The organism is Amycolatopsis keratiniphila subsp. keratiniphila (genome assembly GCF_001620365.2).
Taxonomy (GTDB): domain Bacteria; phylum Actinomycetota; class Actinomycetes; order Mycobacteriales; family Pseudonocardiaceae; genus Amycolatopsis; species Amycolatopsis keratiniphila.
In genome coordinates, this window is record NZ_LQMT02000003.1 from 282 (window position 1) to 56594 (window position 56313).

Consider the following 56313-nt stretch of genomic DNA (forward strand, 5'->3'; position numbering starts at 1 on the left):
GAACGGACCGTTCATAGCATTGGCGACACGGCGATTTGTCGACCTTTCCCTGCGTCTTTCGTGGTCTTTCCCGGGCCCCGCACCGAAAGGGGTGCGCGACACGGCGCCCGGCGATCACATCCGGTGAGGGCAGGGGGATACCCTGACCGTCGTGGGTATTCCGGCGTGGATCTGGTTCGTCATCGCCGCCGTCGCCTTGGTGGCGGGGCTGGCGCTGCTCGCGGCCGACCGGGCGAAGGAGGGCTCGCGCAATCGCGAGCGCATGCGCTGGGCCGAGCTGCGCGGCTGGCAGTTCGTCGAAGAGGACGAGCGGTTGCCGCGGCAGTGGTCCAACGGCGCGATCGGCTACTTCGGCGCGCAGCTGGCGGTCAACGTCGTGGCCGGGTCCACCTTCACTTCCGACGGGCGGCGCCCCGTCTTCATCTTCGACATCGAGACCGAGGGCCAGATCCCGGCGGTCGTGGTCGCCGTGCGCTGCAACCGCGTGCACGAGACGCCGCTGGAGATGTGGCTGTCCAGCGTGCCGTTCCAGCGCCAGGACATGCCCGAGATGCTCGGCCCGATCGGTCAGCGCTACGCCTTCGCGGACGACTCCGAGGGTGCCCGCAAGGTGATCACGCAGGAACTCGTCGACGCGGCGGACTCGCTCGGCGGCGACGTCGGCGTGGCGTGGCTGGAGAACGAGTGGGTGCTCGCGAGCGTCGCCCCGAACGCCGGGCCGTCACGGCTCGAGCGGCTGCTGCGCGACCTCGGCGAGATCGCCGACATCGTGGACCCGTTCGACGAGGAGTACGACAACGCCTCGACCCCGGGCCGTCACTGGCAGGCCGAGACCCCGGACGACATCGAGCCCGGGAATTAAGACCGCTTGAGCTCCAGGGGGAGCGCCCCGGCGGTGTAGCCGGTGTGCGCCGGCTGACCGAGCAGGGTCAGGTCGAGCGTCCCGGACTGCGTCACATGCCCTGCCTGCGCCGGATCGGCGGTGGGCAGGACCCCGCGCACGGAAGACGTCGTGGCGCCGCGGACGGACGCGACCTCGCCGATGCCGAGGTCGCCGCTGATCGTGTGGGAACCGGAGCCCGCGAGCCCGCCGCGGTGCTGCGCCAGATCCACGCCCTGCCCCGTGGTCACGAGCCCGGTCCCCGGGCCGATGTTGCCGCCGAGGGCGTGTTCCTGGCCCAAGGCGGTGCCCGAGCCGACGTCGAGCGGAAGAACACCCTTGAACCGACCGTTGCCGTGCTGCGCCGACGTCGTCCCGACGGCCGCGAGGTCGCCGACGTCGACCGCGTGCCCGGACGACCGCCCGGCCTCCAGCACGCCGCCGAGGTCACCGGAGAACCCGCCGTCGAGCCGGACGGCGCGGTCCAGCGTGCCGGCGGCTCGCTGGTCCGTCTCGGTGATCACGCCGACCCGGGGCAGCGGGCGGACGGCGTGATAGGTCCCCTCGGCCGCGCGGAGGCCGCGGCCGTCCTGGGAGATGAGGGTGGGGACGCCGGTACGCGGGTCGAGCGCGACCTCGGTCAGCCGGGCGCCGGTCCGTTCGAGTTCGGTCTCGTTTCCGGCGACGACGCTGCCGTAGCGGTCGACCTTGACGGCTTCCCTCTGGCCTTGCTTCAGAGTCTCGGCGGTCTTCGCCGCACCGAGCGCGCCGACCTTGTCCGGGCGGGCGGTGACACTCTCGCGGGTCTCGACGGTCTCGCTCACCGAGCGGCGAACGTCCGCGACGACCTTCGCGTCGCCGAGGTCCTTGCCGAAGACGTTCCGTTCGGTGTTGGTCAAGAAGCCGCGAAAGACGGACGTGTCACCTTCGGTGGTGAAGCCGGCTCCGCGGTCGAGGCTGCCTTCGCGCTGGTGGTCGAGGGGCAGCGGGATCGACGGGTCGGTCTGGGTGGCGATCGCGGTGGCCGGGCCGGCGAGGAACAACGCCAGCGGCGCCGCGCCGACCGCGACTTTGGGCAGGTAGCTCGGCTTTCGCCTGCTGTGCTTCCCCATGGGGCCGGACGATACTTCCCGACCAGCGCGGTTGCACGTCAAATCCCCACGGTGGGTGACCCCCACACCCGGCTCGTCCGAGCTTCTTCCCGGAATCCGACCGAGGAGTAGGTTCGGCGGCATGACACAGACCGCCCTGATCACCGGTGCCACCGCCGGCATCGGCGCGCAGTTCGCGCGCCGGCTCGCCGCCGAGGGATACGACCTCGTGCTCGTCGCCCGCGACGTCGACCGGCTGGAGGGCTTCGCGGCGGAACTGGTCGAGGCGCACGGTGTCGACGTGGTCGTCCTGCCGGCCGATCTGTCCGAAGTGGACGGACGGGCGCTGGTCGAGGCCCGTCTGGAAGCCGGGCCGGTGGACCTGCTGGTGAACAACGCGGGCTTCGGCCTCAACGGGGATTTCTGGACCATCCCGCCGGACGCGCTGCAACGTCAGCTCGACGTCAACGTCACGGCCGTCCTGCGGCTGACCCGCGCCGCGCTGCCCGGCATGATCGAGCGCGGCGAGGGCGCGATCATCAACGTCAGCTCGGTCGCCGGCTTCTTCAGCGGCCGCGGCTCGACGTACACCGCCAGCAAGAACTGGGTCACCTCGTTCACCGAGGGCATCGCCGCCTCGCTGCCGAAGAACATCCGCATGATGGCGCTGTGCCCCGGGTTCACCACCACGGAGTTCCACGAGCGGGCGGGACTGGACAAGCCCGGGCCGAAGGCGTTCTGGCTCGGCGTCGACCAGGTCGTCGACGAGGCGCTCGCGGATCTGCGCCGCGGCAAGGTGATTTCGGTGCCGAGCCTGCAGTACAAGGCACTCGTCGCGGTCGGCGGGCTGTTGCCGAGGGCGGTACTGCGCAAACTCGGCGGCGGCTTCGGCGGTAAAGGCCGCACCTAGTCGTCATCGGCGGTCTCGATGGACCGCACGCCTTCGGTCGCCGCGAGCACGGTCGGCGCGGCGGCGTGATCGGGGCCGGTGAGGTCGAGCGAGACCGTCACTTCGCCGTCGCGGTCGTCGGTGATCCGCAAGGACGTGATCGACCATCGATGGCTCGTGCAGAGCGCCAGCAGATCGCGCAGGACACCTTTCCCGTCCGCGTAGCTCACGCGCAGCCTGGTCGTGCCCGTGCCGCCCGGAAGATGCTTGGTCAGCCAGGTAAAACCGAGTACCACCACGAAATGCATGGCCGTCACCACGACCGCCAGCAGCAGCAACCCGGCACCCGCCGCCATGCCGATGGCCGCGGTCTCCCACACCGCGGCGGCCGTGGTGAGTCCCCGGATCGCACCCTGCCTGGTGATGATCAGCCCGGCGCCGAGGAATCCGACACCGGAGACGATCTGCGCCGCGATCCGGGACGGGTCGAGGACCACCTGCCCGGTCGCGAGGATGTCGCCGAAACCGTACTTACTGACCAAAAGGATCAGCGCGGACGCCGTGCCCACGATGGTCTGGGTCCGCAGCCCGGCGCTCTTGCCCCTGATCTGCCGCTCCAGCCCGATCGCCGCCGAAAGCGCGAACGCCGTCGTCAGCTCGCCGATCTGGAGCCAGCCCTGTCCGTTCGAGACCATCACCCCACAGTGCCATCGGCCCGGTGAGGGTTCGAGCGCGCGCCGGGCGGGTACGCGTGGATCATGAAGTCATCACTTCTCGTCATCGCGGCCGCGCTGACGCTGGCCGCCTGCTCCACCGAGCCACCGCCGGGGCCTGCGGCTCCGGGGCCGGAAGCGCAGCCGGTGAAAGCGATCCAGGCCGCGGCGGCCGCCGTGCCCGGCGGGCGGGTGTTCGACGTGGAGCCCGAGAACGACGGCTGGGAGATCAAGGTCGCGTCCGCCGGGCAGGAACACAAGATCCGCGTGAGCCGTGACGGCGGCCAGGTCCTCGGAGACCAGCAGACCGCGAAGCCGAGCGACGACCTGGCGAAGATCGCGCAGGCGGACGTCGACGCGGTGAAGGCGTTGCAGACCGCGCAGCAACGGCAGCCGGGCGAGCTCGACGAGATGGAGATCGACCGCGCCACCGACGGCGCCCTCGTCTGGCAGGTCGGGCTACGCGACGGCAAGGGGATCCAGCACGACCTCGACGTGGACGCCAAGACCGGCGCGGTCAGGTAGGGCTCGCCCTACCAAGGAGACGCACGCTCGCCCCAGGGTGCTTCCGACCTGGGATTCCTAGGGTTTTCAGCATGAACTCTGGGTGGAACGGAGACGCGGTCCGGCTCGACGGCGTCCGCAAGGAATACGGCAAGGGCGTCGTCGCGCTGGACGGGGTGACGCTCGCGTTCCCGCGCGGGGGCTTCACCGCCGTGATGGGCCCTTCGGGCTCGGGCAAGAGCACCTTTCTGCACTGCGCCGCCGGGCTGGACCGGCCGACCTCGGGGTCCGTCGTGCTCGACGGGCAGGAGCTGGCCGGAATGAGCGAGACGAAGCTGACGAAGCTGCGCCGCGACCGGGTGGGCTTCATCTTCCAGGCCTTCAACCTGCTTCCGGCGCTGACCGTCGAGCAGAACGTCACGCTCCCGCAGCAGCTGGCCGGCGCCAAGCCGGATCGTCGCGTCGTCGAGGAGATGCTGGCCCGCGTCGGGCTTTCCGGCCGCCGCAAGCACCTGCCCGGTGAACTGTCCGGCGGGCAGGCACAGCGTGTGGCGATCGCGCGGGCGCTGGTCACCCGGCCCGCGGTGGTCTTCGCCGACGAGCCGACCGGAGCGCTCGACACCCGCACCGCGGCCGAGGTCCTCGACCTGCTGCGCGCCTCGGTCCGCACGACAGGCCAGACGGTGATCATGGTGACCCACGACCCGATGGCCGCCTCCTACGCGGACCGGGTCATCTTCCTCGCCGACGGCCGGATCGCGGACGAACTGCACGCGCCGACCGCGGACGTCGTCGCCGAACGCATGACCCACCTGGGTGCCTGGGGCAGCCCGGCCAGGGCGGGTGCGTGATGCTGCGACTCGCCTTCCGGACCTTGCGCCTGCGCAAGGGCGGTTTCATCGGCACCTTCATCGCCGTCTTCTTCGGCGCGCTGATCGTCGCCTCCTGCGGTGGCCTGATGGAGACCGGGATCCGCAGCAACGCCGAACCGCAGCGGCTCGCGGCCGCCCCGATCCTCGTCACCGGCGGCCAGACCTTCGAGCTGCCCAAGGAAGATCCGGAAACCCTGGAACCGGACGACAAACGCAAGTTCGAGGACGCGCGGCTTCCCGAGCGTGTCCGGCTCGACAGCGGCCTGGTGTCCCGGCTGCGGTCCGTCCCCGGCGTCTCGGACGTCGTCGGTGAAGTGAGCTTCCCGCTCGCGGCGGGCGGGAAGCCCGCGCTCGGGCACGCTTGGGACTCCGCCGTCCTGACCCCGTACGCCCTGGTCGCGGGTGCCGCGCCGGTCGCGGGCGAGGTCGTCGTCGAGTCCTCATCGGGGGCGAAGCCCGGTGACGTCGTGCAGGTCGCCGCGCGCGGCAAGACCGAATCGTTCCGCGTGGCCGGAGTCGCCGGTGCGCCGCGTTCGATCACGCAGGCCGCCGTGTTCTTCTCCGCCGCCGACGCCGCCCGGCTCTCCGGACACCCCGGCAAGGCCGACGTCATCGGTGTCTTCACCGATCCCGGCGCCGACATCGAAGCGGTGCAGGCGAAGGTCGCCGAGGCCGCGACCGGGGCGAACGTGCTGACCGGTATCGACCGCGGTGTCGCGGAATTCCCCGAAGCCGATTCGAGCGGGGCCAACCTGATCGTGATCGCCGCGGTGTCCGGTGGGCTTTCGGTGATGGTCGCGATGTTCGTCGTCGCCAGCACGCTGAGCCTGTCCACCCAGCAGCGTTCGCGGGAACTCGCGCTGATGCGGGCGATCGGCACGACCCCGCGTCAGCTGCGGCGCATGGTGCTCGGCGAAGCGCTGGCCGTCGGCCTGCTCGCCACGGCGCTCGCCGCCTTGTTGGGACCGTTCCTGGGCGAATGGCTGTTCGGACAGCTCGTCGAGAACGGTGTGGTGCCCTCGGTGCTGCGGTTCTACCAGGGCTGGCTGCCCGCCGTCGTCGGCGCGGGTGCCGCGATGCTCGCGGTGTTCATCGCCGCCTTCGTCGCGGGCCGCCGCGCCGGGAAGATCCGGCCGACCGAGGCGCTCGCCGAGGCCGCGGTCACCCGCCGCTGGCTGACCCCGACGCGGTTCATCGTCGCCGCGCTCTCCTTCGGCGGCGGCACCGCGCTGGCGATCGTGACCGTCGCGGTGATGACCGGGCCGATCGCGGCCAGTACCGCCGGCCCCGCGGTGATCCTGTGGGCGATCGGCGTCGCGATGATCACGCCCGGCGTCGCCAAGGTGATGACGGCGATCCTGCAGTGGCCGATGCGCCTGCTCGGCGGTATCGACGCCCGGCTCGCCGTGCTCAACACCCGCGCCGGCATCGTCCGGGCGGCGGGCGCGGTCACCCCGATCATGCTCGCCGTCGGCATCGCGACCGCGAACATCTACCTGCAGACCACCCAGCAGGAGCTGGCGAACCAGGCCTTCACCGAAGACGTCCGGGCGGACGCCGTGATCGGTTCCGCGGCGGGAGGGCTGTCCCCGGACCTCGTCCAGCGGATCCAGGCCGTGCCCGGCGTCGCCGGTGCGTCCGAGTACGTCACCAGCAGCGTGTTCCTGGAAAACCCGTACGACTCCTCCGACGAGGGACGGCCGGCGATCGGCCTGACCGCCTCCGGCGCCTCCGCCACGACCGACACCAAGGTGACCCAGGGCGACTTGGCGGCCTTGACTGGCCGGGCCGTCGCGCTCCCCGAGGTCTTCGCGAAGGATTTCGGCCGCGGCATCGGCGACACGCTCGGCCTGCGGCTCGGCGACGGCACCCCCGTCGACGTCAAGGTCGTCGCGATCACCAGCCAGCGCCCCGGCTTCGAGAGCCTGCTGCTCCCGGCCGGTCTCCTGGCCCCGCACACCACCGCGGGACTCGCGCCGCAGATGCTCGTCCGCGCCGCCCCGGACGTCGATCCGGCGGTGCTCACCGAGCGGCTCCGCGAGGCGACGGCCGGGCTTCCGGTGACCGTCGGCGACCGGGCGGCGCTCGTCGCGGCGCACGACAAGGATCAGGCCGTCGGCGCGTGGGTGAACTACCTGCTGGTCGGGATGATCATCGCCTACACGGTGATTTCGGTCGCCAACACGCTCGTGATGGCGACCGTGCGGCGGCGCCGCGAGTTCGGCCTCCAGCGGCTCACCGGCTCGACGAGGGCGCAGGTGCTGCGGATGGCCGGCTTCGAAGGCGGGCTCGTCGCGCTGGTCGGAATCGTGCTCGGCACCGTCGTCTCGGCGGGCGCGATCGTCCCGTTCTGCCTGGTCGCGGCCGATTCGCTGCTGCCGATGGGCTCGCCGCTGATCTACCTGACCATCATCGGGCTCGCCGCGGTGCTCGCACTGGCGGCGACCCTGGTCCCGGCCTGGGCGGCGACTCGCGGCCAGGCGGTCGACGCGGCGACGTCCGGCAATGACTAGAGCTACCGTCGAAGGCCCCGGCGGGCCGTGTGTAAGACTCTCGGCCGTGGCGTACCCCGGTGTTGATCAAGCGGCGAAACTCGAACTGGCGAGACTGGTCGGCGAACTCGCCGTCGTGCACGGCAAGGTGACCTTGTCCTCCGGCAAGGAAGCCGACTACTACATCGACCTCCGGCGGGCGACGCTGCATCACGCGGCCGCGCCGCTCATCGGGAAGCTGCTCCGGCAGCTCACGCACGACTGGGACTACGTCGCCGCCGGCGGCCTGACCCTCGGCGCGGACCCGGTGGCGCTGGCGATGCTGCACTCCGCGGCGACCGACGGTGTCGTGCTCGACGCGTTCGTCGTCCGCAAGGCGGTCAAGGAACACGGCATGCAGCGCCGGATCGAAGGGGTCGAGGTGCTGGGGCAGCGGGTGCTGGCCGTCGAGGACACCTCGACCACCGGCGGCAGCGTCCTCACCGCCGTCGAGGCGCTGCGCGAGGCCGGAGCGAACGTCGTCGGCGTCGCGACGGTCGTCGACCGGGACACCGGAGCGCGCGAGGCCATCGAGAAGGAAGGCCTCGAATACCGTTACATTCTGAACAAGGACGATCTCGGTCTGTCCTGAGTAAAGCGTCCCGAAGGGGGCATCCTCCGTGTGCGAACGGAGGATGCCCCTTTTTTCGTGAGCGTTTCTCAATACGAGAGGGGTAACGTCGCTGGTAGGGGTGTGAAAGGGGGCTTGAGGTGGCGGGTTTCCTGGCGAACGTGACAGTCGCGGTGCACATTTTCGCGCTGTTGTTCATAGGATTCGGCGGTTTCCTGGCGTGGCGGTGGCCGAAGGTGATCTTCGTGCATGTGTTCTTCGCCGCATGGGGTGTCCTCGTCAACGTCTTCCCGTGGCCCTGCCCGCTGACGGCGGCCGAGAACTACTTCCGGCACCAGCAGGGCCTCGGTGACCTGCCCGGCGGCTTCAACGCCTACTACCTCTACGACACCGTGTTCCCGCGTTCGTCACTGCCGGTGGTCGTCGTGATCGCGATGGCGACGGTGATCATCTCCTACATCGGCGCGTACCAGCGCTGGCGTCACCGCCACCACGACGAGGACGCACCGGCGCACCGCGTCAGCATGGGCTGAGCGGTCACCATCGGATGTCCTCCGGAGGTCTCGACGGCCCAGGTTTCCGCTGGGCGCACGGCCGCTAGGCCCGAGTACAACCCGGTACGAGGACCTCGCGGCCGCGCACCCAGCGGAAACCTGGATCCGCCGAATACCCCCGAAGGACCTCCGATGGTGACCACTGGGTGACAATCACCGGGTGAACTCGGAAGAAGCCGGGCCCACCGAATGGGTGGCGCGGGAAGAGGTCGGCGTCGGCCCGTGGGAGGGCGAATGGCCCGCGGACGAGCGCTACGACCCCGAACTCCTGGCAGGAGGTGATCGCCGCAACGTCGTCGACCCATACCGCTACTGGCGGCGAGAGGCCATCGTGTCCGATGTGGACAGCCGTCGGCATCCGTTCCACGTGGCGATCGAGAACTTCCAGCACGACCACAACATCGGCACCGTGGTCCGGACGGCGAACGCGTTCGCCGCGGCGGCGGTGCACATCGTCGGGCGTCGGCGCTGGAACCGGCGCGGCGCCATGGTGACCGACCGCTACCAGCACCTTCTCCACCACGAGGACGTCAACGGCCTGCTGACCTTCGCCGCGACGGAAGGGCTCGCCGTGGTCGCCGTCGACAACACGCCCGGTTCGCAGCCCGTCGAGACCGCCGAACTGCCGCGCGAGTGTGTCCTGCTGTTCGGCCAGGAGGGGCCCGGGTTGTCGGCCGAGGCGCAGAAGACGGCGTCGCTGGTCGTTTCGATCGCGCAGTTCGGCACGACCCGCTCGATCAACGCCGGCGTCGCCGCCGGGATCGTCATGCACGCCTGGGTCCGGCAGCACGCCGACCTCACCCAAGCCTGGTGACTCCCCGCTAGACGGTTGCTGCGCCCAACGTGGCATTGGGGACACTGAGCGTCTCCGATGTCACATTGGGGGCACCGAAGGCCGCCCAAGAACACGCCAATTTCGCCGGAGCCCTGGCTAGACGGGGGCCACCTCCACCGGGATCCCGTTCAGGACTGCGTTCCCGGACGGCACGTCGAGCAGGGTCTCGTCCGCGACCAGGTTCGAGTTGACCCCGGCGTGCGCGGCGGCGACCTTCGTCCGCGTTCCGTCGAGGTCGTGTCCCCAGCCGTGCGGCATGCTCACCACGCCGGGCCGGACGTCGGCCGTGACCTCCACCGGCGCTTCGAGCTTGCCCGCCCGCGACGTCACCGACGCGAGCCCGCCGTCGGTCAGCCCGAGCCGGGACGCGTCGTCCGGATGCACCTGGACGGTGCACCGGTTCCCACCGCGCACCAGCGGCGTCAGGTTGTGCATCCACGAGTTGTTCGAGCTCAGATGCCGACGCCCGATCAGCAGCAGTCCACCGTCTGGCGCCTTGTCCAGCTCCGCGCGCAGCCGCAGGACATCCTTCGTGATCGCCTCCGGGGCCAGTTCGACCTTTCCGCTCGCGGTGGCGAGCGCCTCGGGCAGCCGGGGCTTCAGTGCGCCGAGGTCGATGCCGTGCGGGGCGGCTTCGAGGTCCGCCAGGCTCAGCCCGTACGGTCCGCCGCGCAGCATCAGGTCGATCATCCGCGCCGGTCCCGTGCGGCCTTCGGCGAGCGAGAGGTCGACGCCGGTGCGCCGCGCCGTTTCGCCCGCGACCATCGTGTCGAAGGCGGCGACGTCGACGTCCGGGCCCTGGCCGGCGGCGATCCCGGCCAGCCGCAGCAGGGTCACCCACTCCTGCGGCATATCCGTTTCGAGCGTCTGCGGCGTCCAGTTCGCGACGTTGCGCACGGCGAGCGCGTACAGCGCGACGTCGTAGTGCGGCCGCTCCATCGGCGACGGTCCGGGCAGGATGACGTCGGCGTGCCGCGTGGTCTCGTTGAGGTACACGTCGAGGGAGACCATGAAATCCAGCTGCCGCAACGCTTCGGTGAGCCGCGCGGAGTTCGGCGTGCTCAGCGCCGGGTTGCCGCTGATGGTCACCAGCGCCCGCACCTGGCCTTCGCCTGGCGTCTCGATCTCGTCCGCGAGCGTGGCCACCGGCAGCTCGCCGAGCACCTCGGGATACCCGCGCACCCGGCTCGTCCAGCGGCCGCTGGTGAACGGCGAGGACCGGCGCGGCCGCCACAGGGCGGGCAGCGGGAACATCACGCCGCCTTCGCGATCGAGGTTGCCGGTGAGCGTGTTGAGGACGTCGACCAGCCAGCTCGCGATGGTGCCGTACGCCTGGGTCGTGGTGCCCATCCGGCCGTACACCGCGGCGCGTTCGGCGTCCGCGAGTTCGAGCGCGATACGGCGGATCTCGGCGGCGTCGATCCCGGTCGCGGGCGCGACCGCCTCCGGCGTGAAGGGCTCCGCGAGCGCGCGGACCTCGTCGACACCGGTGACGTGTTCGCCCGGCGTGACCCGGTTCTCCGCGAACAGGACGTTGACCAGCGCGAACAGGAACAACGCGTCGGTGCCGGGCCGGATCGCGTGGTGCTCGTCGGCGAGTTGCGCGGTCCGGGTGCGGCGCGGGTCGAGGACGACGATCTTGCCGCCGCGCCGCTGGATCCCGCGCAGCTTCCCGCGGGTGTCCGGGGCGGTCATCAGGCTTCCGTTGGACACCAACGGGTTCGCACCCAGGATCAGCAGGTGCCCGGTGCGGTCGAGGTCGGCGACGGGAATGGCCTGCGGGTCGCCGAAGAGGTAGCCGGAGGAGAAGTGCTTCGGCATCTGGTCGACCGTGGTCGCGGTGTAGAAGTTCCTGGTGCCCAAGGCTTTGAAGAACACACGGCCGTAGAGCACCAGCGCGGCGTTGTGCACTGTCGGATTGCCGGAGTAGACGGCGACGGCGTTCCTGCCGTGCTCGTCGATGATCGGCCGCAGCCGCCGGTCGATTTCGGCGAACGCCTCGTCCCAGGTGACCTCGACGAACTCGCCGTCCCGTTTGACCAAGGGCGCGGTCAGCCTGTCCGGGTCGTGATGCAGCGCGCCGAGCGAAGCACCCTTCGGGCAGATGTACCCCTTCGAAAAGACGTCCTCGCTGTCACCTCGAACCCGGGTGACCAGGTTCTTCTCGTCGATCGTCACCTCCAGACCGCAGGTGGCTTCGCAGAGCGGGCAGGTCACGTGCGCCGTGGTCATGAAGCACCTCGCGGGTCCGGGAATCATCCCAACATACTGAGCGGTATGTCAGCGGGCAAGGGATGATGGCCCGATGACTGCTCTCGCCGACCGGGCCGCGACCGCCGAGCGCGCGATCCGCGACCGGCATCTGCGCCGCGTGTGGGGGCTGCCGGGGACCGTGCTGGGCCGCAGCGGCTGGCCGCCCTCGACGGGACAGCGCGTCCACTGGCACTGGAACTACTGGTGGCAGGCACATCTGCTGGAGACCCTCGTCGACGCCCAGCTGCGGGAGCCGTCGCCGGATCGGCTGAAGCTGATCGACCGGTTCGTGGTGTCCGTGCGGCTGCGCAACTTCGGCAAGTGGATCAACGACTACTACGACGACATCGCCTGGCTCGGCCTCGCGCTGCAACGCGTGGGGCATCTCGGGCTGGACGTCCGCGGCGGGCTGGAGGCGATCAGTTCCCGGCTGCGCGAAGGCTGGACCGACGACGCGGGCGGCGGGATCTGGTGGCGCGTCGGCGACGACTTCAAGAACGCGCCCGCGAACGGCCCGGCCGCGATCTTCCACGCCCGCGAAGGCTCCACGCAGCACGCCCGCGGGTTGACCGACTGGATGACCGAACGGCTCGTCGACCCGGAAACCGGTCTGGTGTGGGACGGCCTGCGCGTCGGCAGCGGCGAACTGGTGAAGCATATTTTCACGTACTGCCAAGGGGTTTATCTCGGCGCTTGTCTCGAACTGTCCGAAATGGACAGAGTGGAGCGCGCGATCCACGCGGTCGCGGAACATGTCGCGCCGAACGGGGTGATCCGCGGGCAGGAAGGCGGCGACGGCGGCCTGTTCGCCGGGATCCTCGCCCGCTACCTGGCGCTCGCGGCGCCAATGCTGCCGAGCGGGGTGGCACGAGACCTGGTCATCCGGTCGGCCGACGCGTGCTGGGCGGGTGCCACCGAGACGCCGCACGGACCGCTCTTCAGTGCTGACTGGGCGACTCCGGCGCCTTCGCTGCCCCTCGCCGCCGACGCGGCCGAACGCGACCTGTCCGTCCAGGTGAGCGCCTGGATGCTGCTCGAAGCCGCGGCAACCCTGGAACACCGCATTTAGTCCTCTAAATGCGTCACCAGACGTCGCCGGAACGCCAGTCGCAGGTGATCTCCCCGTCCAGATCCAGCGTGACCCCCACCGGCAGCACATGGATCGACCCGTCGTCCTCCTTCGTAGCCTCGATGCCCGAAGGTGTCATGGCCGACGAAGTCCCGCGCCAAAGCAGCCAGCCCCGCGACGCGTAGAACTCCAGTGCCTCGTCGGACGCCGAAAGCGCCCCGAGATCGTACGCCTTCCTCAGGACCCGCTCCAGCGCGTCCATCATCGCGTCGCCGTGCCCGCGCCGCCGGTGATCCGACCGGACGGCGACCGCCTCGATATAACCCGTGCGGAGGACCCGTCCGTCGTGCACGAGCCGCCGCTGGACCAGGGACGCGTGCCCGATCAGCTCGCCGCTCTCCCATACCAGCGTGTGCATGCCGCCGAGGGCGTTTTCCCAGTCGTGATCACTGAAATCGCCGTCGAAAGCGTCGTCCAGCAGAGCGCGTGCCGCCCTCAGCACGCCTGCTTCGAGGTCGGCGGTGTGCACGGTCCACAGGTCGGTCATTCCGCCATCATCACCCGGCGGCGGGCTTCTCACCAGCGAGTTGTGGCTCAGCAGCCGCACGACTGCCGGTGGATGAAGCGCGGTGCGAGCCGTACGGATTCGGGTCGTCGCTCAGGGTCGGTGATCCGGGCCAGCAGGAGTTCGACGGCCTTGCGCCCGATCTCCTCGATCGGCTGAGCCATCGTGGTGACCGCCGGGGTCACCTGCCCGGCCCACTCCATGTCGCCGTAGCCGACGATCGCGAGATCGCGCCCGATGCGGATGCCGAGCCGGTGCGCCTCGTACTGGACGCCGATCATCATCGCCTCGCTCGCCACCACGAGCGCGGTCGGCGACGGCCAGCTGTCGAGCAGTTTCGCGGTCGCGGCCGCCGCCCCGCCCGGGGTCGACCGCCCGCACGCCACCAGCTGCGACGTCCACCGCAGGCCGGAGCGGCCGAGGCCGAGCCGGTAGCCCAGCGCCCGCTCCTCGTAGGTGGTCACGTCCTCTTCGCCGGAGATGAAGCCGATCTTGCGGTGCCGCAGCCCCGCGAGGTGCCGCACGAGCGCGCACACGGCCTGGATGTTCTCGGAGCCGACCTGGTCGACGTCGTTGCGTCCGGCCATCCGGTCGACGAGCACGGTCGGCACGCCCATCCGGACCAGCCCGTTGATCACCGCTTCGTCGCCGGCCGCCGGGACGAGCAGGACACCGTCGACGCGGTCCGCCCGCAGCGCGCGGATGACCGCGGCTTCTTCGGCGACGCTGTCGCCGGTGTCGGCGAGGGTGATTTCGCAGCCGTGACGGCGCGCGGCGCGGCGGATGGCGCGGACGAGTTCACCCGAATACGGGTTCGCGTGCATCGCCATGGCCACCCCGAACCGGTGGGTGACAGGGGTGTCCTCCCACAGGGGTAACGCCGGGGACAATGCGGTCATCGCTCCACGCCTTCATCCGAGCTTGAATGACGGTAACGGCTGACGGAGCGTCACTCGGCGGCGAGACCGGAAAGTCGCCCAACAATCATCAATGTGAGTGAACGAGAGCGCATCCGCACGACGCACGATGGCGGAGCGTAGGCGGAATCCGCATCGTCTGGGCCTTGCGTGCCGGATCGTTGATGCGGGCCAGCAACAGGCGCACCGCCTGTGTGCCTATCTCCTCGATCGGCTGGGCCATCGTGGTCAGCGGCGGATCCACCAGATCGGCCCATTCGACGTCGTCGTAGACCACCACCGGCAGGTCTACTCCCGCGCGCAGGCCGCGGCGCCGCAACTCGTGCAGCACCCCGACCATCATGGTGTCGTTGGCGACCACGAGCGCCGTCGGCGGCTCCGGCAGCGCGAGCAGCGTGCTCAGCGCGAGGGCGCCACCGGCCTGCGAAGACTGCCCGCACGCGACCAGCTCCTCCGACCAGGTCAAACCCGAGCGCCCGAGCCCGAGCCGGTAGCCGAGGATCCGCTCCTCGCTGGTGCTCAGCCCGGCCGTGCCGCTGATCATGCCGATCCGCTGATGCCCGAGCGACGCCAGATGCGCCGTCAGCGCCGACGTCGATTGGATGTTCTCCGCGCCGACCTGGTCGACGTCGGTCCGCGTGGAGAGCCGGTCGATGAGCACGGTCGGGACGTCGAGCGAGACGAGCTCGCCGATCACCGAACCGTCGCCCGGCGACGGCGTGATCAGCAGCCCGTCGACCCGGCGCGAACGCAGCGTCCGCACGGTCTCACGTTCGGTGTCGACGGTGTCGTGCGTGTCCGCGAGCAAGACCGTGTAGCCGGCCGAGGCGGCTTCGCGCTCGATCGCCTGGATCAGGACGGCGAAGTACGGGTTCGCGATCAGGGAGATCGCCACGCCGATCGACCTCGTCCCGCCGGTCACCAGCGAGCGGGCGATGGCGTCACCGGTGTAGCCGGTCTGCTCGATGGCGCGCAGCACCGCCAGCTTGGTGTCCTCGGCCACCGCCCTCGTGCCGTTGACCACGTGGGACACGGTGGTGATCGAGACTCCCGCCAGCTCGGCGATGTCGCGTTGGGTGGGACGGGACGAGCGAGACGGCGGCATTACCAATCCTCGGTGAGTCAGCTGGCAAGCGTTTGCGCAAACGCTTGCGACTGAGCATAACCCTGTCTACCTTCCGGTCCATCACGGACAGCCTTGAATCGGAGGGCATCCCCCATGAGACAGCGCAGTCTCGCCGCGCTCGCGATGGCCGCCGCACTAGCGGTGACCTCGGCCGGGTGCACCGTCGAACGCCACTGGGGTGGCGGCTCGAACGCAGGCGGCGGTGGCAAGGCCAAGGTCGGCCTGGTCACCAAGACCGACACCAATCCCTACTTCGTGGAGCTGAGAGCGGCCGCCAAGGCCGCCGCCGAGGCCAACGGCGCGGAGTTCAGCGCGCTCGCCGGCCAGTTCGACGGCGACAACGACGGTCAGGTCCGGGCCATCGAGAACCTCATGCAGCAGGGTGCGAACACCATCCTGATCACGCCGAGTTCCTCGACCGGCGTCCTCGACGCCATCGACCGCGCCCGCAAGGCCGGGGTGCTGGTCATCGCGCTCGACACGGCGACCGAACCGGCCACCGCCGTCGACGCCACCTTCGCCACGGACAACTTCGAAGCCGGACGTCAGCAAGGCGCCTACGTGAAGGCGGCCTTGAACGGCAAGCCGCCGAAGCTGTTCATGGTGGACGGCACTGCCGGGTCCACAGTGGACACCCAGCGGCACACCGGGTTCCTCAAGGGCATCGGGCTGACCGACGCGTCGCCGGAGATCAAGGGCAAGACGCCCGCGAACGGCGACCAGAGTCTCGCGCAGCAGGGCGTCGAGAACCTGCTGCAGCGCACCACCGACATCAACGCCGTCTACACGATGAACGAGCCGATGGGCCGTGGCACGTACGCCGCGCTCCAGGCCCGCGGTCTGGTGGACCGGATCGTGATGGGCTCGATCGACGGTGGCTGCGAAGGCGTCAAGAACGTGCGCGACGGCCAGTACGCCGCGACGGTCATGCAGTTCCCCAAGAAGATGGCCGAGCAGGGCGTCCTCGCCGCCGTCGAATACGCCAAGACCGGGAAGAAGCCGAGCGGGTTCGTGAACACCGGTTCCGCGGTGATCACCGACAAGCCGATCCCCGGGGTGGAAAGCCAGGACAGCAAGTGGGGCCTCGAGAACTGCTGGGGGACGAAGTGACTACCGCAACCCTCAAAGGCAACGAACGCCCGTCGATCGGTGAGTTCTTCCTGCGCGCGCCCGCCGTCGGGCCCGCGCTGGCCCTGCTCGTCGCGATCGTGGTGTTCTCGCTGTCGACCGACACCTTCCTCGACCTCGACAACCTTTCCCTTGTGGTGCAACAGTCCCTGGTGATCGGCACGCTCGCCCTCGGGCAGACGCTGATCATCCTGACCGCGGGTATCGACCTGGCCAACGCGGCCGCGATGGTGCTCGCGACGTTGATCATGGCGAAGCTCGTGGTCGGCGGCGTCTCCGGGATCTGGGCGCTGCTGCTGGGAATCGTGGCGACGGTGGTGATCGGGATGGTCACCGGTTCGCTGGTCACCCGGATCAAACTGCCGCCGTTCATCGTCACGCTCGGCCTGCTGACCGTGCTCACCGCGGCCGCGAAACTGTTCGCGAGCGGGCAGGCCGTCCCGGTCGCCGACGAACTGCTCAAATGGCTCGGCACCCGCCGGTACCTCTTCGGCGGCATCCCGATCACCTACGGCATGACACTGGCTTTGCTGATGTACCTGGGGCTTTGGTACGCGCTCACGCGGACGCCGTGGGGCAAGCACGTCTACGCGGTCGGCAACGCGCCGGAATCCGCGCGGCTGTCCGGGATCAAGGTCAACTGCACGATCCTTTCGGTGTACATCGTCGCCGGCGTGATCGTCGGGATCGCCGCCTGGCAGGCGCTCGGCCGCGTGCCGAACGCCGACCCGAACGCCTTCCAGCTCGGCAACCTCGACTCGATCACCGCGGTGGTACTCGGCGGCGCGAGCCTGTTCGGCGGCCGGGGTTCGGTACTCGGCACGATGATGGGCGCGCTGGTCGTCGCGGTCCTGCGGTCCGGGCTGACCCAGCTCGGGGTGGACGCGCTCTACCAGGACGTCGCCACCGGCGCCCTGCTCATCGGCGCGGTCTGCGTCGACCGGTTCGCGAGGAGGCAGCAGTCATGACGACGCCCACGTTGTCCGCTCAGGGACTGGTCAAACGCTACGGCCGGGTCACCGCCATCGACGGCGCCGACTTCGAGCTGTTCCCCGGCGAGGTGCTCGCCGTCGTCGGCGACAACGGCGCCGGGAAGTCGAGCCTCATCAAAGCCCTTTCGGGCGCGGTGATCCCGGATGCCGGTGAGATCAAAGTGGACGGTCAGACCGTCCACTTCAAGTCCCCTTTGGACGCTCGCCACTACGGAATCGAGACGGTGTACCAGGATCTCGCCGTCGCGCCCGCGCTCGACATCGCGTCGAACATGTTCCTCGGCCGGGAAAAGCGGCGCACGGACCTGTTCGGCCGGCTGTTCCGGAAGCTGGACACCGCGACGATGCGGGCCGACGCACAGCGGATCCTCGACGAGCTCGGCATCAACATCAAGTCGATCACGCAGCCGGTGGAGACGTTGTCCGGTGGGCAGCGCCAAGGTGTCGCGGTCGCGCGGGCGGCGGCTTTCGGCACCAAGGCGGTGATCATGGACGAGCCCACCGCCGCGCTCGGCGTCGCCGAATCGGGCAAGGTGCTCGACCTGATCAACCGCATCCGCGAACGCGGCCTGCCGGTGGTGCTGATCAGCCACAACATGCCGCATGTGTTCGACATCGCCGACCGCATCCACGTGCACCGCCTCGGAAAGCGGGTCGCGGTGGTCTCGCCGAAGACGCACACTATGAACCAGGTCGTCGGCCTGCTCACGGGTGCGCTGAAGATCGGTGAGAACGGCGAGGTCGAAGAGGTCGCGTCGGCCGTCCACACGGGCCTGTAGTGAGAGTGCTGCTGGCGGGCCTGTGCACCGTCGACCAGATTCAGCGCGTCGCCGAGATCCCGGCGCCGGGCGAGAAGGTGCGTTCGCTGTCGATGGACGTCGCCGCCGGGGGGCCGGCGACGAACGCGGCGGTGACCGTGGCCGCGCTCGGCGCAGGGTCGACGCTCCTGACGGTCGCCGGAGCGCACCCGCTGGCGGCACTCGCCCGCGCCGACCTCGAGGCGCACGGCGTCGACCTGGTCGACCTCGATCCCGAACGCCCGGATCCGCCCGCGATCAGCGCCATCGTCGTCCGCGACTCCGACGGGGAACGCACCGTCGTCTCGCGCAACGCCCACGCTTCCTCGCGTTTCGTCCTCTCGATGCGGTCCTTGCACGCGCAACTACCGCATTCAGAGGACGAAATGCCGGGGTGTGTGCTCCTGGACGGGCACCATCCGGAGGTCGCGCTGGCGGTCGCGCGCTGGGCGCGGGAGCGGAAGGTGCCGGTGGTGCTCGACGCCGGGAGCTGGAAGCCGGTCTTCCCCGAACTCCTCCCGCTGGTCGACATCGCCGCGTGCTCGTCGCTGTACCGAGGGGACGATCCGCGCGAGCACGGCGTGCCGGTGGTCATCACGACCGCCGGGCCGGAGCCGGTCCGCTGGTCGACGACGGACGGATCCGGTGCGGTTCCCGTTCCCGTCACCCGGGCGCGTGACACGCTGGGCGCGGGCGACGTCTGGCACGGAGCTTTCGCGTACGCGGTCGCCAGGGGCACAGGGGATGTCCAGGGCTGGATCGGGTTCGCCAACGAGGTGGCCGCCGAACGGGTGCGGCATGAAGGACCGAGGTCGTGGACGGCCGCGGTCGCGAAGATGGGAGAAGGACAGCCATGAGTGCCATGCCTCCGGTGTTCGAGGACCTGTTGAGCAGGGCTCAGACGCTGGCGAAGCCGGGACAGCGCAGTGTGCTCGGCATCGTCGGCGCCCCCGCGTCCGGCAAGACGACACTGGCCTGGGGCCTGGCGAAGGCGCTGGGTACGAGGGCCGCAGTGGTCGGGATGGACGGGTTCCACCTGGCGCAGGTCGAACTGCAGCGGCTCGGGCGGGTGGAGCGCAAGGGCGCGCCCGACACCTTCGACGCCGCCGGGTACGTGCACCTGCTGCGCAGGCTCGCCGAAGGCCGCGAGACGGTCTACGCGCCCGAGTTCCGCCGGGAGATCGAGGAGCCGATCGCCGGCGCCGTCGCGGTCACGCCGGACGTCCCGCTGGTCATCACCGAGGGCAACTACCTGCTCATGCAGGACGACCCGTGGAGTGGCGTGAAGCCGATCCTCGCCGAGTCGTGGTTCCTCGCGCCGGACGAACCCGAGCGCATCGAGCGGCTCGTCTCGCGGCACCGCCGCTACGGCCGTTCGCTGGTCGAGGCGCGTCGCCGCGCACTCGGTTCCGACCAGCGCAACGCCGATCTGATCGCGTCCACCAGCGGCCGGGCCGATCTGGTCCTCGAGAATCTGCCGCTGGTTAACTTCGCCATATGAGTGGTGTTCTCGTCGTCACGGGCGGAAGCAAAGGCATCGGCGCGGCGGTCTGCGAGCTGGCCGCCGCGCGCGGTTACGACGTCGTCGTCAACTACGCGGGTGACGCCGAAGCGGCCGAAGACGTCGCCTCACGCGTCCGGAAGCACGGCGTTCAGGCGATCACCCAGCGCGGCGACGTCGCGTCCGAAGAAGACGTGGTGGCCCTGTTCGACGCCGCCGTCGCACTCGGCCCGCTCGCCGGGCTGGTCGCGAACGCGGCCATCACTGGCAACACCCCTGGCCGGTTCGACGAATACGAAGTCGACGTCGTCCGTCGTGTCGTCGATGTCAACGTCACGGGTGTCTTCCTGTGCGTCCGCGAGGGCATCCGCCGGATGTCCACCCGGTACGGCGGTGACGGCGGCGCGATCGTGACGCTGTCCTCCACCGCCGCGCGGACCGGTTCGCCCGGCGAATGGGTCCATTACGCGGGCACCAAGGCGGCGGTGGAAACGATGACCTACGGCGTGGCGCAAGAAGTAGCGAAAGAATCCGTCCGGGTGAACGCCGTCGCACCAGGGATGATCCACACCGGATTGCACGCCGCGGCGGGATTGCCCGACCGCATGGACCGGATCGCCCCCACCATCCCGATGGGACGGGCGGGTGAACCCGGCGAAGTCGCGGAAGCCGTGCTGTGGCTGCTTTCCCCGGCGGCGTCGTACACCACCGGGACGGTATTGACCGTCAGCGGAGGACGTTGACACCCAGGGCCACGAGGCGGTCACGAGGCGATATCGGGTCCGCGTGCGGTTCAGCCACTTTTTAACACTGTTTCCCGGCGGATATCACGATTCATGTGGGAAGTCGGCGGATCACCTCGTGGCCCGAGGCGCCTGTGTCACCCTGGTGGCGCCCCCAAGCTTCTTGATCAGGACGGTCATCCCCGATGTCCAAGCTCATGTCTGTGCACCACCTGGCACTCACCGTGACCGATGTGGACCGGAGCGTGCCCTGGTACGCCCGTGTGCTCGAACTCGAGGAGTTCACGCGTCGCGAAGACCCGGAGACGGGACTGCGGAAGGTCGTGCTCAGGTCACCGAGCGAAGGTTTCGCCGTGGTTCTCGTCGAGCATCAGGACACCGAGCGGCCGCGGTTCGACGAACGGCGGACAGGTCTGGACCACGTGGCCTTCAAGGTCTCGTCGCGGTCGGAGCTGGCCGAATGGGAAGCGCGGCTCTCGGAATACGGCGTCGTCTATTCGCCGTCGAAGGGATCGCGGACCTTGCAAGGCTCGTCGGTCATCGTGTTCCGCGACCCCGATGGGATCCAGCTGGAGATCTGGGCGGATCCGGAAGTTTAGGGCGTGCTCTGTTCCGGCTCTTCGGCGGGACGCCTCATCTCCTGGCGGTAGCGGATCACGCCGTAGGCCGTGCCCACCACGAAGAACGCGACGCTGATCCACAAGGCCGCCGTCTTGACCCACGGCAGCTGGTCCAGCAGACCGGCGCCGTAGTAGCCGAGCAGTACCAGCGTCGGCACCCAGAGCAGCCCGCCGAGCGCCGTCGCGAGCGCGAACCGGCGCGGGTCCATCCGCGCGGTCCCCGCGATGAGCGGCGCCAGCGTGCGGATCCACGGGATCCAGCGCGCGGCGACGATGGCGAAGAAACCCTTGCGATCCAGGAACGCCCTGGCACGGTCGAGGTTGTGCCGGTTCAGCACCTTGCCGCCACGGCGGGCGATCAGTTTCGTGCCCGTGGTCCGGCCGATGTAGTAGCCCACTTGGTTGCCAAGGATCGCGACGAGCAGCGCGGCGGCCGAGAGCAGCCACGCGTTCAGGTCGGAGCCGTGCTGCGCGAGGACGACTCCGGCCGCGAACAGCAGGGAGTCGCCGGGCAGGAACAGCCCGATGATCAGCGCGCACTCCACGAAGATGAAGCTCAGCACGATCACCCAGACGAGCACCGGCCCGGCGGTGTCGAGCCAGCTCACCCCGATGCCCGCGGCCTCGGTGTACACCTCACTCACGACGCGAGCCTACGTGTACTCGGGGAACCGCACTTCACCGAACGGTGGAATCGGGGTGTCTTGACTGTCCCTGTCACGCCTTCTCCGAATGCTATGAACGGTCCGTTCCTTGCAAAATTTGCAAGGAACGGACCGTTCATAGCGCTGGTGACTAGTGCTCGACGAGCTCGTCCAGCGCCTGGTCGTAGCTCAGCCGGACATCGTGTTCGGCCTGGTCACCGCCCAGCAGCTCCACCCGGCTGGTCGCGGGCGGGTAGCCGCTGGCGATCACCGTGTAGGTCCCGGCGGGCAGGTCGCTGACCGTGTAGTTGCCCTCCGCGTCCGTCCTCGCCACGGCGGCGACGCCGCCCGAGGCGTCGAGGACGGTGATCCGCGCGTCCGGCACGACCCGGTCCCCGTCGGTGCGGGCGACCCCGCTCAGCAGGATCGTGCTGACCAGTTCGACGTCGTGGCGCAGCATCCCGGACCCGGTGGCGGTCAGCGTCGCCGCGACCGGCCGGAACCAGCGCCCGCTGGCGACGATCGTGTACCGCCCGCCCACGATGCCGGCGAACGAGTAGACGCCGTTCTCGTTCGTGTGCGTCCTGGCCACCTGATTGCCGTTGTGGTCGATCAGGGTCAGCGCCGCCCCCGCGACGTTCGTGGCGTCGTCCCGGCGGACGTGCCCGCTGATCTGCGCGGATCCCGCCCGGTAGGCCCCGTTCCCGTTGGCCAGCGCGTGCTTGCCGGGCTCGACGGGCGCGGTCACCACGGTCTTCTCGGAAGCCGTCTCGGCAGGCACGTCTTCCTCTTCGAGGAGTGCTTCGCCGCCTTCGAGAGCCGAAGCCGCCGAAGGAGCCGAGCCGCCGAGCAGCGGGATCTCCTTCATGAACATCAGCACCAGCGTCGCCAGCAGCGCGACCGCGCCCGCCACGTAGAACACCGTGGTGATCGACTCGGTGAAGCCGATCAGCACCGGGGTCTTGATGGCCTCGGGCAGGCTCGCGATACCGCTCGTGTTCGACTGGATGTCGCCCAGCGCCGCCGCACCGGGACCGGTGGGCGCGTTGCCGCCGAACGCCTTGGTGATGTTGCCCGGCAGGACGTTGAACAGGATCGTCAGGAACACCGCGACACCCGCAGTACCACCGATCTGCCGGAAGAACGTCGCCGACGCGGTCGACACGCCCATGTCGCTGCGCGGTCCCGCGTTCTGCACCGCGATGATCAGCGTCTGCATGCAGGCACCGAGGCCGAGACCGATGATCGCGGCCGCGACCAGCGGGTGCCACAGCGCGCTGTTGTACTCGACCTGCGCGAAGAAGAACGCGCCCGCCGCGATCAGCAGCGTGCCGACCACCGGGAACACCTTGTAGCGTCCGGTCTTGCTGGTGATCTGGCCCGAGATGATCGAACCGCTCATGATGCCCGCCATCAGCGGGATCATCAGCAGACCCGATTCGGTCGGCGAGAACTCCTGCACCACCTGCATGTACTGCGGGATCATCATGATCGCGCCGAACATCGCGACACCGACGATGATGCCGCCGACGATCGCGACCGTGAAGGTCGAGTTCTTGAACAGCCGCAACGGGATCAGCGCCGCGTCCTTCATCAGCTTCTCGATGAAGATGAAGGCGATCACGCCGATGCCGCCGATGACGTAGCAGATGATCGCGTTCTGCGAGCCCCAGCCCCACTTGTTGCCCTGCTCGGCGACGATCAGGAACGGCACCACGGCGACGACGAGCGCGAGCCCGCCCCACCAGTCGATCTTGTGGTCGTGGCGCTGGTGCGGCACGTTGAGCACGCGGGCCACCACGAACAGCGCGACGATCGCGATCGGCACGTTGATCAGGAACACCCAGCGCCAACCGGCGATGTCGTAGCCGAAGACGCTGCCGAGCTTGTCGAAGTCGGCGAAGAAGCCGCCGAGCACCGGGCCGAGCACGGTGGAGATACCGAACACGGCGAGGAAGTAGCCCTGGTAGCGGGCGCGTTCCCGCGGCGGCACGATGTCGCCCATGATCGTCATCGCCAGCGACATCAGCCCGCCGGCGCCGAGGCCCTGGATCGCGCGGAACGCGGCCAGCTCGTACATCGACGTCGCGAACGCCGAAGCGATCGAGCCGACCAGGAAGATCGAGATCGCCGCGATGTAGAACGGCTTGCGCCCGTAGATGTCGGACAGCTTGCCGTAGATCGGCGTGACGATCGTCGAGGTGATCAGGTAGGCCGTGGTGATCCAGGCCTGCAGGTCGAACCCGTTGAGGTCGTTCGCGATCCGGACGATCGAGGTGCCCACGATCGTCTGGTCGAGTGCCGCCAGGAACATGCCCGACATCAGGCCGATCAGGATCGTGACGATCTGACGGTGACTGAGCCGGGGACCATCTTCGTGGATGGCTGGCGGACTTTCTACTGCGGAACTCATTGCTTCAGGCCCCCTTGGCCTTCGACGCCGACGCGGGGTCGGCGAACTGTGGAGATGTTTTTTCGATGTCGTTGTTCAGCCGGTTGAACAGCGAGTTGAGGGTCTTCCGGTCCTCGTCGGACCAGTCGCCGAGCACCTCGGCCAGCCACTGGTTCCGCTGCTTGCGGTTCTCCTCGAAGACCCGGAGTCCTTCGGCGGTCGGTGCGAGCAGGCAGGCGCGGCCGTCTTCGGGGTCGGCCAGGCGCTCGACCAGCCCGTGCTGGACGAGGGAGCTCGACTGCCTGCTGATGGTCGAGATCTCGGAGTGCAGGAACTCGGCGAGTTTGCTGGTCCGCTGAGGGCCGACGTGGATGAGGCAGAAGAGGATCGCGTACGCGGCCCGCTCGATGCCGTCCGGTCCCTGCTTGGACACCTGGGACTTGGCCCGGTTGACCAGGCGGACGAGCCGCACGAGCTCATGCCCGAGGGTGTCGGCCAGATCGAGGTCGGACTTCGACCTGGTGCCGGGTGTCGTGGGTGTCATGGTGGGTCTCTCTCGCCGGTTGCTTGGTCACTGCAACTAGTTGTCTAGAGCAAGGATGTTCCTCTCAAGGGAGGTTCGCAAGAAGAAAGTGACGTTGTGTGTCCGATGACACTTTAGTTGCCGCATGCAAGCACATTTATTCGTGCATGTTTGTCCGGTTCGCCCTGAGCTGCACTTTTGCTTTGATGGAGTCATGACCGACTCCGCGCTCTACGCGATCCTCGCCAGTCGAAACTTCGGCACCCTGGCCACCATCAAGCGTGATGGGCGGCCCCAGCTGTCCACCGTCAACTACCTCTACGACGCGGACGCCGGCACGATCCTGATCTCGATCACCGCGCCGCGGGCCAAGACCAAGAACCTCCAGCGCGATCCGCGGGCGACGTTTCACGTTTCGACCGAGAGCGGTGACGGCTACGTCGTCGTCGAGGGGCCGGCGGTGCTCACGCCGACCGCCGCTTCGCGTGACGACGCGACCGTCGACGCGCTGGTGGACCACTATCGGCGGGCTCGGGGCGAGCACCCGGACTGGGACGAGTTCCGCGACGTCATGGTCGCCGATCAGCGGGTGCTGCTGACGATCCCGATCGAGCGCGTCTACGGGATCCAGATGTAGCCCGGGGATGTCATGAAAGGGTCGTTCAGGACATGTTTTGTCCTGAACGACCCTTTCATGACATTTGCGAGAGGGGTCAGCGGGCGATGCGGGCCTTGATCTCGTCGATCCGGTCGAGGAGGGGGCTCGCGTCGTCCCGGCCAAGTGCCGCCCGGAGATAGAGGCCGTCGCCGACCAGGATGACCAGCTCGGCGGTCAGCGGGTCGTCGACGTGCTCGCTGATCAGGTCGTGCACCTTCTGGTTGTAGACCTGCACGACCGCGGAGACCCGCGGCTCGTTGAGCATGATCCGGAGCGTCGCCATGGTCGTGCGGTGCAGTGCCTTGCGCTCGGTGACGTCGGTGATCGCCGTCCGCAGATACCAGGAGACGACACCTTCTGGCGCCTTCTGCGCCTCTGCGAGATCCGCCTCCGACAGCGTCGCGAGACGTTCCATCAGGCCGTCGACCAGGGCTTCCTTGGAGCCGAAGTGGTAGAGCAGGCCACCCTTCGACACCCCGGCGTGCGCGGCGACGGCGTCGAGGGTGACCCCGCCGGGACCTTGCTCGATGAGGATTTCCTCGTACGAGTCGAGGATGCGTTCCTTCGCGGTGGGCTTCGCCATATCAGTTGACTATACCGTCTGGACGGTTTACCTTCGAACGAGGCGGTAACTGTACCGTCCGGACGGTTTAGCTTAAGGAGAGTGCGCCATGGCGGGGCGCAAGCAGTGGTGGGCGTTGGCGGTACTGGTGCTTCCGGTGCTGCTGATCAGCGTGGACATGACGGTGCTCGGATTCGCGCTGCCGTTCCTGTCCGAGGATCTGGCGCCCACCGGTGCGGAGCAGTTGTGGATCGTCGACATCTACTCGTTCATGCTGGCGGGCCTGCTGGTCCTGATGGGCACGCTCGGCGACCGCATCGGCCGTCGCAAGCTGCTGCTCATGGGTGCCGCGGCGTTCGGTGCCGCGTCGGTGCTCGCGGCCTTCTCGACCAGCGCGTTCATGCTGATCATCGCCAGGGCGCTGCTCGGCGTCGGTGGCGCGACGCTGATGCCGTCGACGCTGTCGCTGATCCGCAGCATCTTCACCGACCCGAAGCAGCGCCGGATCGCGATCGCGGTGTGGAGCGCCGGGTTCTCCGGCGGGATGGCGCTCGGGCCGGTCCTCGGCGGCTGGCTGCTGGAGCACTTCTGGTGGGGCTCGGTGTTCCTCATCAACGTCCCGGTGATGCTGGTGCTGCTGCTCATCGGACCGTTCGTGCTGCCGGAGGCGCGTGACCCGAAGCCTGGTCGCTTCGACCCGCTGTCGGCGCTGCTGTCGCTGGCCGCGATGCTGCCGGTGGTCTACGGCATCAAGCTGGTCGCCGAGCACGGCTTCACGGTGAAGGCCGCGATCAGCGTCCTGATCGGGTTCGGCCTCGGTGTCGTGTTCGTCCGCAGGCAGAACCGCCTCGACGAGCCGATGCTCGACCTGAAGCTGTTCTCGAACCGGGCCTTCAGCGGCTCCGTCGTGACGAACATGCTCGGCGTGTTCGCCATGGTCGGCCTGCTGTTCCTGGTGCCGCAGTACCTGCAGCTGGTGCTCGAGCTGAGCCCGGTCGTCGCCGCGCTGTGGATGCTGCCGGCGACGGTCGCCGGGATCGTGGGTGCGCTCCTCGCGGCTTGGCTCGCGAAGCGGATCCGTGTCTCCCTGCTGGTCAGTGGTGGTCTCCTGGTCGCGGCGGTCGGTTTCCTGGCCCTGACCCAGGTGTCGTCCGGCGGCGGACTCGCGTACGTCGTGGTGGCGTTCACGCTGCTCGGGGGCGGTGTCGCCCTGTCGGAGACGCTGACGAACGACCTGGTCATCTCGGCCGCTCCGGCCGAACGGGCCGGCGCCGCTTCGGCGATCTCCGAGACCGGGTTCGAGCTGGGCGGCGCGCTCGGCACGGCCATCCTCGGCAGTGTCGCGACCGCGGTCTACCGGTCCGGCCTGCCGGAGGGGACGGCCGAGTCCGCCCGGGACACGCTGGGTGGTGCGGTCGCGACCGCGCAGCAGCTCGACCCCGCCGCGGGACAGGCGCTCCTGGAATCGGCTCGCGAGGCCTTCACGCAGGGGATGCACGTCACCGCATGGGCAGGCGTGGCCGTGCTCGTCTATACAGGTGTTCAGGCCTTCGTTCTGCTAGATCGGAAAAAAAATTCCGCAGTGCGGAGCTAATCCGGCCTACGATGAGGGTATGAACAACCATGGCCTGGTCACCCGCCTCCGCGAGCAGCTCGGCGACGCCGCGGTGCTCACCGACACCGACGTCACGGACGCCTACTCGCGCGACATGATGCCGCTGGCCGCCAGCGGGAAGCCGCTCGCGGTGGTCCTGCCGTCCGACGTGGAAGGTGTGCAGGCCGTGGTCAAGGCCTGTGCGGAGTTCGAGGTGCCGATCGTGCCCCGCGGCGCCGGCAGTGGTCTGTCCGGCGCCGCGAACGCGATCGACGGCTGTGTCGTGCTGGTGCTGACGAAGCTCGACCAGATCGTCGAGATCGACGAAGGCAACCGGCTCGCCGTCGTGCAGCCCGGCGTGGTGAACCTCGATTTCCGCAACGCGGTGGAGAAGCACGGCCTGTTCTATCCGCCGGACCCGTCGAGCTACGACTGGTGCACCATCGGCGGGAACCTGTCCACCAACGCCGGTGGACTCTGCTGCGTGAAGTACGGCGTCACCACGGATTCCGTGCTGGGGCTGGAAGTCGTGCTCGCCGACGGCTCACTGCTGAAGACCGGGCGCCGCACGGTGAAGGGCGTCGCGGGCTACGACCTCGCGCGGCTCTTCGTCGGCAGTGAGGGCACGCTCGGCGTGATCACCCAGGCGACCGTCGCACTGAAACCGTTGCCGCAGCTGCCTTCCACGCTCGTCGCCGCCTTCAACAGCACGGAGGCGGCGGGCGAGGCCGTCGCACGCGTCGTGCGTGAAGGCCTGGTGCCGTCGCTGATGGAGATCATGGACGCGACGTCGATCAAGGCCGCCGAGGCCTACCTCAAGACCGACCTCGGCACGAGCTCGGACTGCAAAGCCTTGCTGCTCGCGCAATCCGACTCCGGCGGCGAGGTCGCGCGGAAGGAACTCGCGGTGCTGGAACAGATCTGCGTCGACTGCGGCGCGGATCTGGCGTATGCCACCGAAGATCTCGAAGAGGGCAAGATGCTGCTGCAGGCGCGGCGGGTCGTGCTCACCGCGCTGGAAATGTACGGCGTCTGGCTGACCGACGACGTCTGCGTGCCGCGCACGCGTATCGCCGAGCTGATCGCCGGCTGCGAGCGGATCAGCGAAGAGGTGGGTCTGCGGATCGCCGTCGTCGGCCACGCCGGTGACGGGAACATGCACCCGACGATCGTCTACGCGCCCGACTCCGAGGAGGAGTTCGCCCGCGCGCGGGTCGCCTTCGACGCGATCCTCGACGTGGCCCTGTCGCTGGGCGGGACGGTCACCGGCGAGCACGGCATCGGCCGGATCAAACGCGAGTGGCTGGCCAAGGAGATCGGCGAGGTCGGCATCGCGGTGCACCGGCAGATCAAGCAGGCGCTGGACCCGAAGAACCTCTTCAACCCGGGCTCGATGTTCTCCCTCTGAACGCCGGGGTGCGGGACGGCGTGACTCGCGTGATCAGGGACGAGACTCGCGTGCTTGAGCGCGTGACTCACGTGATTGGAGACCGCACTCGTGTGTGCGGTCTCCAATCACGCGAGTCACGGCTCTGATCACGCGAGTGCGGTGCCGGGTCACGCTTGCGCACCCCGCTGAACGCAATGAACGGTCCGTTCCTTGCGAAATTTGCAAGGAACGGACCGTTCATGGCATGGGAGCGGGTCAGTCGCGGATGCGCGGGATCTGCTGCGTCGCGTCCATGTCCGCGGCCGGAGCGGCGGCGGCTTCGTGCTTCTTCTCGCGGCGCGCCTTGAGGTACTCGATGACGATCGGCACCACCGAGACCAGCACGATCAGGATGAAGATCGCGTCGACGTTGTCGCGGATGAACGCGACGCCGCCGAGCAGGTGACCGAGCGCGGTGATCCCGGCGGCCCACAGGATGCCGCCGACGACGGTGTAGACGAAGTACTTCTTCGGGTCCATCTTGCCGATACCGGCGATCCAGGTGATGAACGTCCGCACGAACGGCACGAACCGCGCGAGCACGACCGCCTTCGGCCCGTGCTTCTCCAGGAAGGCGTGGGTCTGGTCCACGTACTTCTTGTTGAAGAACTTCGAATCCGGCTTGCGGAACAGCCACGGGCCGATCTTCCAGCCGAGGCCGTAACCGACCGCGTTGCCGATCAGCGCGGCGACGGTGACCAGGACGCACACCAGCCACAGTGGCGCCTCGATCGAACCGTTCGCGATGAACAGGCCCGCGGTGAACAGGAGTGAGTCACCGGGCAGCACCGGGAAGATGCTGCTCTCGATGAAGATGATCAGGCAGAGCACGGTGATGACCGGAACGGTCAGCCCGCTCAGCAGGTGCTGCGGGTCCAGCCACTCCGGCAGGAGGCCCATCGTCGTCACGTTGTTCTGCGCCAGGATCACACCAAAACGGTACAGGGTGACGCAGAGTGCCTTGACCCGGCGGGAGACCGCGCTCAGATCAGCGTCAGCAGCCCGATCACCGAACCGGCGGCGAGCCCCAGCAGGACGGCCAGCAGCAACACCCAGTACGCGGGCAGCGGCGGGCTGACGGGCGGAGGCGGCGTCGGGCGCTCCGCCAGCCTGGCGGTTTCCGCGTCCTCCAGCGCGACGCGCTCTCGTTCGAGCGAGTCCGCGCCCGCGCCGGACAGCAGGCCGTACTGCGGGGGCAGTTCGCTCTTCCCGGAAACGTCGCTACGCTCAGTGTCCGTTTCGACCGGTTTGTCGGAGGTCGTTTCGGAGAGCCGCTCCGTCGAAGGGGCGAAGACGGCCTGAGCGCGCAGGGCATCGGCTAGGAGTTTCTCCGGGTCCTTGGGCTCGCTCATCCGGACTCCTTTCGCCGCTACCCGTCGCTGACCGACACACCGCCTTCGATGGCGCTGCTCAATGTAGCCGCAGCGTCGTCTTCGACCCACTCGCCCTGACGAAGCACCTTGACCGGCCGCAGGTCGCGGTCGAGCACGACGAGGTCGGCCGCGAGCCCGGCCCGCAGCGAGCCGGTCCGGTCGGCGATGCCGAGCAGTTCGGCGGGGCGCCCGGAGGTCGCGCGGACGGCGTCGAGCAGGTCGATGCCCGCGCCGCGCACGAGGTTGCGGAAGGCGGCGTCCATGGTCAGCGTGCTGCCGGCCAGCGAACCGTTCCCGGCGAGGGTGGCGACGCCGTCACGGACGTCGACCTCGAGGCGGCCGAGGATGTAACTGCCGTCGGCGGCGTCGGTGGCCGACATGGCGTCGGTGATGAGCACCGTCCGGCCCTTGCCCGCGTGGTGCGCGGCCAGCCGAAGCACGGTCGGGTGCACGTGGACGAGGTCGCAGATCAGCTCGACGGTGATGCGCTCGTCGTCGAGGAGGGCGCCGATCGGGCCCGGCTCGCGGTGGTGGAGCGGCCGCATGGCGTTGAAGAGGTGTGTCGCGACGGAGGCGCCCGCGTCGATCGCGGGGATGATCTGGTCCTCGACGCCGTCGGTGTGCCCGATGGCGGCGATGACCCCCGATTCGGCCAGTTGCCGGACGGCCTTGATCCCGCCGTGCAGTTCGGGCGCGAGGGTGACCATCCGGATGTCGCCGCGGCCCGCGCCGAGCAGCGCGTTCACCGTGGCCGTGTCCGGCTCGATCAGCGTCGCCGGGTCGTGCGCCCCGCACCGCGCCTTCGAGATGAAGGGTCCTTCAAGGTGAATTCCGGCAAGTTCACCCTCTTGGACCAGCTCACGCAGGGCCGCGATCTGGTCCCTGAGCACCGGGATGGGGTCGGAGACCAGACTGCCGAGCATGGTCGTGGTCCCGTGCCGCCGGTGCGCGCGGACCGCGCGGAGCAGCTCCTCGGGGTTCGCACTGGAGAACGATCCGCCCCCACCGCCATGGCAGTGGGTGTCGACGAAGCCGGGCACGACCAGGCACCCGTCGACGTCGACGCGATCGATGTCCGGGGGTGTCCCGGAACCGACTTGGACGATCTTGCCGCCGGCGATAGCCAGCCAGCCGTCGTCGAGTACACGGTCCGGGGCGACGACCCGGCCGCCCACGATCACGAAATCTCCGGCGCCTCTCACGCCCCCCAGCATATATTGGTCTGGACCAAGCATGGCGGCACAACCCAGCGGTCGAGATGAAGGCCCGGCATCAGTTCGGTGACTGCATCGCTTTCTGCAGTGCTTCGAGCGCCCGGCTGGCGGTTGACTTAACGGTACCTTTCGAAATCCCGGCGGCCTCCGAGATTTCGGCCTCACTCAGCCCACCGTAGTAACGGAGGACCAGAACCTCGCGCTGGCGAGGGGGCAGTTTGGACAAAGCGCTCACAACGGCCTGATGTTCACTCGACAGCATGGCGAGGCTTTCCGCCGAACGCGCGTTGACGGCGTGCGGCGCGACGTACTCACGCGCGGTCTTGCGGCGGCGCAGCACGCTGCGTGAGCCGTTGACCACGGCGGTGCGCAGGTATCCGACGGCCGCGGCGGCGTCGCGCAGGCGCCCCCAGTTGCGGTGCAGGCCGGTGAAGGCCTCCTGGACGACGTCTTCGGCGGTCGCCGGTTCGTCCACGAGCAGGATGGCCAGCCGGACGAGCCGCATCCGGTGCTGGCGATAGAGATCCTCAAGGGTCAGCGGTGCCGCAGGCGGCGGTGGCGTGACCGGTCCGTCCATGGTGCGCAGATGGCCGAGGGTCGCCTCGACACTGCGTTCCGCATTGCCCTCGAGCATGTACCCCTACCTGTTCATTTACCCCTTTGAAGCACAACCTGTGCATGGCGCTCGATCAGCGTATCGGGTGGGGTCACGGTCCTGCCTGATCGGATCCTGAGAAGCTGGGTGGCGTCTGTCGGAACGACCTTGGAGATGTCGATGGCCTGGTTCCTGGTGGAGATCACGTACGTGCAGGAGAAGCTGGCGGACGTGCGTCCCCGGCACCGGAAGTTCCTCACCGACCTCGCCGACCAGGGCGTCGTCGCGCTCGGCGGCCCGCTGGGCGACGGCTCCGGCGGGATTTCGATGTACCAGGCGGCCGACGAGGCGGCGCTGCTGGAGATCATCGACCAGGACCCGTACCACCTCGAAGGTGTCGTGGCGAAGCGGACCGTGCGCGAATTCAAGCCGGTGATCGGCGCCTGGATCCCGAAGGAAGACTGACGGGTCAGAGATCGAGGGTGACCGGCTCGCGTTCGACGCAGACCCGGACGCGGTCGCCGGTCACCGTCGGCAGCTCGCACGTCCCGCAGAACCCCTGGCGGCACGAATAAGCGATGCCGGGCACGGTCTCGCGCAGCACGTCGAGCGTGGACCGGTCGGCGGGCACGTCCAGTGTCACGCCGCTGCGGGCGAGTTCGACGCGGAACGGCCTGCCGCCGACGATCGGCGGCGTCGAGAACCGCTCGAAGAACACGGGGCCCGAGCCGCGCAATGCGGCGTCCGTCCGGACGCTCACGATCATGGGAACCGGGCCGCAGCAGTAGATCGGGACACTCTTCTCTGCCCCTTCGAGCAATTCCGCGCCCGACGCCGGGATCCCGTAGTCCGTGTCCGGACGAATCCACACCCGATCGCCGAATTCGGACAATTCCTCCAGGAACGGCATCGAAGCCTCGTCGCGACCGGTGTAGACCAGTCGCCAGTCCGCGCCGACGGCGGCCGCCTGCCGCACCATCGGCAGGATCGGCGTGATCCCGATACCGCCCGCGATGAACAGGTACGCCGGGCTCTCGACGAACGGGAAGGCGTTGCGCGGGCCGCGCCCGGTGATCCGAGCACCCTTCTTCAACGCGTGCATCGCCGTCGATCCCTCGCCGAGCAACCGGACTCCGACGCGGTAGGCCGAGCGGTCGTCCGGGTCGCCGCACAGGGAGTACTGACGGACCAGGCCCGGCCGCGGCGAGAGATCGATGTGCGCGCCGGGCCGCCACTGTGGCAGCGGCTCGCCGCGTTCGTGCACCAGCCGCAGGACGGCGACGCCGTCCGCCTGGGCGCGGAGGTCGTCGACGACCAGCGGGAGGTCACGGTCGACGGCGACCACAGGCGGACGGCGACGGCCGCTCACCCCGCTGAGCCTGCGGTAGAGCGCGACGACACCGGTCAGCGACGCCATCGCGCGGTCGGTGCGCCCGCTGCCGTCGAGCCGCAGCGGCCTGGTCATCGGGGTTCGTCGGCGGCCAGCGCGGCCGGAGAGCTGGCGAGGTACGCGACGGCCTGATCGGTGTTGCCGGTTTCGGTGGGGTGATAGGACTTCCGGAAGTACGGCCGGATCTCGCGCCGCAACTGCTTGCCCGAAGGCAGCAAGCCGAGCTTCGCGACGCGCAGATAGGTCCGGAGGCTCGTCTTGCCCGGCCGGGTCGGGTCGTTCTTCATGAGGAACCTGGTGCCCCGCACGAAGACCCACGCGAGCACCGGTGTCACCACGAGCATGCTGCGCACGCGGCGCGCGTAGCGGCCGTCGAGATGCATGAACAGATCGAAGGCGACCGAGCGGTGCTCGACCTCTTCGGCGCCGTGCCAGCGCAGGAGATCCAGCATCGTCGGATCGGCGCCGGCCTTGTCGAGCGCTTCGGCGTCGAGGATCCACTGGCCGAGGAACGCCGTGTAGTGCTCGATCGCGGCGATGACGGCGAGCCGCTCGATCAGCCATTCCTCGCGCCGTTTGGCGGAAAGCTCACGGTCACCCAGAAGGCGGCGGAACATCCACTCCATCTGCGCGATGTACGGCCGCACGTGGACGCCCGCGGCTTCCAGGTGTTCCGCCGCGCCGTCGTGCGCCTCGGCGTGCATGGCCTCCTGGCCGATGAAGCCGAGGACGTCCTCCTTGAGCCGCTCGTCGCGGATCAGCGGGACGGCCTGCTTGAACACCTCGACGAACCAGCGTTCGCCCTCCGGCAACGCGAGATGCAGCACGTTGATCGTGTGCGTCGCCTGCGGTTCGCCGGGGATCCAGTGCATCGGCAGCGACGCCCAGTCGAATTCGACGTCGCGGGCGTGCAGGACGATCTGCTCGTGGTCGGTCACGACGACCTCCCGCTGAGCTCGTAGTCGCTGGCGTCGACCTTGCGGGTGTCGAGCCAGTAGCGCCAGGTGAAGCCCGGCCAGATCGTGCGGTTGACGCCCTTCGCGTCGAGGTACCAGCTCTTGCAGCCGCCCTGGGTCCACACGCCCTTGACGAGTTTGTCCTGGATCTCGCGCTGGAACTTCTCCTGCACGCCGGGGCGGACGTCGAGCGCGGCGGCGCCCCGCGAATCGGCGAGCTTGATCGCGTCGACGACGTACCGCGCCTGCGACTCGATCATGAAGACCACGGAATTGTGGCCCAGCGCGGTGTTCGGGCCGAGGAGGAAGAACAGGTTCGGGAAACCGGCGACGTTGATGCCCTTGTGCGTGTGCATCCCCTCGGTCGCCCACTCCTTGGCGAGGTCGCGGCCGTCGATCCCGGTGATGTCCAGGTATTCCAAGGCGTCCGTGACCTTGAAGCCGGTGCCGTAGATGATCGCGTCGACCTCGTGCTCGACGCCGTTCCCGTCGACGACGCTGTGCGCCTTGACCTCGCGCACGCCCTCGGTGTTGACGTCCACATTGGACCGATTGATCGCCGGGTAGTAGTCGTTGGAGATCAGCACCCGCTTGCAGCCCATGGTGTAGTCCGGCGTGACCTTCTTGCGCAGCTTCGGATCCTTGATCGCCTTGCCGATATGGCGCTTCGCGATCACCTCGCCGGCCTTCATGATCGCGGGGTGACCGTTGAAGCCGACGGCGCGCACTTCGAGGAACCAGTACAGCGCGTTGCGGTAAAGCCGTTGCACACCGGGGATCCGGCGGAACGCGGTCTTGGCCCAGCCCGGCATGGCGTGGTCGGGTTTCGGCATGATCCACGGCGGTGTGCGCTGGAACAGCGTCAGCTCGTCGACCTCGGGGGCGATCTTCGGGACGAACTGGATCGCGCTCGCGCCGGTGCCGACCACGGCGACCTTCTTGCCGCGCAGGTCGTACTCGTGGTTCCACTGCGCCGAATGCCAGGTCTGGCCCTTGAACTTCTCGATCCCGGGCAGGGTGGGCACCTGCGGGATGTGCAGGCCACCGACGCCCGAGACCAGGAACTGGGCCTCGAACTCACCCGACTTGGTGTGCACGTGCCAGCGGCGCTCGGTCTCGTCCCAGGTCGCGCCGGTGAGCTCGACACCGAAGCGGATCTTGCGTCGCAGCCGGTACTTGTCGGTGACGTCCTTCAGGTACTGGAAGATCTCGGGGGCCGGTGAGAACGACCGCGACCAGTCCGGGTTCTGCTCGTAGGAGAACGAGTACATGTGGGACTGCACGTCGCAGGCGCAGCCGGGGTACGAGTTGTCGCGCCACGTACCGCCGACTTCGTCCGCCTTCTCCAGGATCACGTAATCGGAGATCCCGGCCTTTTCGAGCTGGATGGCCTGGCCGAGCCCGGAGAATCCGGTGCCCACGATCACGACCTTGAATCGCTCGGTCATCTGCGCCCTCCACGTCGAGGCTTTCTTGCGCAGATGACGTTACCTGAAGTAACAGTTACTTGCTAGTACTCCCTACCCGTCAGTACGTGCCGCCGAGCTTCGTGTGGTCCCAGCTCACGATCTTGGTCGGCCGGAAAATCAGCCCGATCCGCTTCGGGGCCTGCTTGCCGATGAAGCCGGACAGCTCGTCGGGCACCGGGTCCCCGGGCTTCGCGCCCGCGTACCGCTGCATGAGGTTGATACCCATCTGGGTGACGATGGCCGTATCGGTGATGACCTCGACGTCGGCTTCGAGGGAGACCCCGCGCAGCTTCTCGTAGCTGTCGCCGTCCTCGATGAGCACGGTGGCGCGGGGGTCTCGCTCCAGGTTCTTCGCCTTCTGGGAGGTGCCGTAGGTCCAGGTCGCGACGCCGGACTCGTGCGGGTAGTACCAGAGCGGCGCCAGATGCGGGCGGCCGTTGGGGCCGATCGTCGCGACGTTGATGACCTTCTGCTCGTCGAGGTAGGCGGCGAGTTCGTCCGGTGACATGCGGATCTGGTCGCGACGGGACATACGTCAGCCCTTTCGTGTGGCGGCCCGGCCTGCCTGGCCGGTCACTGAAGATTCGTACGCCCCGCGCTCCTTGATGTCCATGAGCGCGGCGGCGTCGGCCTTCTTGATCCGGCCCTTCGCGCCGATCTCGATGATCGGCGGCAGGAAGGCGCGGATCAGTTTCAGGCCGCCGACCCAGCGGGGCACGTGCACGGTGCGGGCGCGTTTGTTGACCCCGGCCTGGAGGTGGTCGAGCGCGACCGACAGCGGGTAGGTCTTGCCGAGCAGGCCGGGCATGCCGGCGCGGAGCTTGCCGAAGACCGGGTGCTGGTCGGCGCTCTCGACGAGGTCGGTGCGGATCCAGGTGGGGTGCGCGACGCCGACCTTCACGCCGAGGTGGGCGACTTCGGCGCGGAAGCTGTTGCAGAACGCCTCGACGCCGGCCTTCGCGGCGGCGTAGTTGGCCATACCGGGCGCGTGGGTGATGGCGGCCAGCGAGGAGATCGCCAGCAGGTAGCCCTTGCGGTCGATGACATGCGGAAGGGTGACGCGGAAGGTGCGCCAGACGCCCAGGAGGTCGACCTCGATGACCTTCTCGAAGGCGGCCGGATCCACCGACCGGACGAAACCGGAGGTCGCGATGCCGGCGTTCGCGATGACGATGTCGATCCCGCCGAAGTGCTCGACGACGCCCGCGGTGGCGCGCTCGAGATCGTCCCAGCTGGTGACGTCGGCTTCCCAGGCGTGCGCGCTGGGGCCGATCTTGTCGGCGACCGCCTGCTGTTCCTTGGCTTCGATGCCGACCAGGGCGACCTTCGCGCCCTGCGCGGCCAGGCGCTCGGCGAGCCCCGCGCCGATGCCCCTCGCGGCGCCGGTGATCAGGACGACCTTGCCGTTCACGCTGTTCTTGGCCACGTTGCCTCCTCGTCCGAGCCCTAAGGCTTTCGGACGGTACCTCAACCTACCCGGAGTAAGCTACCCGCAAGTAGGCGAGCTGAAAGGGCCCTTCAGCTCCCGGAGGCGGAGGTGAGGGCGTCGACCTCCTCGGTGGTCAGCGCGAGGTCGGCGGCGGGCAGGAGGTCGTTCAGCTGCTCGACCGAGCGGGCGCTCGCGATGGGCGCGGTGACGGTCGGCTGAGCGAACAGCCAAGCCAGCGAGACCGCGGCGACCGGGACGCCGCGCGAGGCCGCGACCTCGTCGAGTGCCGCGAGCACCCGCTCGCCTCGTTCGTCCAAATAGGACGATGCGCGGGCGGCGCGCGGGCTGTCTCCGAGGTCGTCCTTCGACCGGTACTTCCCGGCGAGGAAACCCTTGGCCAGTGAGAAATACGGCAGTGTGGTCAGGCCTTCACGCTCGACCGTCGGCGCCAGATCCTGCTCGTAGTCCCGCTCGACGAGGTTGTAGTGCGGCTGCAGCGCGACGTACTTCGCCAGCCCCTCGCGGTCCGAAATGGACAGTGCTTCGGTCAGTCGTTCGGCGGAGTAGTTCGACGCCGCGACATAGCGCACCTTGCCCGCGCGCACGAGCGCGTCGAAGGCCCGCACCGTCTCCTCGACCGGGGTGTCCGGATCGTCGATGTGCGCGTAGTAGAGGTCGATGTGATCGGTACGGAGCCGTCGCAGCGAGTCTTCGGCCGCCGCCGCGATGTTCGCCGCCGACAGCCCCTTGCGCTCCTCCCACATCCCGGTCTTGGTCGCGATGACGACGTCGTCCCGGCGACCGCGCTTGGTCAGCCAGTTGCCGATGATCGTCTCGGAACCGCCTGCCGAATAGAGGTCGGCGGTGTCGATGAAGTTGCCGCCCGCCGCCGTGTAGGCGTCGAGGACGGCGAAGGACTGCTCCTCGTCCGCGGTCCAGCCGAAGACGTTGCCGCCGAGGTTGATCCCACGGACGTCGAGGTCGGTGTTCCCGAGTTTCGCCATACCCCGAACTTAAGGGAAGACATCGCCCCTTCGCGGCGTTACCTCGGTCCATGGGAATCGAACTCGGCAGGATCGGCATCTGGCAGCACGAATCCGTCTTCACCCCGGAGATCGCCCGTGAGCTGGAGGAACTCGGCTACGGCGCGATCTGGCTGGGTGGCTCACCGGACGGCGACCTGGTGAAGGCGGAGGAGCTGCTCGACGCGACGAAGACGATCAAGGTCGCCACCGGCATCGTCAACATCTGGAAGGACGACGCGGCCACGGTCGCCGAGTCGTACAAGCGCATCGAAGCGAAGCACCCGGGCCGCTTTCTGCTCGGCATCGGTGCCGGGCACCGGGAGCACACCGCCGAGTTCAAGAAGCCGTACACGGCGCTGGTGGAGTACCTCGACGCGCTCGACGCCGCCGGCGTGCCCGTCGAAGGCCGGGTTCTCGCCGCTCTCGGCCCGAAGGTGATCAAACTCGCAGGAGACCGCACAGCGGGAGCCCACCCGTACCTGATGACGCCCGAGCACACCCGCCAGGCTCGCGAGATCCTCGGCGAAGGACCGCTGCTCGCGCCCGAGCAGAAGATCGTCCTCGAGGCCGATCCGGCGAAGGCCCGCGAGATCGGGCGGCCGAGCGTCAAGTTCTACCTCGGTCTCGTCAACTACACGAACTCCCTGCGGAAACTCGGTTTCACCGACGAAGACCTGGCGGGCGAGGGCAGCGACAAGCTGATCGACGCGCTGGCCGTCCACGGCGACGCCGAGACGGTCGCCCGCGGCGTCACCGCGCATATCGAGGCCGGGGCGGACCACGTCAACATCCAGGTACTGAACCAAGACCCCCTCCCGGTCTACCGGGCGCTCGCCGCGGTCCTCCTCTGACGCGACGGCTGTAGGCACCTCCCGGCCGACCTCGTACGATGCGGCCGAGAGGTGCACCAGCCTGCTTCGAGGAGGAGTAAACGATGCCCATCGCCACCCCCGAGGTCTACGCGGAGATGCTCGACCGGGCGAAGGCGAACGAATTCGCCTACCCGGCCATCAACGTGACCTCGTCGGAGACCCTGAACGCCGCCATTCGCGGGTTCGCCGAGGCGGAGAGCGACGGGATCATCCAGTTCTCCACCGGCGGCGCGGAGTTCGCGTCCGGCCAGAAGGTCAAGGACATGGTGACCGGTTCGGTCGCGCTCGCCGAGTTCGCCCAGGTCGTCGCCGCCAAGTACGACGTGAACGTCGCGCTGCACACCGACCACTGCCCGAAGGACAAGCTCGACGGCTTCGTCCGCCCGCTGATCGAGATCTCGGCGGAGCGGGTCAAGAACGGCCAGAACCCGCTGTTCCAGAGCCACATGTGGGACGGCTCCGCGATCGACCTCGACGAGAACCTCGAGATCGCGCAGGAGCTGCTCGCCAAGGCTGCGGCCGCGAACATCATCCTCGAGGTCGAGATCGGTGTCGTCGGCGGCGAGGAAGACGGCGTCGAGGCCGAGATCAACGAGAAGCTGTACACCGCCGAGGGCGACTTCCTGAAGACGATCGACGCGCTCGGCTCCGGCGAGAACGGCCGCTACCTGCTGGCCGCGACCTTCGGCAACGTGCACGGCGTCTACAAGCCCGGCAACGTGAAGCTGCGCCCGGACGTGCTCAAGGGCGGCCAGGAGGCGGCGGCGAAGAAGCTCGGCCTCCCGGCCGGCTCGAAGCCGTTCGAGCTGGTCTTCCACGGTGGTTCGGGCTCGCTGCCGGAGGAGATCCGCGAGGCGGTGTCGTACGGCGTCGTGAAGATGAACGTCGACACCGACACGCAGTACGCCTTCACCCGGCCCATCGCGGACCACTTCTTCAAGAACTACGACGGTGTCCTGAAGATCGACGGCGAGGTCGGCAACAAGAAGGTCTACGACCCGCGTAGCTACCTGAAGGCCGCGGAGGCCGCCATGGCCACGCGCGTCGTCGAGGCCGCTCAGTCGCTGGGCTCGGCCGGCAAGAAGCTCTCCTGACCCATCCCGCATTCAGTCCTCTGAATGCGGAAGTGCTCCATACGTCAGAACGCGTATCCCCCGAGCCGAGCCACCCACGACCAAGATCATCATTCTGTCGGTCCAAGGCTCGGTGAAATGTTTGCGCGGGTCTCTGACCAGGCAAGTACAGGAAGGCCCCCTTCCTTGCGTCTAGCGCAAGGAAGGGGGCCTTCATGTACTCATCGCCCGGCTGACGTTCGCCCGATCACGCGTGTCGTCCCTCTGATCACGCGAGTTCCGCCTTCAATCACGCGAGTTCGCCGTCTGATCACGCGAGTTCGCCGATGCATCACGCCGAGCCGATGTACTCAGAGCCTCAGGCGGCGCGGCGCTTCTCCAACACCGAGTTCATCGCCCGCGTCCCCGGCCCGGCGGCGGCCCACAGCACGCCGACCCCGGCCAGGCAGACCGCGGCCGTCCAGTAGGCCACCGGCGGCGCCGACTCCGTGAGCGCGTCGCCGAGGATCCACGGCCGGAACTGCGACTGCACCCACAACATCCCGTAGCCGAACGCCGTCACCAGCAGCGCGCCCGCGCCCGCCGTCAGCATCGGATGCCCCCGGCCGATGCGGAACGCCAGGTCGACGGCGAGCCCGACGGCCAGCAGGTAGAACGGCACCACCGAGACCGGGAAACCCATCCCGAACAGCAGCGGCCACATCACCAGCCGGTACGCGAGATACGCGGCGGCGACCGTCGTGCCCGCCCAGCGGAAGCCGGTCGTGTGCCGCGCCAGCGCGAAGATCAGCGCCATCACGCCGATGCCCCACAGCGGGTACACCCAGTCGTCGATCGGCATCGTGAAGTATTCGACGGCCACCCGGTCGACCGGATGCCCGATCTGGTTGGCGGCGAAGTTCAGCAGCTCGGGCTCGGCCTCGGGGGTGCCGCGCTCCCAGGCGCGCAGGCCGAGGATGCCGTACTCCTGCTGACCGTTCGGGAAGAACGTGTTCTCCAGGAAGAACGCCCACAGTCCGATCAGGACACCGGTGCGCAGGCGGCCGGGTTTGGCGTACTTCAGCCAGCCCATGATCACGCCGGCCTGCATGATGCCCGTTCCGATGTAGAGCATCATGTGCGACGGGCTCCACGCGGTCAGATCGAGACCGTTGACGCGGTGGTTGATGACGTCCAGCGGCGCCGCGATGAGGAACACCACGAGCCCGATCTGCATCAGCCGCAGCGAACGCCGGTCGGCGCCCATGCCGGTGTAGCTGTGGATCGCCACCAGCACCATGATGATCACCGTGCCGACGGTGTTGATCAGATGCGGCGGGGCGAGGTCGTCGCGCAGCCACATGAAATGCCACGACATGTCCCAGGACGAGCCAACCAGCTTGAAGGCGAACGCGGCCAGCCACATCGAGTAGCAGAACTTCAGCACCCAGTCCGGCGTCGCCTGCCCCGGCGCGCCGCGGTGCCAATGGAGCTTGAAGAACAGCCTCGTCTTCGCGATCGGGCTGCGGGGGATGACACCCGGCGAAAGGTCCCCGGTCACTTCTGTCGCCTTTGTCATGCGGGTCATCTTCCCTGCTCCAGATCACGGGATGGGCATTTGGGGTCGAAAATCGGGGTTCACCCGTAGGGGTGGTGGATTTGCGATCGGCGTGCGAAGCAGGGCAAGGTGTGCCGCCATGATGCCGAAACGACTCGTCGCGGCGGTCCTCGTCGCCGCTCTGGTGCTGGCCGGTGGGGGCATTCTCGGGAGCCTGTTCTTCTAGTCACACACGGTCTGCACAATGGCCGGTATGACGAACCTCCTCGGCCCCCAGCCGACGCATCTCCCCGAGCAAACCGCCGCGCAGGCGGCGCTGGACGCCGGGACCGATCCCGCCGCCGTCGCCGCCGAGCACCCCGACTACAGCGAGGCGTGGGCCGCCCTCGCCGAGAAGGCGCTCGACGCGGGCGAGACCGTCGCCGCGTACGCGTACGCCCGCACCGGTTACCACCGCGGTCTCGACCAGCTTCGCCGCGCGGGCTGGAAGGGACACGGGCCGGTGCCGTGGTCGCACCGCCCGAACCAGGGTTTCCTGCGTTCCCTCGCCGTCCTCGGCAAGGCCGCCGGCAAGATCGGCGAGACCGAGGAGTACGACCGCTGCAAGACCTTCCTGAGCGACTCGGACCCGGCCGCCGCGGAAGCCACCGGCCTCAAGTAGCGCGCTATGAACGGTCCGTTCCTTGCAAATTTTGCAAGGAACGGACCGTTCATGGCACTAGAAGAGGCCGCAGTTCCCGAAGGCCGGCAGCCCCGCGAAGCGACCCTCAAGCCAAGCGAAAGCCTCCGGGAACGCCCGGATCGCCCCGCCCACGTGCGTCGGAACCAGCGAAGTCGAGAACTGCACCTTCGCGCCCTTCTCGCACCAAGAGCGCGCCATGGTCCGCCCCTGCGCGTAGGGGACGATGTCGTCGAGAGCACTGTGGACGACCAGCGTCGGAGCGCCCGGCTTACGCGCTCCGATGAGCTGCTCGCCGACTCGCGTCTTGTACGGCTCTTCGCCGAGGTACGCGGTCAGCGGCCGGCCGTCCTTCGTCAGGTCCTTCGACTGCGTGAACGCGTGCGCGAAGATCGCGTCCCCCGTGCACTCCTGCTTGACCTTCTCGAACGCTTCGACGCCCTTCGCGTTCAGCACGGACGGGATGTTCAGCTCCGGGTACGCCGCGTCCATGCTGACCAGCGTGAATCCGAGGAACCCGAAGGCGTAGTGCCCGTCGATGTTCTTGCCGACTTCAGCCAGGTCGGCCGGGACAGCGCCCGCGTACGAGCCCTTCAGCTTGAGCTCGGGCGCGTAGGACGGCTGGAGTTCGGCGGCCGACGCCGACGCCCCGCCGCCCTGCGAGTAGCCCGCGGTCGCGACCGGGCCGTTGTCCGGCAGGTTCGCTTCGGGCAGGCGCTGTGCCGCGCGGATCGAGTCGAGGACGGCGTTGCCCTCGGCGACTCGGTTGACGTACGTGTGGACGCCGGGAGTGCCGAGGCCTTCGTAGTCGGTGACGACGACGCCGTAGCCGCGAAGCAGCAGCCCGGCGATGAAGGGCCCTTCGTACTCCATGCCCGCAGCGAGGGCTTTCGACGGCGCGCACTGGTCGCCGACGCCCTGCGTCCCGGCCGCGTAGCCGACGAGCGGCCGCTCGCCCGCGCCGGTCCACGCCTTCTTCGGGGTGAGGACGGTGCCGGTCACGGCGTTGGCCCGGCCGTGGGTGTCGGTGCTGCGGTACATGATCCGCTGGACGTCCGCGTCGGCCTTGATGAGTTTGACGGGATCGACGTAGAAGGTGGACGGCTCGTGCCGGATGATGTCGCCGGGAGCACCCGCGGGCAGTGGCGACGGGGGATCGTAGAAGGACGGGGCGGCGCCGGCCTGCGGTGCCCCGAAGGTCAGCAGGGCCGCGATGGTGGCCGCTGAGACGGCGGCGGACACACCGCGCCGGGATCCTGGACGCATGCTTGCTCCTCGTTGAGCACAAACATTTTCGACAGACGTGTCGAAAAAGAGAGTCAGTGAGGTGGCGCACAATGTCAAGTCCGGCGCCGCGAGGGAGACCCCGCAAACTCCCGATCGGCGAGCAACGGGCGCGGGTACTGGGGTCGGCGGCAGGCGTCTTCGCGGTGCACGGCGCCCAGGCCGCGACGATCGAGCAGATCGCCCGTCGCGCGGGAGTGTCCCGCCAGGCCGTCTACGAGCAGTTCGGTGATCGCACGACGTTGTTCGCCCAGGTCGTCGCGGACATCGAGGAACGCGCTTTCGAGGCGATCGGCGCGCCCGCCCTCGACCTCTCGCAGCCCGAGCTCCGGTCCTGGGCCCGCGCCAACTACGCCAACATGTTCGCCTTCGTCGCGGCGAACCCCGACGCGTTCCCCGTGTTGCGCGAAGCGGAGCGCATGGGCGACCCGGCCCTCACCCGGCTTCGGGAACGGCTGGCGGCCGTCTACACCGAGGCGAGCCGTCAGCGCTGGGCACGCCACGGCGTCGACTCCGGCCGCGCGGACAAGGCGCTGGTCACGCTGTTCTTCGCGATGACCGAGGCGCTCGTCCAGGCGAGCTGGGACGGTGAGCCGCCCGACGCGGACGCGCTCATCGACCTGCTCACCGAATTCACCGTCGGCGGCGTCGTCCGGCTCCGGACCACGGCCGCCGACGTGATGGAAAGGCTGCGTTAGGCCGCGACGGCCTCCAGGGTTGCTTCGGCGACCGAAGCGAGATCCGGTGACGAGACGACGCGGTTGCGGCCGTTCCGTTTCGCCGCGTAGACCGACGCGTCCGCCGACGCCATGACCTCGTCGATCGTCCGGCCGTCGAGCGGGTACGTCGCGACGCCGACCGACGCCGTCCGCTGCTCGATGACCACGGCGTTGCCCTCGTTGTCCTGGGTCTTGATGACCATTTCGCTGATCCGCTGCCGGATCCGCTCGGCGACCGCGACGGACTCCTGCTTCGAAGACGAGGTCAGGAGCACGACGAACTCCTCACCGCCGAAGCGGCCGGCGAGGTCCTGCGTCCGGGTTTCGGCCTTGACCAGCGCCGCGACGCCCTTGAGCACGTCGTCGCCCGCCAGGTGGCCGTACGTGTCGTTGATGCTCTTGAAGTGGTCGAGGTCGATCATCAGCGCGCCGAACTGGCCGTTCTCGCGCTCGGCGCGGGAGACCTCGCGGACGGCGCCCTGCTGCCAGGTGGTGGCGTTGAGGAGCTGGGTCTTCTGGTCGGTGGTGGCGAGTTCTTCCAGCTGCTTGATCAGCACCGAACGCTGCAGCAGGTACAGCGGCAGGAAGACGAGCAGCACCAGCACCGGCTGATGCGGCAGGACGGCGAGCACGAGCGCGCCGATGCAGACCGTGGAGGCTTCGAGGATGTTGTCGTCCCAAGAGCCGAGGAGCGTCTGGACGGTCGCCTTCTTGGGTGCCGCGAAGTACAGGCCGGTGCCGGTGAAGACGGCGTTCGTCAGGAAGAAGGCGATGCTCGCGGCGCAGATCGCCGTCACCGACGCCGTGTCGGCGCCGACGATCTGCACGGTCGCCCATGCGGCGAACGCGGTCAGCGTCATCGATGTGGCGTTCGCCACAGTTCGGTGGGGGTTGACCGTGTGAAGGCCCGCCCAACTGCGGTATCCGAGGTGAAGATAGATCACGGTTACGAGAAGCGCGGTCAACTGCGGCGGAAGCAGGATCGCGCCCGGCAACACCCAGACCGAGGTCATGTTGATATGCGGGGTGACGCTCATGCTGCGCCGCTGGCGTTCGATCCGGCGGGTCGCCTCGGTGTGCGCGATGGCGAGCCCGGCGAGCAGGAAACACAGCAGGACCTGCGAAGACGTGATGGCGATGGATGCGGCGAAGACCCCCGTCAGTGCCAGCATCGTCGCGACGGACAGCCCGGTGTAGGCGATCCAGTGTTTAGGCCTCTTCCACAGCTCCCACGTCGCTACCGTGAGAGCCGAACGATGTCCAGCGCGTTCCTCCGATGTGATCATCTTTCCCCCTGACTCTTGCGTCATTCTCCGAAACCCCCTACTTACGGACAGCTTCTACCGACTTGCGGGCTGTCGACAAGCTCCCTAGGTGTGTACTTTTCTCTGAGAGGTCGAGGGAAAGGTGCCAGCGATGGCCGGTAGGGATCAGTGAACTGGGGCGCGCGCCAGACGTCCGCGCGATCGGGCCGGCGCGTGGAACACCTCAATGTTCTGCGCGTGCGGCGTCTTTTTCCTGCCACCGATCCGGGTCACGGCTGAGGTTCCGGAACCAGCTCAGCGCGAGCGGGACGGTCAGCACCAATCCCGCAAGCCCGAAGACGCCCACGGTCGACTGAGGGCCCACCTGGTCCGCCAGGATGCCGCCGATCAGGGGACTCACGCCCATCGTCGTGGTCAACCCGGTGTTCGACAGCCCCATGACCTGTGCCCGGCTCTCGTCCGGCACGGCCAGCGTCAGCGACGCGGTCGCCTGCATGAGCGCCACCGTGCCGAAGCCGCCGCAGAACACGAACAACACGATCGACGACAGCGGTCCCGGCTGCAGGAAGCACAGCAGCAGCGGGAGCGCGGTCAGCGCCGAAAGCGGCCCGATCAGTTTCGGTCTGACGTGCGCCGGCACCCAGCGTGAATAGATGAACGCCCCGATCACGCTGCCGATCGGATCGGCGGCCAGCAGCAGGCCGATGATCTCGGGGCCACCGCCCGACGAGGCGACGTAGGGCGCCGCGATGCCCTCGTAAACCGGCAGCAGGCCCATCAGCCAGGTGAACAGCAGCAACGCGCGCAGCCCGGAGCTGGCGAAGACGATCTTGCCGCCCGAGCCGATCGACGCGAAGAACGACTTTCGCTTCTCTCCCGACGCCGCGGCCGGACGCGACTTGAGCCCGAACCGGACGAACAGCGCCGAGATCACGAAGGTGACCGCGTCCAGCGCGAGGGCGAGATGGGGTTCGAGCGCGGTCAGCAGGAGCCCGCCGCCGGCGAATCCCGCCAGCTGCGCGGATTGGACGGTCATACTGCGGATCGCCATGCCGACGACGAACCGGTCGCCTTCGAGGATCTGCGGCAGCAGGGCCAGCTGGGCCGCCTTGAACGGCGGGTTCAGCAGCGAGACGCCGCCGACGAGGACGCACAGCACCCAGAACGGCAGTACCGGCACCGCGACCAGCGCGATCAGCAAGGCCCGCAGCAGGTCGACGACCACCATCACGGTCCGCCGGGGGAACCGGTCCGCGAAGCCGGTGAGGAAGATGCCGCCGAGCAGTGACGGGGCGTAGGTCAGCGCGTAGGTGAGGCCGGTCAGGGTCGCGGAGCGGGTTTCGGTGAAGACGAGGACGGAGAGGGCTACCCTGGCGAGTTGATCACCGAAGATCGAAAACAGCTCGGCGAACCAGAGCGAACGGAACTCGGCTACACCGAACACCTCTCGGTAAGTGACCCGTCCGGCCGAAGCCATGTTGCCCCCAATAGGGTCCTTATTACGCGAGAAACTCGTGACCGAGAGTAACGCGGTCACGAGCTCGTCACGAAGCGTCATTCGTTCACGTAAGTGTCTCCTGACTGTTGGTGATTGGCTAGGTTCTTTCGCCGGGTTTCTGGAGTTGGAGATCTTTTTCGTGGATGACCGGCCGCCCGAGAAGATGTCCCGGTGACCGGTAACGCGGTTCAGACCAGCACTTTTGGGTCGTTTCGGGCTTTTCGCCGGGAAAGGAGGTCAGAACGGCGTCACCCGGGGCGGGGATGCCGTATCGCGACGGCGGTCCGCGCGCGGCCCCGCACCGCCCGGCACCGAACGGGTTTCGACTCCGCTCCGCGACGGCCGGAGCGATCCGGGGCGGCCGGCGTAGTGCGCCGAATGGATGACCGGACCGCCATCCGGTGGAGTGACCGTTCAGCCGTCGACGGCGAGTACCTCGCGGGCCGAAGCCGCGTCGCGCTTGGCGACCTCTTCGCGCACGATCGGGATGACGTGACGGCCGAAGTCGATCGTGTCGCCGAGCATGTCGTAGCCGCGGGCGGAAAGGATGTCGACGCCGAGGTCGTAGTAGTCGAGCAGGGCCTGCGCGACCGTTTCGGGCGTGCCGACCAGGGCGTTGGAATTGCCCGCGCCGCCGGTCGCGGCCGCCGTCGGGGTCCACAGCGCCCGGTCGAACCGTTCGCCCTCGGCGGCGACCGCGAGGAGCCGCTGCGAGCCGGTGTTCTCCGGATTCGTGAGCGAATGCCGCCGGGTCAGCTGCTGACCACCGCTCGTGCGGGCCTTGATCGCGTCGACCGTGCGATACGCCTTCTCCCAGGCGAGCTCCTCGGTCGGCGCGATGATCGGGCGGAACGCGACCTGGATGCGCGGGACGTCGGTCCGCCCGGCGGCCTTCGCCGCGGCCTTGACGGACTCGATCTGCTCGGCCGTTTGCGCGAGGGGCTCGCCCCAGAGGCAGAAGATGTCCGCTTCGGCACCGCCCGCCGCGTACGCCGCCGGAGACGAGCCACCGAACGAGACGCCAGGTCGTGGCTGTTGCACAGGCCGGACGTTGAGGACGAAGTCGGCGAAGCGGTAGTGCTCGCCTTCGTGGTCGAAGGGCTCTTCGGACGTCCAAGCCCGCTTCACGATCTGGATGTACTCGCGCGTGCGTGAGTAGCGCTCGTCCTTCGTGAGGTAGTCGCCTTCGCGCTGCTGCTCGTGGTCGCTGCCGCCGGTGATGAAGTGGACCGTGAGCTTCCCGTCCGAGAGCTGGTCCAGCGTGGCGAACGTCTTCGCCGCGAAGGTCGGGTACGAGACGTTCGGCCGGTGTGCCAGCAGGATCTGGAGCTTGTCGAGCTTCGACGCGACGTATGCCGCCGCCTGCGCCGGGTCCGGACCGCTGGAACCGTACGCGAACAGCACCCGGTCCCAGCCGAATTCCTCGTGCGCCCGCGCGAGGCGCAGTGTGTAGTCCCGCCGGTTCCTCGCCGTGGCAACGGGTTCCGCTCCTTGAGAACCCGCACACGGCCGGGAATCCCGGCGTAGCTTCGGCTTCGTGGGTACCGCAGACCTTCCCTACGTGCTCGCGGTGGTCGGCGCCGGTCCACGTGGGGTTGGCGTGCTCGAACGGCTCGGCGCCAACGCCGCCGAGCTCCTCGGCGGGCGGCGGCTGTTGGTGCATCTCGTCGATCCCTTTCCCGCCGGGGCCGGACGGGTCTGGCGTTATGAACAGTCACCGTTGCTGCGGATGAACTCCATGCCCGAAGACGTCACCGTGTTCACCGACGAGACCGTGGAGATCGACGGGCCGATCCGCCCCGGGCCTTCGCTGATCGAGTGGGCGAGGCTGGTTCGCGAGGGCGCGCTCGACGCGGACGTCGACGCAAGCCTGCGGGCCGAACTCGAGGCGCTGCAAAGCGATCACTTCCCGACGCGACGGCTGCAGAGCGCGTATCTCGCCTGGTTCCACCGCGAGGTACGCGCCGGCCTCCCGGCCGGGATCGAGATCGTCGAGCACCGGACCCGCGCGGTACGGCTGGAGGACGGCGATCCGCAGTCGCTCTGGCTGGAGGACCGGGCGGAACCCCTCGCCGTGGACGCGGTCTTGTTCACCGTCGGGCATCTCGACGCCGAACCGGACGAACACGAGACCGCACTCGCCGATTTCGCCGCCCGGCACGACCTCGCGTACTTCCCGGCAGGCTACACCGCCGACGTCGACTACTCGGCGATCGGACCGGGGGAAACCGTGCTGGTACGCGGTTTCGGCCTCGCGTTCGTCGATCTGATGCTGCTGCTGACCGAAGGCCGCGGCGGCCGGTTCGAAGAGCAGGTGTGCGGCGGGCTGAAGTACCACCCCAGCGGTGCCGAGCCCGTGCTGCACGTCGGTTCGCGCCGCGGCGTGCCGTACCACTCGAAGATCGGCTACCGGCTGCGCGGGAAACCCTTGCGGTTGCCCAAGTTCTTCGACGCCTACGCGATCGGGAAGCTCTGCGAGGTGCCCGGCCCGATCGACTTCCGCCGCGACGTGTGGCCGCTGATCTCGAAGGAGATCGCGTGGGCGTACTACAGCGAACTGTTCACCGCCCACCCCGAGCGGGTGCGGATGGACTTCGCCGTCTTCGCCGACGCTTTCGCGGACGCCGCGCCCGGCGAGCTCGGCGCGCTGGTGGCACGGGCGGTTCCGGCGCCGGACGATCGGCTGGATCTCGGCAAGCTCGACAGGCCGATGGCCGGCGCCGAATTCGGCACCGCCGAGGAGTACGGCAAGGAGTTGCGTGAGTACGTCGAGGCGGACTTGAGCCGCCGGGCGGACGTCGAGTACAGCGCGGATCTGGGTGCCTTCATGGCGCTGCTTTCCGTGATGGGGCAGCTTCCGGCGCTGGTGCAGACCGGACGGCTCGACGCGGTGTCTCGACTGTCCGATTTGGACGGATGGTTTCTCGGGTTCTTCTCCTACTTCGCCAGCGGGCCGCCGCCGCGACGGCTCGAAGAACTGCTCGCGCTCCAGGAAGCGGGGCTGGTGCACTTCTTGGGCGCGGAAATGCGCATATCGGCCGACGAGGAACGCCGCGCTTTCGTCGCCTCGGGTGCGAGCTTCCCCGGCGAGACCGAGGCGCGGACCCTTGTCGAGGCTCGGCTTCCGGAGCCGAGCGTCACCAGGGCGTCCGATGTCCTTTTGCGACAGTTGCGGGACAGCGGCGCGCTCGGCGAGGAAGCCGTCCTCGACCCGGTCACCGGCGAGAGGCTGCTCGCCGGCCGTATCCACACCCGCGTCTCCGACGGCCGGATACTCGACGGCGAGGGCCGCCCGCATCCGCGCCGCTTCGCGCTCGGGCCGCATACGTCGGCGCGGTCGGCGGGGGCGTTCACCCGGCCGCGGACCAACGCGCTCCCGTTCCGGCAGAACGACGTCGTCGCGCGGGAGATCCTGAAACTGGTCAGGACGGAGGCGTGACTCGCGTGATTGAAGGCGGAACTCACGTGATTGGAGGCGGAACTCACGTGTGCGGCGTCTGATCACGCGAGTCACGCTTCCAATCACGCGAGTTCCGCCTCCGATCACGCGTGAACGGCGAACTCCTCCAGCCGCCGGACGACCTCCGACGGCGCGGGCATGGCGGCGATCTCGTGACGGGCCCTCGCCGCCACCTCGCGCACGCGGGCGTCGTCGAGGAGGGTCTTGGCCCTCTCCTCGACGACGTCCGCGGTCACCTCGTCGCCGGTCAGCGCCCGCCCGGCGTTGGCCGTCTCCAGCGTTTCCGCGTTGACGAACTGGTCCGCGCCCTGCGGCAGCACCAGCTGCGGCAGACCCGCCGAAAGCGCGCCGAGCACGGTCCCGGTGCCGCCGTGGTGCACCACCAGATCCGCGCGCGGAAGCACTTCGGACTGCGGCACGAAGCCGGTCACGTGGACGTTCGGTGGCAGGCCGCCGAATTCGGCGGGGTCACCCGGGCCGCGGGCGACCAGGACGTCCACCGGCAGCCGCGAGAGGCCGTCGATCGCGGCGCGCAGTACGCCGGTGGCGCCGAAGGCGACGGTGCCCAGCGTCAGGTAGACGAGGGGTCGGTCGCGTCCGTCGAGCCACGACGGCACCGTGCCCGGTTCGTTCCACGGCACCGGCCGGAGCCGGAAGACCGTCGGCAGCGAGCTCGCCACCGGGTCGCGGACGACATCCGGCCACACGTCGATCCCGGCGTCGCCCAGCATGAGGTCGGCAGGCGGGTTGCCGTCCCACAGCGGTGCGAACCGGTGCGCGGCGGCGGCCATCAGCTCGGCGGGCATCGACCGCCCGATCACGTGGGACACCACCGGGATCCCGGCCCGGCGGGCGGCGGCCGCCGCGCCGGCGTCGCTCATCTCGTAGACGACCAGATCCGGCCGGAGCGTGGGGAGCAGCGGGGTCAGGTCGGCGATCGTCGCCTGCGGCAGGATGTCGGCGAAGGCGGTGAAGATGGCCTCGAGCGCGTCCCCTTCGGCCTGGTCGACGGCGTCCTGGATCGAGATCCCGACCTCGTGCGCGTCGAAGCCGAGCGAGCGGACCTTGTCCAGGAAGGCCGCGCCGGTCCCGAAGACCACTTCGTGTCCGGCGTCGCGGGCGGCGATCGCCAAGGGCATCAACGGGTACAGGTGGCCGTAGGCGGGGCGGCACGTGAAGAGGATGCGCACCTCCTCGAAGCTACTAGCTTTCCCAGACGCGCGAGGGCAGTTCTTTCCGCACGATCGGGACGACGTCGGCGGCGAAGAGCTCCAGGACGTCTCGCGCCTCCCCGGCTTCCAACCCGTCGACCGACACCGCCTGCACCTCGTGTCCGAACGACGCGTGGTAATCGCCGATCTTGTCGATCACCTGCTCAGGGCTTCCGACAAGGGCGGAACCTCCGGTGATCTTGTCCTCCAACGTGGTGAACTCCGACTTGTTGTGCTGATACGCGGGTGTCTTCATCAGCGCTTCGAAGTACGGCCGGTATCCGTCCAGCGCCTCCTGCGACGTCTTGGCGACATAGAGCCCGCCCGTGCCCGAACCGACGAGCGCGTCCGCCGGATCGTGGCCGTAATCCACCCAGCGCCGCCGGTAGTGGTCGATCAGGTCCGCGTACTTCTTCTTGGGATGGAAGCCGTTCGCGGTGAACAGCGGATCGCCGAACTTCGCCGCCAGCTCGGTCGATTCGGTACTCGACGCGCTCCCGTGCCAGATCCGCGGCCGCGCGTGAAAGGGACGCGGCTGCGTCGTGACGTCGGTCAGTGGCGTGCGGAACTCGCCGTCCCACGTCACGCCCTCCTCCAGGAACAGGCGGCGCAGCAGGGCGAACTTCTCCGCCTGGTACTCCCATTGCCGGTCTTCTTCGAGGCCGAACAGCGGGAAATGCCGCGGATCGTTGCCCTTCCCGATCATGAGTTCCAGCCGCCCGCCGGAAAGCTGGTCGAGCGTCGCGTAGTCCTCGGCGACGCGGACCGGGTCGAGCACGCTGATCACGGTCAGGGTGGTCAGCAGCCGGACACGTTTCGTGCGTTCCGCGACCGCCGCGAGGATCACCGGCGGAGCCGAGGAGAGGAACGGCTCGCCGTGCCGCTCGCCGACGCCGTACGCGTCGAAGCCCAGTTCCTCGGCGAAGATCGCCTCGTCGACGACCCGGCGCAGGCGTTCGTGCTGGGTCGGGGGCGCGCCGGTCACCGGGTCGGGATGGTTGGCGACCAGGGAGAAGAGTCCGAACTTCATCGTGTCTCCAAGGGTTTCCGGCCGGGGATGGCGGCGAGCAGCTCCCGGGTGTAGTCCGCGCTCGGCCGTTCGAGGACGTCCTGAGCGGGGCCGAGTTCGACGAGCGCGCCGCCGCGCAGCACGCCGACGGTGTCCGCGATCTGCCGGACCACGGCGAGGTCGTGCGAGATGAACAGATACGTCAGGCCGAGTTCGTCCTGCAGATCGGCGAGCAACCGCAGGATCTGCGCCTGCACCGAGACGTCCAGCGCGGACACCGGTTCGTCGGCGACGATCAGCTCCGGGCGCAGGGCGAGCGCCCGCGCGATGGCCGCGCGTTGCCGCTGGCCGCCGGACAATTCGGCCGGCTTCCGCTTCAACACCGAAGACGGCAGGGCGACTTGGTCGACCAGCTCGGCCGCCCGCGCCCGGCGTTCCGCCTTCGTGCCGACGCCGAACGCGCGCAACGGCTCGGAGATGACGTCCTCGATGCTGAACTTCGGGTTCAGCGACGCGTACGGGTTCTGGTACACCAGCTGGAACCGGCGCCGCAGCCGCCGCAGCTCCTCGCCGCGCAGCGCGGTGATGTCCTCGCTGTCGAACTCGACGACGCCGTCGGTCGGCGTCTCCAGCCGCAGGATCATCCGCGCGGTGGTCGACTTGCCCGAACCGGATTCGCCGACCAGCGCGAGCGTCCGGCCGCGGGCGATGTCGAACGAAACACCGTCGACGGCACGGACGGTTCCGAAGGTTTTGCCGAGGTCACGGACCGACACCAGGACGTCGGACGACGGCGGTTTCGGCTCCCGCAACGGGGTGTCGGACAGGCTTGGTGCGGCGGCGAGCAGATCCCGCGTGTATTTCTGTGAGGGTGCGGCGAGGATCTCTCCGGTCGTGCCTTCCTCGACGACACTCCCCTGGGACAGCACGACGATCCGCGACGCGCGATCCGAGGCGACACCGAGGTCGTGGGTGATCAGCAGGACGGCGGTGCCCGCTTCGGCGGCGAGTTCTTCGAGATGGTCGAGGATCTGTCGCTGCACGGTGACGTCGAGCGCGCTGGTCGGTTCGTCGGCGATGATCAACTTCGGCCGTCCGGCGAGCGCGGCGGCGATCAGCGCACGCTGCCGGAGCCCGCCGGACAGCTCGTGCGGATACTGCCGCGCCCGCGTCTCCGGATCGGCGATCCCGGCCTTGCGCAGCAGTTTCACCGCCTCCGCGCCCGCGCTTCGTTTGTCGGCCAGACCGTGGATCAGCAGCACTTCCGCGACCTGATCGCCGATCCGGTGCACGGGGTTGAGCGACACGGTCGGATCCTAGGGGACCAGCGCGATCTCGCGGCCGCGCACCGAACGCCAAGCGCGGTCGGCGAGTTTCGTGAGGTCGCGGCCGTCGAAGGTGATCTCGCCGCGGTCGATGCGCCCGCCACGCGGCAGCAGCCCGATCGCCGCGTGCGCCGTCGTGCTCTTGCCGGAGCCGGACTCGCCGACCACCGCGACGATCTGTCCCTTGTGGACGGAAAGCGAGACACCGTCCACAGCGGGCACGGACTTGTAGGAAACCGCGAGATCGCGGATGGTCAGCAGTTCGCTCACCGCACGTCTCCTTCGATCGCTCTGGACAGCCGGTTCGCCGACAGCACCACGGCCGCGACGGTGAGCCCGGGGAATGTCGTCATCCACCAGGCGGTGGCGAGGAAGCCGCGGCCGCCCGCCACCAGCGAGCCCCATTCCGGGGTCGGCGGGGTGGCGCCGTAGCCGAGGAAGCTCAGCGCGGACACCTCCAGCACCGCCGTGCCGAAGGTGAGCGTCGCGAGCGCGAGCACCGGGCCGAGCGCGTTGGGCAGCACGTGCCGTCCGAGCACTCCGGTCCAGCGCACGCCGCCCGCTCGGGCCGCCTCGACGAACACGCCACTGCGGACACGCAGTACTTCGGCCCGCATCAGCCGGGCGAACTGCGCGAGGTTCGCGACGCCGACCGCGATCGCGACATTGGTCGTCCCGAAGCCGAGTGCGGTGACCAGTGCCAGCGAAAGGAGAATCGACGGGATCGCCAGCAGGACGTCGACGCAGCGCATGATCGCCGAATCGAGGGCGCCGCCGCGGAACCCGGCGAGCAGGCCGAGCGCGGAACCGGCGACGAGCGCGACGACGACGGCGATCACGGTCGCCTGCAACGAAAGCGCGGAGCCGTGGACCACCCGCGCGAAGATGTCGCGCCCGGTCTCGTCGGTACCGAAGAGATGGCCGAGCGACGGGCCTTGCATCTTCTCAGCGGGGACGCCGGCGAGCGGATCCTGTCCGGTGAACAGGCCGGGGGCGACCGCCGACAGCAGGGCGAAGGCCAGGACGGCGATCGCGAGGATCAGGCCCGGCTTCCGCCCGGTGCGCACGAGAACGTCAGGCATCGGCCGTCTCCCGGTGTCGGATCCGCGGGTCGAGCAGGGGATAGACGAGGTCGACGAGCAAGTTGATCACCACGAACACCAGCGCCGCGAGCACGATGACCGCCTGCACCACCGGGATGTCCTGCGCGGTCACCGCCGACGACGTCACGCGGCCGAGGCCGTCGCGGGAGAACACCGTCTCGGTGATCACCGAACCCGCGATCAGGTTCCCGGCGACCACGCCGGCGATGGTGAGCGTGGGCACCGCCGCGTTGCGCAGTAAATGTCCGAAGTGGACTCTCGATCGGCTCGCCCCTTTCGCCAGCGCGATCTCGGCGTACGGCTCGGCGAGCTGCGTGCGGAGGCTCTTCGCCAGCACCTGACCGATGATCGCGCCGGTCGGGATGGCGAGTGTGATCGCGGGCAGGATCAGCGACTCGAAGCCGTTCGAACCCAGCGCGGGCAACAGCCTGAGCTGGAAGGAGAAGAACTGGATGAGCAGCAGCCCGACCCAGAACGGTGGCAACGAGATCCCCAGCGGCGGCAACGCGAGCAGGAGATTGCCCAGCCAGCGGTGCCGCGTGAGGGTGCCGGCGAACGCGATCCCGCCGCCGAACAGGATCGCGAGCACCAGGGCGAAGCCGGTCACCGCCAGCGTCGGCGGCAGGGCCGAGACGACCATGTTCGTGGCGTCGTCCCCGGTGGCGATCGAACGGCCGAAGTCGCCTTGCAAAGCCGCGAGCAGCCGCTTTCCGTACTGCAGTGGCAACGGATCGTCGAGTCCGTACTCCGCCTTCGCCGCGGCCAGTTGCTCCGGTGTCACCGAAAGGCCGGCCTCACCTCCGCCGAGCTTCGCGCTGACCGCGTCACCCGGCAGGAGGTAGAGGATCACGAACGACACGGTGAAGGCGGCCCA

The 56313-nt window shown here is 68.7% G+C and carries 53 protein-coding genes and 2 pseudogenes (1 of these 55 cut by a window edge); 25 read left to right on the forward strand and 30 right to left on the reverse strand.

From position 1 onward, the window contains the following. Positions 1-151 precede the first annotated feature (151 nt). Complete coding sequence (locus AVR91_RS00490; RefSeq protein WP_063275355.1) at positions 152-862, forward strand: type III secretion system chaperone family protein; 711 nt, start codon at positions 152-154, stop codon at positions 860-862. Here AVR91_RS00490 and AVR91_RS00495 read toward each other — a convergent pair. Continuing rightward, positions 859-1992: a hypothetical protein gene (locus tag AVR91_RS00495; protein ID WP_063275356.1), complete on the reverse strand. Its 1134-nt coding sequence runs from the start codon at positions 1990-1992 to the stop codon at positions 859-861. The genes AVR91_RS00490 and AVR91_RS00495 overlap by 4 nt on opposite strands. 121 nt (positions 1993-2113) lie before the next feature. On the opposite strand from AVR91_RS00495, the gene AVR91_RS00500 reads away from it, so the two are divergent. Next, positions 2114-2881, forward strand: coding sequence for an SDR family NAD(P)-dependent oxidoreductase (locus AVR91_RS00500; RefSeq protein WP_063275357.1), 768 nt, complete (start codon positions 2114-2116; stop codon positions 2879-2881). On the opposite strand, the gene AVR91_RS00505 is transcribed toward AVR91_RS00500, so the two are convergent. Further along, positions 2878-3558 carry an MgtC/SapB family protein gene (locus AVR91_RS00505; RefSeq protein ID WP_016338134.1) on the reverse strand — a complete coding sequence of 227 codons (681 nt, stop codon included), beginning with the start codon at positions 3556-3558 and terminating at the stop codon, positions 2878-2880. The two genes, AVR91_RS00500 and AVR91_RS00505, sit on opposite strands and share 4 nt — an antisense overlap. Positions 3559-3618: 60 nt before the next feature. Between AVR91_RS00505 and AVR91_RS00510 the strand changes: the two genes are divergently transcribed. The 6 genes from AVR91_RS00510 to AVR91_RS00535 all read left to right on the forward strand — a co-directional run bounded on the left by AVR91_RS00510 (position 3619) and on the right by AVR91_RS00535 (position 9419). Then, the gene (locus tag AVR91_RS00510; protein ID WP_083737290.1) at positions 3619-4098 is read left to right on the forward strand and encodes a PepSY domain-containing protein; all 480 of its coding nucleotides are present in this window, start codon (positions 3619-3621) and stop codon (positions 4096-4098) included. Positions 4099-4169: 71 nt separating this feature from the next. Beyond that, positions 4170-4928: an ABC transporter ATP-binding protein gene (locus tag AVR91_RS00515; RefSeq protein ID WP_063275358.1), complete on the forward strand. Its 759-nt coding sequence runs from the start codon at positions 4170-4172 to the stop codon at positions 4926-4928. Next, complete coding sequence (locus AVR91_RS00520; RefSeq protein ID WP_063275359.1) at positions 4928-7462, forward strand: FtsX-like permease family protein; 2535 nt, start codon at positions 4928-4930, stop codon at positions 7460-7462. Before AVR91_RS00515 ends, AVR91_RS00520 begins: the two co-directional genes overlap by 1 nt. Positions 7463-7508: 46 nt before the next feature. After that, the gene (gene pyrE, locus AVR91_RS00525) at positions 7509-8072 is read left to right on the forward strand and encodes an orotate phosphoribosyltransferase (RefSeq protein ID WP_016338130.1); all 564 of its coding nucleotides are present in this window, start codon (positions 7509-7511) and stop codon (positions 8070-8072) included. Positions 8073-8191: 119 nt separating this feature from the next. Beyond that, the gene (locus AVR91_RS00530; RefSeq protein WP_063275360.1) at positions 8192-8584 is read left to right on the forward strand and encodes a DUF2784 domain-containing protein; all 393 of its coding nucleotides are present in this window, start codon (positions 8192-8194) and stop codon (positions 8582-8584) included. A 181-nt stretch (positions 8585-8765) separates the two neighbouring features. Continuing rightward, a complete protein-coding gene (locus AVR91_RS00535) occupies positions 8766-9419 on the forward strand; it encodes a TrmH family RNA methyltransferase (protein WP_063275361.1) in 654 nt (217 codons plus the stop codon). 117 nt (positions 9420-9536) lie between these two features. On the opposite strand, the gene AVR91_RS00540 is transcribed toward AVR91_RS00535, so the two are convergent. Next, complete coding sequence (locus AVR91_RS00540) at positions 9537-11672, reverse strand: molybdopterin oxidoreductase family protein (protein WP_063275362.1); 2136 nt, start codon at positions 11670-11672, stop codon at positions 9537-9539. Positions 11673-11745: 73 nt separating this feature from the next. On the opposite strand from AVR91_RS00540, the gene AVR91_RS00545 reads away from it, so the two are divergent. Continuing rightward, positions 11746-12762: a glycoside hydrolase family 76 protein gene (locus AVR91_RS00545; RefSeq protein WP_063275363.1), complete on the forward strand. Its 1017-nt coding sequence runs from the start codon at positions 11746-11748 to the stop codon at positions 12760-12762. A 13-nt stretch (positions 12763-12775) separates the two neighbouring features. Here AVR91_RS00545 and AVR91_RS00550 read toward each other — a convergent pair whose 3' ends face one another. The 3 genes from AVR91_RS00550 to AVR91_RS00560 all read right to left on the reverse strand — a co-directional run bounded on the left by AVR91_RS00550 (position 12776) and on the right by AVR91_RS00560 (position 15349). Next, positions 12776-13309 carry a GNAT family N-acetyltransferase gene (locus tag AVR91_RS00550; protein WP_063275364.1) on the reverse strand — a complete coding sequence of 178 codons (534 nt, stop codon included), beginning with the start codon at positions 13307-13309 and terminating at the stop codon, positions 12776-12778. 47 nt (positions 13310-13356) lie between these two features. After that, entirely contained in the window at positions 13357-14226 is an 870-nt protein-coding gene (locus tag AVR91_RS00555) for a LacI family DNA-binding transcriptional regulator (RefSeq protein WP_038521587.1), read from the reverse strand. Between the two features lie 88 nt (positions 14227-14314). After that, positions 14315-15349 carry a LacI family DNA-binding transcriptional regulator gene (locus AVR91_RS00560; RefSeq protein WP_063275365.1) on the reverse strand — a complete coding sequence of 345 codons (1035 nt, stop codon included), beginning with the start codon at positions 15347-15349 and terminating at the stop codon, positions 14315-14317. Between the two features lie 114 nt (positions 15350-15463). Here AVR91_RS00560 and AVR91_RS00565 point away from each other — a divergent pair, with 114 nt between their 5' ends. From AVR91_RS00565 to AVR91_RS00595, 7 genes are all read left to right on the forward strand, one after another. Further along, positions 15464-16480 carry a substrate-binding domain-containing protein gene (locus AVR91_RS00565; protein ID WP_063275366.1) on the forward strand — a complete coding sequence of 339 codons (1017 nt, stop codon included), beginning with the start codon at positions 15464-15466 and terminating at the stop codon, positions 16478-16480. Continuing rightward, positions 16477-17466 (forward strand): ABC transporter permease, encoded by a 990-nt coding sequence (locus AVR91_RS00570; RefSeq protein WP_063275367.1) that lies wholly within the window; start codon positions 16477-16479, stop codon positions 17464-17466. The genes AVR91_RS00565 and AVR91_RS00570 overlap by 4 nt, the downstream gene beginning before the upstream one ends. Further along, positions 17463-18269, forward strand: a complete 807-nt coding sequence (locus AVR91_RS00575; protein ID WP_063275368.1) for an ATP-binding cassette domain-containing protein — start codon at positions 17463-17465, stop codon at positions 18267-18269. The genes AVR91_RS00570 and AVR91_RS00575 overlap by 4 nt, the downstream gene beginning before the upstream one ends. Before the next feature lie 5 nt (positions 18270-18274). Beyond that, positions 18275-19144 carry a PfkB family carbohydrate kinase gene (locus AVR91_RS00580; RefSeq protein WP_083737316.1) on the forward strand — a complete coding sequence of 290 codons (870 nt, stop codon included), beginning with the start codon at positions 18275-18277 and terminating at the stop codon, positions 19142-19144. Beyond that, positions 19141-19788 carry a nucleoside/nucleotide kinase family protein gene (locus tag AVR91_RS00585; protein WP_016338118.1) on the forward strand — a complete coding sequence of 216 codons (648 nt, stop codon included), beginning with the start codon at positions 19141-19143 and terminating at the stop codon, positions 19786-19788. Before AVR91_RS00580 ends, AVR91_RS00585 begins: the two co-directional genes overlap by 4 nt. After that, positions 19785-20531, forward strand: a complete 747-nt coding sequence (locus AVR91_RS00590) for an SDR family oxidoreductase (RefSeq protein ID WP_063275370.1) — start codon at positions 19785-19787, stop codon at positions 20529-20531. Before AVR91_RS00585 ends, AVR91_RS00590 begins: the two co-directional genes overlap by 4 nt. Positions 20532-20716: 185 nt before the next feature. Further along, on the forward strand, positions 20717-21130 hold the full coding sequence (locus AVR91_RS00595; RefSeq protein ID WP_063275371.1) for a VOC family protein: 414 nt from the start codon (positions 20717-20719) through the stop codon (positions 21128-21130). Here the strand turns inward: AVR91_RS00595 and AVR91_RS00600 are convergent. From AVR91_RS00600 to AVR91_RS00610, 3 genes are all read right to left on the reverse strand, one after another. Then, positions 21127-21795, reverse strand: a complete 669-nt coding sequence (locus AVR91_RS00600) for a DedA family protein (protein WP_016338115.1) — start codon at positions 21793-21795, stop codon at positions 21127-21129. The two genes, AVR91_RS00595 and AVR91_RS00600, sit on opposite strands and share 4 nt — an antisense overlap. Before the next feature lie 151 nt (positions 21796-21946). Continuing rightward, positions 21947-24208 (reverse strand): MFS transporter, encoded by a 2262-nt coding sequence (locus AVR91_RS00605; RefSeq protein WP_063275372.1) that lies wholly within the window; start codon positions 24206-24208, stop codon positions 21947-21949. A gap of 4 nt (positions 24209-24212) precedes the next feature. Beyond that, positions 24213-24731, reverse strand: coding sequence for a MarR family winged helix-turn-helix transcriptional regulator (locus AVR91_RS00610; protein ID WP_063275373.1), 519 nt, complete (start codon positions 24729-24731; stop codon positions 24213-24215). Positions 24732-24924: 193 nt separating this feature from the next. Here AVR91_RS00610 and AVR91_RS00615 point away from each other — a divergent pair, with 193 nt between their 5' ends. Then, complete coding sequence (locus tag AVR91_RS00615; protein ID WP_063275374.1) at positions 24925-25347, forward strand: PPOX class F420-dependent oxidoreductase; 423 nt, start codon at positions 24925-24927, stop codon at positions 25345-25347. A 76-nt stretch (positions 25348-25423) separates the two neighbouring features. On the opposite strand, the gene AVR91_RS00620 is transcribed toward AVR91_RS00615, so the two are convergent. Then, positions 25424-25951 carry a TetR/AcrR family transcriptional regulator gene (locus AVR91_RS00620; RefSeq protein WP_063275375.1) on the reverse strand — a complete coding sequence of 176 codons (528 nt, stop codon included), beginning with the start codon at positions 25949-25951 and terminating at the stop codon, positions 25424-25426. 88 nt (positions 25952-26039) lie between these two features. Here AVR91_RS00620 and AVR91_RS00625 point away from each other — a divergent pair, with 88 nt between their 5' ends. After that, positions 26040-27524 (forward strand): MFS transporter, encoded by a 1485-nt coding sequence (locus AVR91_RS00625; protein WP_063275376.1) that lies wholly within the window; start codon positions 26040-26042, stop codon positions 27522-27524. A gap of 19 nt (positions 27525-27543) precedes the next feature. Continuing rightward, the gene (locus AVR91_RS00630; RefSeq protein ID WP_063275377.1) at positions 27544-28932 is read left to right on the forward strand and encodes an FAD-binding oxidoreductase; all 1389 of its coding nucleotides are present in this window, start codon (positions 27544-27546) and stop codon (positions 28930-28932) included. A gap of 237 nt (positions 28933-29169) precedes the next feature. Here AVR91_RS00630 and AVR91_RS00635 read toward each other — a convergent pair whose 3' ends face one another. From AVR91_RS00635 to AVR91_RS00650, 4 genes are all read right to left on the reverse strand, one after another. Then, the gene (locus AVR91_RS00635; protein ID WP_063275378.1) at positions 29170-29883 is read right to left on the reverse strand and encodes a DedA family protein; all 714 of its coding nucleotides are present in this window, start codon (positions 29881-29883) and stop codon (positions 29170-29172) included. A 53-nt stretch (positions 29884-29936) separates the two neighbouring features. Beyond that, on the reverse strand, positions 29937-30305 hold the full coding sequence (locus tag AVR91_RS00640; protein ID WP_063275379.1) for a hypothetical protein: 369 nt from the start codon (positions 30303-30305) through the stop codon (positions 29937-29939). Between the two features lie 17 nt (positions 30306-30322). Continuing rightward, positions 30323-31507: an N-acetylglucosamine-6-phosphate deacetylase gene (gene nagA, locus AVR91_RS00645; protein WP_063275380.1), complete on the reverse strand. Its 1185-nt coding sequence runs from the start codon at positions 31505-31507 to the stop codon at positions 30323-30325. A 91-nt stretch (positions 31508-31598) separates the two neighbouring features. Next, a complete protein-coding gene (locus tag AVR91_RS00650; RefSeq protein ID WP_007032484.1) occupies positions 31599-32174 on the reverse strand; it encodes a SigE family RNA polymerase sigma factor in 576 nt (191 codons plus the stop codon). Positions 32175-32315: 141 nt separating this feature from the next. Here AVR91_RS00650 and AVR91_RS00655 point away from each other — a divergent pair, with 141 nt between their 5' ends. Continuing rightward, entirely contained in the window at positions 32316-32600 is a 285-nt protein-coding gene (locus AVR91_RS00655) for a YciI family protein (protein ID WP_043849254.1), read from the forward strand. 4 nt (positions 32601-32604) lie between these two features. Here AVR91_RS00655 and AVR91_RS00660 read toward each other — a convergent pair whose 3' ends face one another. The 6 genes from AVR91_RS00660 to AVR91_RS00685 form a co-directional block, all read right to left on the reverse strand. Next, complete coding sequence (locus AVR91_RS00660; RefSeq protein ID WP_063275381.1) at positions 32605-33600, reverse strand: PDR/VanB family oxidoreductase; 996 nt, start codon at positions 33598-33600, stop codon at positions 32605-32607. Then, positions 33597-34463 carry a metal-dependent hydrolase gene (locus AVR91_RS00665; RefSeq protein WP_063275382.1) on the reverse strand — a complete coding sequence of 289 codons (867 nt, stop codon included), beginning with the start codon at positions 34461-34463 and terminating at the stop codon, positions 33597-33599. The genes AVR91_RS00660 and AVR91_RS00665 overlap by 4 nt, the downstream gene beginning before the upstream one ends. After that, on the reverse strand, positions 34460-35929 hold the full coding sequence (locus tag AVR91_RS00670) for a flavin-containing monooxygenase (protein WP_063275383.1): 1470 nt from the start codon (positions 35927-35929) through the stop codon (positions 34460-34462). Before AVR91_RS00670 ends, AVR91_RS00665 begins: the two co-directional genes overlap by 4 nt. 79 nt (positions 35930-36008) lie before the next feature. Next, positions 36009-36482 (reverse strand): pyridoxamine 5'-phosphate oxidase family protein, encoded by a 474-nt coding sequence (locus tag AVR91_RS00675; protein WP_063275384.1) that lies wholly within the window; start codon positions 36480-36482, stop codon positions 36009-36011. A 3-nt stretch (positions 36483-36485) separates the two neighbouring features. Continuing rightward, entirely contained in the window at positions 36486-37376 is an 891-nt protein-coding gene (locus tag AVR91_RS00680; protein ID WP_037334573.1) for an SDR family oxidoreductase, read from the reverse strand. 92 nt (positions 37377-37468) lie between these two features. Continuing rightward, entirely contained in the window at positions 37469-38383 is a 915-nt protein-coding gene (locus AVR91_RS00685) for an aldo/keto reductase (RefSeq protein WP_063275385.1), read from the reverse strand. A 50-nt stretch (positions 38384-38433) separates the two neighbouring features. Here AVR91_RS00685 and AVR91_RS00690 point away from each other — a divergent pair, with 50 nt between their 5' ends. Together AVR91_RS00690 and fbaA are read left to right on the forward strand one after the other, a co-directional pair. Next, entirely contained in the window at positions 38434-39255 is an 822-nt protein-coding gene (locus AVR91_RS00690) for an LLM class F420-dependent oxidoreductase (protein ID WP_063275386.1), read from the forward strand. A gap of 83 nt (positions 39256-39338) precedes the next feature. Continuing rightward, on the forward strand, positions 39339-40370 hold the full coding sequence (gene fbaA / locus AVR91_RS00695; protein ID WP_016338097.1) for a class II fructose-bisphosphate aldolase: 1032 nt from the start codon (positions 39339-39341) through the stop codon (positions 40368-40370). 337 nt (positions 40371-40707) lie between these two features. On the opposite strand, the gene AVR91_RS00700 is transcribed toward fbaA, so the two are convergent. Further along, positions 40708-41907, reverse strand: a complete 1200-nt coding sequence (locus AVR91_RS00700; protein WP_063275387.1) for a hypothetical protein — start codon at positions 41905-41907, stop codon at positions 40708-40710. Positions 41908-42139: 232 nt separating this feature from the next. Here AVR91_RS00700 and AVR91_RS00705 point away from each other — a divergent pair, with 232 nt between their 5' ends. Beyond that, entirely contained in the window at positions 42140-42547 is a 408-nt protein-coding gene (locus tag AVR91_RS00705) for a DUF3151 domain-containing protein (RefSeq protein WP_063275408.1), read from the forward strand. 57 nt (positions 42548-42604) lie between these two features. Here the strand turns inward: AVR91_RS00705 and AVR91_RS00710 are convergent, their stop codons facing one another. Then, complete coding sequence (locus tag AVR91_RS00710) at positions 42605-43831, reverse strand: lipase family protein (RefSeq protein WP_063275388.1); 1227 nt, start codon at positions 43829-43831, stop codon at positions 42605-42607. Positions 43832-43902: 71 nt separating this feature from the next. On the opposite strand from AVR91_RS00710, the gene AVR91_RS00715 reads away from it, so the two are divergent. Continuing rightward, entirely contained in the window at positions 43903-44547 is a 645-nt protein-coding gene (locus AVR91_RS00715) for a TetR/AcrR family transcriptional regulator (RefSeq protein ID WP_063275389.1), read from the forward strand. On the opposite strand, the gene AVR91_RS00720 is transcribed toward AVR91_RS00715, so the two are convergent. From AVR91_RS00720 to AVR91_RS00730, 3 genes and pseudogenes are all read right to left on the reverse strand, one after another. Then, positions 44544-45854 carry a GGDEF domain-containing protein gene (locus AVR91_RS00720; protein ID WP_083715315.1) on the reverse strand — a complete coding sequence of 437 codons (1311 nt, stop codon included), beginning with the start codon at positions 45852-45854 and terminating at the stop codon, positions 44544-44546. The genes AVR91_RS00715 and AVR91_RS00720 overlap by 4 nt on opposite strands. Positions 45855-46056: 202 nt before the next feature. Next, the gene (locus tag AVR91_RS00725) at positions 46057-47310 is read right to left on the reverse strand and encodes an MFS transporter (protein ID WP_016338090.1); all 1254 of its coding nucleotides are present in this window, start codon (positions 47308-47310) and stop codon (positions 46057-46059) included. 435 nt (positions 47311-47745) lie between these two features. After that, positions 47746-48813 (reverse strand): annotated as a pseudogene (locus tag AVR91_RS00730) (LLM class flavin-dependent oxidoreductase); the annotation flags it as partial. A gap of 55 nt (positions 48814-48868) precedes the next feature. On the opposite strand from AVR91_RS00730, the gene AVR91_RS00735 reads away from it, so the two are divergent. Beyond that, positions 48869-50770, forward strand: coding sequence for an FAD/NAD(P)-binding protein (locus AVR91_RS00735; protein ID WP_063275390.1), 1902 nt, complete (start codon positions 48869-48871; stop codon positions 50768-50770). 104 nt (positions 50771-50874) lie between these two features. On the opposite strand, the gene AVR91_RS00740 is transcribed toward AVR91_RS00735, so the two are convergent. From AVR91_RS00740 to AVR91_RS00760, 5 genes and pseudogenes are all read right to left on the reverse strand, one after another. Beyond that, positions 50875-51981, reverse strand: coding sequence for a glycosyltransferase (locus tag AVR91_RS00740; protein ID WP_063275391.1), 1107 nt, complete (start codon positions 51979-51981; stop codon positions 50875-50877). A gap of 13 nt (positions 51982-51994) precedes the next feature. Continuing rightward, positions 51995-53032, reverse strand: coding sequence for an LLM class flavin-dependent oxidoreductase (locus AVR91_RS00745; protein WP_063275392.1), 1038 nt, complete (start codon positions 53030-53032; stop codon positions 51995-51997). Further along, positions 53029-54606 (reverse strand): annotated as a pseudogene (locus AVR91_RS00750) (dipeptide ABC transporter ATP-binding protein). Before AVR91_RS00750 ends, AVR91_RS00745 begins: the two are co-directional and overlap by 4 nt. Continuing rightward, complete coding sequence (locus AVR91_RS00755; RefSeq protein ID WP_063275393.1) at positions 54603-55418, reverse strand: ABC transporter permease; 816 nt, start codon at positions 55416-55418, stop codon at positions 54603-54605. The pseudogene AVR91_RS00750 and the gene AVR91_RS00755 overlap by 4 nt, the downstream one beginning before the upstream one ends. Then, positions 55411-56313 carry the 3' portion of an ABC transporter permease gene (locus tag AVR91_RS00760; RefSeq protein WP_016338083.1) on the reverse strand. Its footprint extends 48 nt past the window's final position, so only the last 903 of its 951 coding nucleotides appear in the window; its start codon lies off the right edge, out of view; the stop codon is at positions 55411-55413. Before AVR91_RS00760 ends, AVR91_RS00755 begins: the two co-directional genes overlap by 8 nt.

What these genes read in the sequence shown, in the direction of transcription:
- AVR91_RS00495 (WP_063275356.1), bottom strand. Translation starts at nt 1,992, where the DNA reads ATGGGGAAGCACAGCAGGCGAAAGCCGAGCTACCTGCCCAAAGTCGCG.
- AVR91_RS00500 (WP_063275357.1), top strand. Translation starts at nt 2,114, where the DNA reads ATGACACAGACCGCCCTGATCACCGGTGCCACCGCCGGCATCGGCGCG.
- AVR91_RS00510 (WP_083737290.1), top strand. Translation starts at nt 3,619, where the DNA reads ATGAAGTCATCACTTCTCGTCATCGCGGCCGCGCTGACGCTGGCCGCC.
- AVR91_RS00515 (WP_063275358.1), top strand. Translation starts at nt 4,170, where the DNA reads ATGAACTCTGGGTGGAACGGAGACGCGGTCCGGCTCGACGGCGTCCGC.
- AVR91_RS00520 (WP_063275359.1), top strand. Translation starts at nt 4,928, where the DNA reads ATGCTGCGACTCGCCTTCCGGACCTTGCGCCTGCGCAAGGGCGGTTTC.
- AVR91_RS00540 (WP_063275362.1), bottom strand. Translation starts at nt 11,672, where the DNA reads ATGACCACGGCGCACGTGACCTGCCCGCTCTGCGAAGCCACCTGCGGT.
- AVR91_RS00545 (WP_063275363.1), top strand. Translation starts at nt 11,746, where the DNA reads ATGACTGCTCTCGCCGACCGGGCCGCGACCGCCGAGCGCGCGATCCGC.
- AVR91_RS00550 (WP_063275364.1), bottom strand. Translation starts at nt 13,309, where the DNA reads ATGACCGACCTGTGGACCGTGCACACCGCCGACCTCGAAGCAGGCGTG.
- AVR91_RS00555 (WP_038521587.1), bottom strand. Translation starts at nt 14,226, where the DNA reads ATGACCGCATTGTCCCCGGCGTTACCCCTGTGGGAGGACACCCCTGTC.
- AVR91_RS00560 (WP_063275365.1), bottom strand. Translation starts at nt 15,349, where the DNA reads ATGCCGCCGTCTCGCTCGTCCCGTCCCACCCAACGCGACATCGCCGAG.
- AVR91_RS00565 (WP_063275366.1), top strand. Translation starts at nt 15,464, where the DNA reads ATGAGACAGCGCAGTCTCGCCGCGCTCGCGATGGCCGCCGCACTAGCG.
- AVR91_RS00575 (WP_063275368.1), top strand. Translation starts at nt 17,463, where the DNA reads ATGACGACGCCCACGTTGTCCGCTCAGGGACTGGTCAAACGCTACGGC.
- AVR91_RS00585 (WP_016338118.1), top strand. Translation starts at nt 19,141, where the DNA reads ATGAGTGCCATGCCTCCGGTGTTCGAGGACCTGTTGAGCAGGGCTCAG.
- AVR91_RS00590 (WP_063275370.1), top strand. Translation starts at nt 19,785, where the DNA reads ATGAGTGGTGTTCTCGTCGTCACGGGCGGAAGCAAAGGCATCGGCGCG.
- AVR91_RS00595 (WP_063275371.1), top strand. Translation starts at nt 20,717, where the DNA reads ATGTCCAAGCTCATGTCTGTGCACCACCTGGCACTCACCGTGACCGAT.
- AVR91_RS00605 (WP_063275372.1), bottom strand. Translation starts at nt 24,208, where the DNA reads ATGAGTTCCGCAGTAGAAAGTCCGCCAGCCATCCACGAAGATGGTCCC.
- AVR91_RS00610 (WP_063275373.1), bottom strand. Translation starts at nt 24,731, where the DNA reads ATGACACCCACGACACCCGGCACCAGGTCGAAGTCCGACCTCGATCTG.
- AVR91_RS00615 (WP_063275374.1), top strand. Translation starts at nt 24,925, where the DNA reads ATGACCGACTCCGCGCTCTACGCGATCCTCGCCAGTCGAAACTTCGGC.
- AVR91_RS00620 (WP_063275375.1), bottom strand. Translation starts at nt 25,951, where the DNA reads ATGGCGAAGCCCACCGCGAAGGAACGCATCCTCGACTCGTACGAGGAA.
- AVR91_RS00625 (WP_063275376.1), top strand. Translation starts at nt 26,040, where the DNA reads ATGGCGGGGCGCAAGCAGTGGTGGGCGTTGGCGGTACTGGTGCTTCCG.
- AVR91_RS00630 (WP_063275377.1), top strand. Translation starts at nt 27,544, where the DNA reads ATGAACAACCATGGCCTGGTCACCCGCCTCCGCGAGCAGCTCGGCGAC.
- AVR91_RS00640 (WP_063275379.1), bottom strand. Translation starts at nt 30,305, where the DNA reads ATGAGCGAGCCCAAGGACCCGGAGAAACTCCTAGCCGATGCCCTGCGC.
- AVR91_RS00650 (WP_007032484.1), bottom strand. Translation starts at nt 32,174, where the DNA reads ATGCTCGAGGGCAATGCGGAACGCAGTGTCGAGGCGACCCTCGGCCAT.
- AVR91_RS00655 (WP_043849254.1), top strand. Translation starts at nt 32,316, where the DNA reads ATGGCCTGGTTCCTGGTGGAGATCACGTACGTGCAGGAGAAGCTGGCG.
- AVR91_RS00660 (WP_063275381.1), bottom strand. Translation starts at nt 33,600, where the DNA reads ATGACCAGGCCGCTGCGGCTCGACGGCAGCGGGCGCACCGACCGCGCG.
- AVR91_RS00670 (WP_063275383.1), bottom strand. Translation starts at nt 35,929, where the DNA reads ATGACCGAGCGATTCAAGGTCGTGATCGTGGGCACCGGATTCTCCGGG.
- AVR91_RS00675 (WP_063275384.1), bottom strand. Translation starts at nt 36,482, where the DNA reads ATGTCCCGTCGCGACCAGATCCGCATGTCACCGGACGAACTCGCCGCC.
- AVR91_RS00685 (WP_063275385.1), bottom strand. Translation starts at nt 38,383, where the DNA reads ATGGCGAAACTCGGGAACACCGACCTCGACGTCCGTGGGATCAACCTC.
- AVR91_RS00690 (WP_063275386.1), top strand. Translation starts at nt 38,434, where the DNA reads ATGGGAATCGAACTCGGCAGGATCGGCATCTGGCAGCACGAATCCGTC.
- fbaA (WP_016338097.1), top strand. Translation starts at nt 39,339, where the DNA reads ATGCCCATCGCCACCCCCGAGGTCTACGCGGAGATGCTCGACCGGGCG.
- AVR91_RS00700 (WP_063275387.1), bottom strand. Translation starts at nt 41,907, where the DNA reads ATGACAAAGGCGACAGAAGTGACCGGGGACCTTTCGCCGGGTGTCATC.
- AVR91_RS00705 (WP_063275408.1), top strand. Translation starts at nt 42,140, where the DNA reads ATGACGAACCTCCTCGGCCCCCAGCCGACGCATCTCCCCGAGCAAACC.
- AVR91_RS00710 (WP_063275388.1), bottom strand. Translation starts at nt 43,831, where the DNA reads ATGCGTCCAGGATCCCGGCGCGGTGTGTCCGCCGCCGTCTCAGCGGCC.
- AVR91_RS00715 (WP_063275389.1), top strand. Translation starts at nt 43,903, where the DNA reads ATGTCAAGTCCGGCGCCGCGAGGGAGACCCCGCAAACTCCCGATCGGC.
- AVR91_RS00720 (WP_083715315.1), bottom strand. Translation starts at nt 45,854, where the DNA reads ATGATCACATCGGAGGAACGCGCTGGACATCGTTCGGCTCTCACGGTA.
- AVR91_RS00725 (WP_016338090.1), bottom strand. Translation starts at nt 47,310, where the DNA reads ATGGCTTCGGCCGGACGGGTCACTTACCGAGAGGTGTTCGGTGTAGCC.
- AVR91_RS00745 (WP_063275392.1), bottom strand. Translation starts at nt 53,032, where the DNA reads ATGAAGTTCGGACTCTTCTCCCTGGTCGCCAACCATCCCGACCCGGTG.
- AVR91_RS00755 (WP_063275393.1), bottom strand. Translation starts at nt 55,418, where the DNA reads ATGCCTGACGTTCTCGTGCGCACCGGGCGGAAGCCGGGCCTGATCCTC.